This window comes from Arthrobacter sp. S39 (genome assembly GCF_004320525.1).
Lineage (GTDB): Bacteria > Actinomycetota > Actinomycetes > Actinomycetales > Micrococcaceae > Arthrobacter.
The window spans coordinates 171,563-229,233 of the sequence record NZ_SIHX01000008.1 but is presented as its reverse complement, the minus strand read 5'-3'; the positions used below and the strand labels follow the sequence as shown (position 1 = coordinate 229,233).

Genomic DNA, 57,671 nt, shown 5'->3' with positions numbered 1-57,671 from the left:
GCAAGTAGATGGCAGGTGCGGTTTGCCCGCTGAACATCAGCAGGACCGGGAGCGTTCCCGCCACTGTAGCCAGAGGTGAAGAGAAAGCGAGCACGTTCATCACGAGTTCGCCCACTCCCATGTTGCCGCTGAGCCGGTTCTCCCGGGTCTGAAGCGATACCTTTGGTGCCTCGAGCGTGGTGTTGTTCATGTAATCCTCATCACTGAATATTGAGTTCTGAATCACAGTATCGACCGGGCAGGAAAGGGTGTTGTGTCATGTTGGGACAGCCCGGCTATGCCCCCGCCGGGGTTCGGGTCCCCGCCTCAAGCAAGGATCGGCTGAGGGCCACCCCGTAGTCCGTCAGGCTTTCCAGATGCGCCACCGTGCCGTCCCAAGCGGACCAGTGGGCGGCCCCGTCGAGCAGCGTAAAAATGGCTTGGATTGTTTGCCGCGTGACGGCGAGCCCCATTTCTTCGGCCGCAGCGGTATACATCTCCTCGTGCAGGCTCTGCCAAAAGGCCAGCTCTTCACGCAGTTCTTGACCTAGGAACCCTGCCACCTTGTCCGAAGCAACCAGAAGATTCCAAAGATCAGCTTCGGGCGTGCTCACCTGCTGGGCGACATGGAAACGGACAAGGGCCGCCCAGTAGTCGCCCGCACACGGAGATTCTTGCACTGCATCAAGGAGGTCACGGGCGAATCCGTGGGTAAACCAAAGGAGGGACTCGGCCACGATCTGGTCCTTGCCCTTCGGAAAACTGGAATAGAGGCTTGGCGCCTTCAGGCCCAGCTCGCGGCCCAGCGTACGCATGCTCACTGAGTTGTAACCATTGGTGGCGGCCAGCCGGAGGAAGGCTACGAGGATCCGCTTCCTTGCGGGCGTCTGCGCCGCCCAGTCACGCTTGGCTAGGAATTCCCGGACAGCAGCGTTCGCCTGCTCACGCGGAGATGGACTCATTTCATCCTCAAAAGGGTCGTAACGGAATGAGTCTAACTAACAGTCGTTAGGTTGAGAAGACCTAAACCACACCGAGTCACCTTTGCCTATGAGGCAGTCGGCAAAGCACTGCGGTACCCGTCCCACTACGAGGTCATCCGTGTACCCGTCGCAGCTGGTGAGAGTCACGCCGAGGACAGAAAGGGTAAGGGAGCCCTGAGGGACCGCTTTGATCCGTCTGCCGGCGTAGGCCATTTGGTGCCAATGCCTCCCCCACGGAATCTCTATCAGGGCGGAGGCCGCGGGCGCAGCGAACGACCTGACGGTGTGCTTGGTCCTGCACAGGCGCCTGATCAAAGTTCGCGGTGGCATATCGAGAAGCAGGGAAGCCGTAGCCAGGTCCGGCCCCGCGAAACCGCCGAAGTCGACAGGCAACACGTAGGAAGTTGGCGAGGCCTCCCAGGCCCCGGACGCCGCTTGCGGCGAAACTGCCCTGACCGCGGATCCATGAATGCCCAACTCTGCCTCCTGGCGTAAAGGAAGCGGGCCGTAGCGCTTGGACACAGTGCCAGGAACAAACGCTACGGACCCGCGGCTTGAGGGGCTAGGTGCCCGGCGTTGGCCACGGCGAGGCGTCGCTGTCGCGGCCTCCTGCCATGTCCTGGAGGAGACGGTGAACGAGTTTCCCGGAGCGCTTCAGCTGAAGGTCGGTCCGTTCACCGAGATCGGTTTCATTGAAGTGTGCCGATGCCCGCAACCATTCAACATGCCGTCCCTGCGCGAGCTTCCTGTTCATCATCGAGATCAACTCTCAAAAGTAATGGGGCTAGTGGGTCACTTCCAGCATCTGTCACGGGACCCCGAGGCAACCGTGTCAGTTTGAGACACGGCTCAACCGTCTACGCTGATGCCCACAGCGAAGATAAAGACCCCGCTGGCAGCCACCAGGAAAGCAGCAGCTCCCAAGGGAACAGCGTGGACGCCACGGAAGCTGGCCGTTACCCGGGGCCCGCGGGACGGTCCGGCTAAATGCCCGCCTGCCAAACGCAACCCCGCCGCCACCAGAATGAGGAAAATGCCGAGATACGCCACCTAGTTCTCCGTCCATCGGGCACTCAGGGGATCCAAGGCAATCGCCAGATGCTTGCTGAAGCGTTCCGGATCAATTTGCGAGACCTGCATGGCACAGCTGAAACCGTCGGTGAGGACAAGCCCGTCACTGCTCTCCAGCGCCGGCGCAATGGAGTGATCGGCCACCTTCATGGACATGTCGAAGTGCTCGGCCTCAAAGCCAAAGTTTCCGGCCACTCCACAGCACGAGGACGACTCCACAATGTTGGGTACTCCCCACGCCTCCAGGACCCGTTTTTGTGCGCCCGAACCGAAGACCGCATGCTCGTGACAATGGGTTTGCAGTACAGCGGTTTTGGGGGGAACGGCGGACGGCTTCCAGCCACGTTTGATAGCCTCATCGACAGCCACGGAGAACGAGCGGATCCGGGCAGCCACGCGCGCGGCTGCTGCACCGCCCACCATCTTGGGACCTTCGTCGCGGATGGTGGCCGCGCAGCTGGGTTCCAGGACCACGATGTCGCGGTCCGTGCCGTCGTCGAGCCTGCTGATCAACTTCGCCAGCCGCCGTCGTGCTCCATCGCGCTGTCCCGTGGAGATCCAGGTCAGTCCGCAGCAGGCGTCCGGTGTGCAGCCCACAGAACTGCCCGATGCGCGCAGCACCCGGGCAGCGGCCGGAACCACTTCGGGTCGGAAGGCGCGTGTGAAGCTGTCGATGAACAGCAGCACATCGGCATTGTCCGTGAACTGTGCCTCCCTCACTCGCCGCTGTATGCGGCCCGACACCGCAAAGGCCGGGAGCCGCCGTCGTGCGCTAATGCCCAACTTTTCGCCCATCCACCGGAACGGCCGGAAGCCGGTCCCCGCGTTGGCGATAGGCGCAATGTGCGTCAAAAGTGGTAGCCACCGCGGCAGCCAACCGATCGAATAGTGCGTAAAGGGTCGGATCCTGCCGCGGTAATGCTCATCCACCAGTTCCGACTTGGCCTCTGCGATATCCACCCCAGTGGGGCAGTCGGCCGAGCAGGCCTTGCAGGACAGGCACAGATCCAGCGCCTCCCTGACCTCCGGACTGGACCAGCCTCCGTGGCTGGTGCCTTTGGTGCGGGTAAGTTCCTGGAGGACCCTGGCGCGGCCTCGCGTCGAGTCCTTCTCGTCCTTGGTGGCACGGTAGCTGGGACACATGAAGCCGCCGGTGGTTGCACGGCAGCGACCCACTCCGATGCAGGCGTGAGTATTGCCGACGAAGGGGCTCGCCACCGGCAACAGGCTGCGGCCAGCTGAAGAAGGTACGACGGCGGCACCCGGCACCTCGGCCGGCTCACCGTACGCAGGACCCGGCTGGGGCACACCCTCAAGAGCCAGCGAAGCAGCGAAGGGCTCGGGGTTCACGATTATTCCAGGGTTGAGGACTCCGGCAGGATCCCAGAGGTGTTTGAACGCCTTGAAGATGGCTAGCATCGTGGGCGAATACATCACGTCCAGCAGTTCGCTGCGTGCCCGGCCGTCGCCATGTTCCCCCGAAAGCGAGCCGCCCTGGGCCACCACGAGTGCCGCTGCTTCGCGGGTGAAGTCCTCAAAGGACTCTCGGCCAGTGTCGCTTCGGAGGTCGTAGTCCAGGCGCATATGCACGCAGCCCGCACCGAAATGCCCGTACATGAAGGCTGTGTAGCCGTACTTCTGCACCAGGGGCAGAAGTTCCGCGAGGTAGTCAGCCAGGCGCTCAGGAGCAACGGCGGAATCCTCCCAGCCGGGCCAGGTCTGGACTCCGTCGATCCTGCGCGAGGAAAGCCCGGCGCCGTCTTCGCGGACCCGCCACAGCTTGGCCCGTTCTGTCGGCTCGGTGACGATCCCGTGGTCCACAACGCGGCCATCGGCGTTGAGTTTCTCTAGCAGTTGTTCGCAGTCAGCGGCGGCTTGTTCCATGGTGTCCGCCGGGAACTCGACCATCAGGAACGCCTTGCCCTGCGGGAGTGAGTCCACGCTGGCGGCACCCCGGCGGTGGCGCATGATGTCCACAATAGAGGCGTCCAGCCCCTCAATGGCGCTGGGCTTGGCAGCGAGGATTGTCATCACGTCACGGGCCGAGTCGATAGTATTCGCGTATCCGAGACACACCAAGGCCGTGGTTCGGGGCTTCGGGACCAATCCCACTTTTGCTCGCACCACCAAGGCGCACGTGCCTTCGCTGCCTGCCAAGGCGGCCGCCACATCCAGGCCGTTCTCCGGCAGGAGGTGCCCCAGGTGGTAGCCGGAGACCTGCCGGGGAATGTTTCCCAGCTCAACCCGCAGCGGGGCCAGGCTTGTTTGGGCCAGCTCCTTCAGGCCTGCCAGCAGTTCTGCGGCCCTGGCAACGGAGTGCTGGTCCCCCGTGTCCACGGCCCGGATGAAGCCACGTCCCGCATGCAGGTGGGCACCATCGGCCGTAACCAGTTCCACTTCCTGCACATGCTGGGTCATTCGTCCGTAGGCCACCGAGTGGTTGCCGCACGCGTCGTTGCCAATGGAGCCGCCGATCGTGGCCCGCGTCATCGAAGATGGGTCCGGGGCGAAGGTCAGCTCCCCACTACTCGTTTTCTCGACGTAAGAGCGCAGTTCGCCAAGGATCACGCCGGCGTCCGACCAAATCGCCCCCTTACTCTCGTCGAACGCGTCCACGTTCGTCAAGCGGCGCGAGAGGTCGATCACCAAAGACTCACCGATGGCGTTTCCCGCCATGGACGTTCCACCGCCGCGCGGGGTGATGGGGACGCCCAGGGCGGAACATTCGCGCACCACTTTCCTGACGTCGTCGACGCTGGCCGGAAAGACGACGGCGGCAGGCCGGACACGGTAGTTGGACGCATCGTAGGAGTACTCGGAGAGCCGTCGCGGAGAGTTATCCACCTCGATGCCTTGCCCGCGCAACACGGCCAGCACCTGCCCAACTTTCGTGTCTCCATCGTCACTATGGGGCATGTTCGCCTTCTCCAATTCGTAGTGGTCCGCTGGAATTTTAGGCAGGTGGTTACCCTGCCGGAGTGTGCCAAAACAGAACGGGCACAGTGGAGGGATCCACTGTGCCCGTTACTGAGTCCGTGTCCGGAGGAGAGTTACTTCAGGAACTCAGACAGGTTGTCCTTGGTGATGAGCGTGAACGGCAGCGTGTAGCGGTTGTCCACGTTTGCGCCGTTCAGGAAGTCAGTCACTACCTCAACGGCCTTGACGCCCTGTCCCGCGGAGTCCTGGCGGACCGTTGCGGACATGGTGCCCGCCTTGATGTCCTGCAACGCGGGATCGGTACCGTCGACGCCAACCACTGCCTTGAACTCCGCGGTGCGTCCCGCATCGGCAATGGCGGAAGCCGCACCGATGGCCATTTCGTCGTTGTTGGCCACAACCGCGTCAATCTGGCCGGACGGGAAGCGCTGAAGGGTGTCCTCCATGTTGCGCTTGGCGTCATCCCGGCTGCCCTTGGCCTGGAATTCGGCCACGATCTTGAAGTTCTTATTGATGGTCTTGTCGAAGCCGGACTTGCGGCGGTCGGTCCAGGATGCACCGTAGATGCCTGCCGCGAACACGAGGTTGCCGCCGTTGGGCATCATCTTGTTGAGGTATTCGGCCTGCATCTGGCCGGCCACGGTGTCATCCACGCCGATGTAGCTCTTGTAGCCGACGTCCGATCCGTCGGCGAACTCGGTAGACAAGATGAACAGCGGAATGTTGGCCGCAATGACCCGCTTGGCCGCGTTCTGGCTCGCATCGCCGTCCAGCGGCTGCATGATGACGGCGTCCACCTGACGGGTGAGGAGGTCCTCAACCTGGTTCAGTTCACTGCCGACATCCTTCTTGGAGTCGGTGATGTTGAGCTTGACGCCCTTTTCCTCCGCCGTCTTCTTCATGGCCTCGGTCATGTGGGCCAGGTCCGGGTCTTGCAGGTCAAGGACCACAACGCCGATGTTGTAGGTCTTGGCCGCCCCTCCGCTGCTGCTTGCGTTGCTGCTGCCGGCACACCCGGTGAGGGTGAGTGCTCCTGCAGCCATCATGGCGACCGCCGCGGCGATCTTACGTCGCATACCCATGGTTGTTCCTTTCAGTGGTTTGTGTCTGTGCGTTGGGAGATTGTTGTGATGCGTTGTTTGTTGCTGGGTCAGTCGGACTTCCAGCGGTTCAGTAGGACGGCGAGGACCAGGATCACGCCCTGTACGCCTTGCTGGAAGTAGGAGGAAACGCCCATCAGGTTCATACCGTTCATCACCACGCCCAGCAGAAGCACGCCGATGACGGTTCCTCGGATGGTGCCGACGCCGCCAAAGAGGCTCGTTCCGCCAATGACGACGGCGGCAATCACCTGGAGTTCGTAGCCGGTACCTGCCACCGGCGCGGCGCCGTCCAGACGCGCTGTGAGAACGAGTCCGCCAAGGGCGGCAGTGACGCCGCCAATGAGGTAGACGGTGAACAGTACGCGGCTGGTGGAGATGCCGACTTTCTTGGCCGATTCCTCATTGCCGCCCACAGCGTAGACATGGGAGCCGAATTTGGTTCGGCTCAGCACGAACTCGCAGATGATGGCGGCCACCAGGAAGATGATCACGGGTACCGGGACGGGCCCAATGAAGCCGGATCCCAGCCACTCGGCCGGTCCGCTCAGGCCGGAGACAACCTGCCCGTCTGTGATCACCAATGCTGCTGTGCGGGCTATGGCCATGGTGGCCAAAGTGGCCAGGAAGGGAAGGATGGCTCCCCAGACAACCATTGCCGCGCTCAGGAAACCGACCAACAGCCCGACGCCAAGCCCGGCGATCAGCGGGAGCCAAAAAGCGCCCCCGCTGGCAGGAGCGAGCAGGGCGAAGGTCATGCCGGCCAGACCGACTACGGAGCCCACCGACAGGTCGATGCCTGCCGTGATCATGATGAAGGTCATTCCCAGTGCGATCAGTCCGATGATGGAGGACTGCCTGACGACGTTCACGATGTTGTTCAGGGTAAGGAAGTTCGGCGCCGCTGCTGCGAGGAAGACCAGGATCACCACGAACAGGATGATGATTCCGTAATCGCCAATGAACCGCTTGACCTTCGTTGCGGTCAGGCCTTCCTTAAGCTCGGCAGGGCCCAGCTTGGTCTTCAGATTGTCCATGGTGATGCTCATAAGTCGCTCCCGTTCGTAGTACCGCGCACGGCCAAGGCATCAACGGTTTCCATTGATGAAGTGCTTCCGATTTTGCGGCGTTCCTCAGGGATGCCGCTGCCGGTGTCCACGTAGTCGTCCAGAGTGCCGTGGGAAATCAGGTGGGCCACTTGGGCTTCGGAAACCTCGCCCACGCGGAACCGCCCCACCACTTGCCCTTGGCGCATGACGGCGAAGCGGTCTGCCACTGCGAAGGCCTCGTCGAGGCGGTGGGTGATGATGATGACCGCGATGCCCAGGTCCTTGAGGCGCTGGGTTACTTCGATGAGCTTGTCCACCTTGGCCACCGACAGGTTTGCGGTGGGCTCGTCCATGATGATCAAGCGGGCGTCGAAGGCCAGGGCCCGTCCGATTGCCACGGCCTGCCGCTGGCCACCGGAGAGTCGCTTGACCTTCAGACGCGGGTTGATGGGAATGTCCAGGCGTTCCAGCACGCGCTTGGTCTCGGATTCCATCTTCTTCCTGTCGATGATCCTCAACAGCGGACCCAGGATGTTCTTCTGGGGCTCCCGGCCCAGGAAGATATTGGTCCGGACATCGAGGTTGTCTGCCAAGGCAAAGTCTTGGTAGACCATCTCGACGCCTTGGTCGCGCGAAGCGGAAGGGGTTGGGAACTCGGTCCGCTTCCCATCCAACTCAATCGAGCCGCGGTCAGGTTGGTAAACGCCCGTCAGCACTTTCATGAGCGTTGACTTGCCGGCGGCGTTGTCTCCAAGAAGTGCGAAGGTTTCGCCGGGCATGACATCGATGCTGACTCCGCGCAAAGCGGACACCGCCCCGAATGTCTTGTGTATGTCCTTGAGGGCGACTAGCGGAGCTGTCGCCGGTGGTGCGTCGGTCATCTCATCCTCGTTTGATAGGGCCATGCAAATGAACCGGTGAAACACCTTTGACAGATGGCCCATCAAACTACGTTGTTTGACTTTGCAGACTTGGGGTATTTCCAAGGAAGCCCCGCAGCTGCGTGACCCTTGCCACACTGTTTCACTTACTTGAACTTTGGCGGACCGGAGAATGCGGCAGATGTGCCACTTTGAAACACCGCCTTGCCTTGAATTGTTGCCGTGGGAAACAATTCACTTTCCTTAAAGGGCAAAGCCCGGTTCGGGCACGGATTGTTGCGAAAGAATCCGTGCCCGAACCGGGCAATTCAGGGTCAGGCCGAGAGGTCCACTGCTATTGCTCCCCCGGTCCGGGCGGATTTCTCCGCCCCGTCAGCCAGGATCAGGGCCGCACGGCCGTCCTCGAAGCCCGGACTCCGCGAGGGAAGTCCGCGAACAGCGCGCAGGAACTCTGCGACTTCAAGCCGATACGCCTCAGCGTAGCGCTCCAGGAAAAAGTTCTGGTACGGAGCAATTCCCTCCACGGACCTTGCGCCCCAATGCCGGACCAGGCTGTCGTTCTTGTTCGCTACGTGAAGCAAGCCGTCAGATCCGAAGGCTTCCATGCGTTGGTCATAGCCGTACGCGGAATGCCGCGAGTTGAAGATGGTCACAAGTTCATCCTTGGAACCCCGCAAGGTAACCACCGCCGAATCGAAGTCGCCCGCCTGCCGGATGCCATCGCTGAAGAGGTTCGCGCCCGCGGCCGACACCTCCACGATGTCCGGGATGAAGTAGCGGGCCATGTCCAGGTCGTGGATGGTCATGTCCCGGAAGATCCCACCGGACTGCGGGAGGTAGGCCGCAGGCGGCTCCCCCGGGTCCCGGCTGGTGATGATCAGTTGCTCCAAGGCCCCGATCTCGCCAGCCCCCACACGCCGTCTGAGCTCAACGAAATGCCTGTCGAAGCGCTTGTTGAAACCCAAAGCGATGGGAACGTCGGCAGCTGCCGCCTTGGCCCGGAGAGCATCGACCCGCGCAATCTCAAGGTCGATTGGCTTCTCGCACAGAACCGGGATCCCGGCGTCGATCGACTGTTCAATGAGGTCCACGTGAGTGGCCGTCGGAGAGGCGACAATAACGGCGTCGACTTCCCCGGAAGCAAAGACCTCTTCCGGATCGTCGCTCACGCGCCCACCGTATTCGGCGGCTGTTCGCTTGGCACCCTCTATAAATGGATCGCACACCCAGGCCAACGTTGCTTCTTCCAAGGTTGCCAAACTCATGGCGTGTACTTGACCGATCCTGCCGGTCCCGAACAGGCCCACTCTGATCTGTTGCGTCATTGCAGGTCTCCAGACGTTGAGATGTCTATTGGTCGATTTTTTGCCTGCCCAAGCGTGCATAAACTTCCGGACGCCTTGAACGCAGGACGTATGCGTAGATAATTCCGCCAATAAACAGGGTGAAAGTGAAGGACATGAAAATAGCCGTCATAAGGGCGGAACCGCCGATCAGCTCCGGGTAATTCGCGATCGCCAGGTAGGTGATCAACCCGAGGAAGATCACGCTCACTATCGGTGCCACGATCGTTTTCCACACGGGCTCAGGAGCGAATCCGCGGCGGCGGACGAAGTAGACCAGGACGGCGAAGCTCGTGATAAACATCAGCAACAGGACCGAGAAAGTGCCGCTTCCACTGGCGATCGGGTAAAGGGCTTCAGGAGCAACCCCTATTACGGTAAACAGGACGGTTGCTACGGCCCACAAGATGCCCACGGCCAGCGCTGAAACGTACGGCGACTTGTGCCGGGGGTGCACCCGGCCCAAGGCCTTGGGGAGTGCCCCATCAGCGGCCAGCGAGAAACTGTAACGGGCCGCGATGTTCTGGATCGAGAGCATCGAGGCCAGAATCGACGTAATCAGGAGGACCACACCAATGTCAGCGAAGATCTTGCCCACCAGCACCGTTGCGGAGTCGTTGAACAGGTTCACGGTGTTGGCCTTGGCCGCTTCCTGGACGTTATCCGCACCCAGGAACGCCGTGTAAGCCCACGCTGCGACTGCGTAGAACAGACCGATGCCCACCACGGCCAGGTAGGTTGCCCTGGGGATGGTCCGGTCCGGGTTCTTGACCTCGTCCCGGTAGATGACAGTGGCTTCAAAACCGAAGAAGTTACCGACGGCGAAAAGCAGCGCAAGGCCCAAGCCGGCGTCGGTAATCCGCGGCATGGAGAACCCAACGCCTTGGGACACGTCGCCCGAGGCGAACGCCGCAACATCGAAGATGATGACAACCGCTGACTCAAGCAGCATGACGACAGTCAGCACTTTCGCGGAAAGGTCGATCCGGTTGTACGCCAACATAGTGGTGATGACGATGATGCCCAGCCCGTACCAATACCACGGGATTTCCGGACCGCCCATGGTATTGACCACAAAGCTCTGCAGCGTGAGGGCGAACAGGGACGGCGCGAAGAATCCGATGAAGATGTAGCCCACCAGGGCCAAGAGCGCCCCGCCAAGCCCGGCCGGCTTTCCCAGCCCTGCGGTGACGAAGGAGTAGAAGCCACCTGGCGCCTCGACGCTCCGGCTCATCTTGACGAACCCCACCGAGAAGATCAGCAGCATCAGCGTCACCAGGAGATAAATCCCCGGAGCAGTGCGGCCGCTGAAAAGTAGCATTACGGGCAAGGTGCCGGCAACGGTGGTCAGCGGGGAAGAGAACGCGAGCACGTTCATCACGAGCTCGCCCACCCCCATATTTCCGCTGAGCTTGTTTTCCTGGGTCTGGGTAGGCGTTATTGGCTTGCCTTTTATTGAGCTAGACATGTAATCCTCGTCACGAAATTTAAAGTGCTGAATCACACTATCGACGCGGATTGTGGGAGTACTGTACCAGCTTGAGACAGCCCTTTTGGAGCAGTCCCGCCGAGCTTTTTCAGGTCCACGACGTCGCCCAGCGGCTGCCCTGTCTTCCACTGCTGCAGGTTCTTTGCAAAGCAGTCCACCACACGTCCGCGCCACCCGATCAGGTCACCGGAGGCATGGGGCGAAACCAGGATGTTGCTGCGGCTCCACAGCGGATTTTCGGCCGCCAAGGGTTCGTTCTCGAAAACGTCCAAGGCTGCCGCACCCAAGTGACCTGCGTCGATCGCATCGAGGAGGTCCTGCTCCACCACCACGGCCCCGCGGCCTACGTTGACCAACCGGGCACCGGCACGCATCTTATCGAACCGGGCGGCGTTGAACAGGCCGCGGGTCTCCTCCGTGAGGGGAACAGTCAGCACCACGTCCTGGGCCTTTCCAAGGAGCGCATCCAGCTCGTCGAAGGAGGCAATGGCGCCCAACTGCTTGTCCTCGCGGGCGGTCCGGCCCACCACCGACACCTCCATGCCCGCCGCGCGCAACAGCAATACAGTTTCGCGTCCCACCGGTCCCGGGCCGACCACCAGCACGTTGCGGCCCAGCAAGGGCTCGGTTTCCCGGTGCTGCCATGTCCGCGCCTGCTGCAGCTCGATGGTTCGCCGCAGATCCTTGGTGAACATCAACAGCACGCCAAGGACCCATTCCGCGATGGGCCTCTCGCACACGCCCCGTGAGTTGCTGACAACAATGTCGCTGTTGATGATCTCCTCGGTCATGAGGCTGTCGACGCCGATGCTGGAGGTGTGGATCCACCGCAACTGTCCCGGGCCAACGTCGCGCAGGAGCTTTGTCCGGAAATCGTTGAGGAACAGGATCTCCGTTCCCGGCAGCGCCGCCCGGAACTCGTCCGCCGTCCGGACCACCACCACCTCCGCTTCGTCCTTCAGACGTTCCACGGGTGGCACCGGCCGGCCCTCCTGGACGATGACAATCACTTTAGGTCGTGACATATTTTCTCCTTTTAAGGGGCGCTTCCGCAGGAGCGCCCCTAAAACTCGTGCTTAGTATCGGCGGCGGCCTACCAGCCGCCCTGCCAACCGCTCATCAGTCCGTACGGCAGCCGTTGCGGCTCTTCATCCGGCAAACCCTTGAGGAAGTCGAAGTCGCAGCCCTCATGTGCCTGGTTCACGTGGTCGATGAACAAGCGTCCGTAGCCGCGCCGGTATTTTGGCGCGGGGAGCTTGAGCTCGGCCAATCGGGCCTCGATCTCTTCGGCAGGGACGTCCAGGTCGAGGCGCTGATTTTCGACGTCCAGCACGATCGGATCGCCGTCGCGGACAATGGCCAGCGGACCGCCCACAGCAGCCTCCGGCGAAACATGCAGGACCGTGGTGCCGAAGGCCGTGCCACTCATTCGCGCATCGGAGATCCGGACAATGTCCCGGATGCCCCGGCGCAGCAGCCTCTCCGGAATGGGAAGCATGCCCCACTCGGGCATACCGGGAGCTCCTACGGGGCCGCTGTTGCGCAAGACCAGTACGGAGTCTTCCGTGATATCCAGATCTGGATCATCAATCCTGCGGCCGAGGTCGTAAATGTCCTCGAACACCACCGCCGACCCCTTGTGCTGCAGCAGGTCCTTGGAGGCTGCGCTTCTCTTGATCACGGCACCATTGGGTGCCAAGGAGCCACGGACGACGGCGATGCCACCTGAAGCGTCGAAGGGTTCTTGGAGGGTGCTGACTACGACACCGTCCGGCTCCGGTGCCGTCTTGTAGCCATCTTCAAGGGACTCACCCGTGACGGTGATGGCGTCCTTGTTCAGGAGTGGCGCCAGCTCCTTGAGTACCGTGGAGATGCCACCTACCTGGAACAGCTGCTGCACCAAGTATTCACCCGATGGGCGGACATTGACGATGCGAGGCGTGCGCTGCGAGATTTCGTGGAAGCGATCCAACGGCAGCTCGTAACCAACGCGCCTCGCTAGCGCCAGGAGATGCACGACGGCATTGGTGGAGCCACCTACAGCCATCAAGAGCGTGATGGCGTTATCAAAGGCTTCTTTGGTCAAGATTTCGCTGGGTTTCGGCCCCTGGGTCAGGGCCATTTCCACTGCCCTGCGTCCTGTGGCTTCGGCTGCTTGGGCGCGGCGCGCGTCCACTGCAGGGATTGAGGCAGTACCCGGCAGGCACATGCCCAGGGCTTCGACGAGGGATGTCATGGTGGAGGCAGTGCCCATCTCACTGCAGTGTCCGGCAGATGGTTTCGCTGCGGATTCAAGCTCGTCGAAGTCCGCCTCGGTGATCTTTCCTGCACGCAACTCATCTGCGTACTTCCAGGTGTCAGTGCCAACCCCGAGCTGTTTCCCCCGGAAGTGGGCGGGCTCCTGGGGGCCTCCCGTCAGCATGATGGTGGGAACATCCGCACTGGCGGCACCCATGAGCTGTGCTGGGACGGTTTTGTCACAGCCGCCCAGAAGCACGATGGCATCCAGCGGGTAGGCGCGGATGGACTCTTCAACGTCCATGGCCATCAGGTTCCGGAACTGCATGGCCGAAGGCTTCATCAAGCTCTCACCCAGGGAGATCGTCGGGAACTCCAGCGGCAGCCCGCCAGCCATGAGGACCCCGCGCTTCACGGCGTCGGCCAACAGTTTGAAGTGGATGTTGCAGTTGACCAGTTCCGACCAGGAGTTTGCTATGCCAATGACTGGCTTGTCTTTGAGGGCGAAGCGTGAGAAGCCTTCAGCCTGGATGGCGGTGCGGTGTACGAATCCGGTGAGGTCGTGTGGCGCGAACCATCGTGCGCTGCGGAGGTCGTTGTAGTTCGACTCGGACATATCTTTCAAGGCTCCTTGGCTTGTTTGTCTCTATGAGGTCTTGGGTGTGGCAGTTACGCGGCGGATGTGCCGCCGTCGAACGCCATGCTGGTGCCGGTGGCGAAGGTGCCGTCAACGGCCAGGAAATAGATGGCTGCTGCCACCTCCTCGGGATCAGCGAACCGGCGCAGCGGCACAGTGCTTTGCTTCTGTTGCAGAGCCAGGACGGGATCCGGCTCGGCGTCCAGGCCCGAGCGCAGCATGGGCGTATCAATCGGACCGGGGCAGACGGCATTGACGCGGACATGGGGCGCCAGCTCCACGGCAAGCGCCTTGGTAAGCCCCACGACGCCTGCCTTCGCTGCGCAGTAATGGGCCAGCCCGGCGACTCCCATGGTTGCGAGGTCCGAGGCAACATTGACGATCGCTCCTCCCCCGGCTCTGCGCATGTGGAGGCCCGCTTCCCGGGCAACGTAGAACGTGCCGGAGAGGTTGGTGTCCAGCACTTCGCGCCAGCGGTGCTCGTCCAGGTCCTCCAGGGGCGCGTAACCGGCAACCCCGGCAGCGTTGACCGCCACGTCGAGCCCACCGAGGGAGTGGATGGCGCCCCGGACGCCATTCCGGACTGAGTCGGCGTCAGCGACGTCGGTGACCACCTGGTGTGCGCCGCCGTCGATCTCTCCTGCAACCCGTTGCAGCTCTCCGGCGCGCCGCCCCATGAGGGCCACCCGCGCACCCCGCGCCGCGAAGAGTTTTGCGGTCGCTTCTCCGACGCCGGACGTTGCGCCCGTGACGAGCACCCGCAAAGGTTCGTTACGGGTTTGTTGACTGCGGTCCATCATCGTCGACGGGCTCCTCTTGGTTGGCGTTGCTGGACTAGTACGTTCCACTCAAACAGCCGGACGCCAGCTCCGGATGTCTCAGATTGAGACACAGCGCACACACCTTGCCTCCATAGGCTGATGCGCAGATGCCGCCTATCTCTGCGGCACAGCACCGCCGGAGAGCGGCACAGACTAAGGAGTCCACTTTGGAAGACCAGAAACGCATTGGCGTTGGCCTCATATCGGTGGGGTGGATGGGGCGACTGCATTCCCGCGCCTACCTCGCCACCAAGCAGTTCTTCCCTGAACTGCCGCGCCACCCCGAGCTTGTGATCGCGGCAGACCCCGACGACGCCGGCCGCCACCACGCCGAGGACGCGCTCGGTTACAGGGAAACCGCCACCGACTACCGCAAGGTGCTCGAGAACCCGGACGTTGATGTCGTCTCGATCTGTTCCCCGAACTTCCTCCACCACGAAATTGCGTTGGCTACCATCGAGGCCGGAAAACACTTTTGGATCGAGAAGCCCATGGGCCGCAGTGCCCAGGAATCCCGCGAGATTGCCCAAGGTGCCGAGGCTGCAGGACTCATCACGTCCGTGGGGTTCAACTACCGGCATGCACCGGCCGTAGCTGAAGCCAGACGGCTCATCCGCTCCGGCGCACTGGGCAAGGTGACCAACGTGCAGATCCGCCTGCTGACCGGCTACGCCTCCGACCCGACGCAGGTCTTCACGTGGCGCTACGAGCAGGCTCGGGCGGGCTCCGGTGTCCTGGGTGATGTGCTGAGTCACGGTTTTGACCTTGCACAGTTCCTCGTTGGGCGCATCACTTCGCTCAATGCCGTCACGGAAACCTTCATCAAGGACCGCCCGCTGCCGGCCGGCAACTCCTCCAACTCCTTCGACATGGGCCAGGCCTCGGATGTCACCCGTGAGGTGGAAAACGAGGACTACACCGCCATGCTGGCCCGCTTCGAAGGCGGCGCGATCGGCATGTTCGAATCCACCCGCGTTGCCATTGGTCCGCACGCCGAATACATCGTCGAGGTGTACGGCACGGAAGGCTCCCTGCGCTGGAACTTCGAACGGATGAACCAACTTGAACTCGCTACGGACCGCAGCGGCTACCGGACCATCATGACCCCTCCGGCCTACGGCGAGTTCGGGCGCTTCCAGCCGGGCCCCGGCCCGGGCATCGGCTTCAACGACCTCAAGACCATCGAAGCCGCGCTCTTCCTGCGTTCCGTGGCTGAGGGCAAGCAGCTTGGACCCTCGGTGGCCGATGGTTGGTCGGCCTCGGAGCTGGTGGATGCCTCGCTGCGCAGCGCCGGTTCCGGCGACTGGGTGGAGATTCCGGAAGTCTCCGGAAAGACGACGTACGGGGCCTAAGCCCTTTGGACACAGAAGGAGGCCGGATCGCGATGATCCGGCCTCCCTTTTGGTGCGCTGATTTTGCTGCGCTGAAGCTACTTGGCGAAGCGGAACAGCTTCTTGTTGGCGAATTCCAGCATGCCCACCTTGCCGAGTTCGCGGCCGTACCCGGACTTCTTGACGCCGCCGAACGGCACGTCCGCACCGCTGAGGTCGTAGGCACCCACGAAGACCATACCGACGTCGAGCTGGTTGCCGACGCGCTCGGCGCGCTCCATGTCGTCGCAAATCACCACGGAGCCCAGGCCGTACGGCGAGGAGTTGGCCAGTTTGATCGCTTCCTCGTCGCTGCCGACCCTGTACAACTGGGCCACGGGGCCAAAGAGCTCCTCGCTGTAGACATCCATGGACGGGGTGATGTTGGTGATCACCGTCGGCGTGAAGACGTTGCCCTTGGGCTCATTGTTGCCCACCAGGATCTCGGCGCCCTGGTCCAAGGCGCCCTGCACCTGCGAGGCCAGGAATTTGGTGGCCGAATCGGAAGACATCGGCCCGAAATCGCCGTTCTCGTAGGACTGTCCGGCGATGGCGGCCTTGAACTTCTCCGAGAACTCGTCGAAGTACTTGTCCATCACCACGATCCTCTTGGAACCGTTGCACGACTGGCCCGTGTTGCCCATGCGGCCCATTACGGCCTTCTTCACCGCAAGGTCCACGTCGTCCGTGTCCAGAACAAGGAACACATCGGCGCCGCCAAGCTCCAGTACGCACTTCTTCAGCGCGCGCCCCGCCTGCTCAGCCACGATCGCTCCCACCTGCTCCGAACCGGTAAGTGAGACACCCTGCACACGGTCGTCGGCAATGATCTCCGAGATCTGCTGATGGGTGGCGAACAGGTTGACGTAGGCGCCCTCCGGGAAGCATGCGTCGCGGAAGAGTTCCTCCAGCGCCAACGCCGATTCGGGGCACTGGCTGGCGTGGCGGACGATAACAGTGTTGCCCAGAATGATATTCGGAATCGCGAACCGTGCCACCTGGTAGTAGGGGTAGTTCCACGGCATGATGCCCAGGATCACGCCAAGGCCCTGGTACCGGAAGAAGCTCCGGAGCCCGTCGGCTACTTCGAGTTGCTCATCGGCCAGCCATTCCTCGGCATGCTCGGCGAAAGCAGCTGCGATGGACCCGGAGAACTCGGCCTCGCCCACGGCCTGCTGCAGCGGCTTGCCCATTTCACGGTTGATGATGGCGGCCAGCTTGTCCTTGCGCTCGACAAACAGGTCCGCAAGACGCTTGGCCAAGGCCGCGCGCTCGGCCACCGTGGTGGTGCGGGACCATTCCTGGTAGGTCTGCTGGGCGGCGCTGAGCCCGGCTTCCACCTCTGCGTCAGTGGCGGCGGGGTACTCAGCATGGATGGTTCCGGTGGCCGGATCAGTAACGGCAAATGCGCTCATAATGAATGCTCCTTTGTTACGAAAATCAGAAAGAACGGGCAAGCCCGTAAGACGACGGGCGGGACCGCTGCGTAGCGATCCCGCCCGGTGCGCTTAGCGCGTTTCAGGTGCGGTGGTGGCAGCGTAGAAGCGCTGGCGCTCACGGCCCTTGAGGTGCTTGGCAGCACCCTCCAGGGTGGCGGGTCGCTCCGAAGTCATCGGAGCTCCAACGTCCCAGAAGGCGCCATTGCCGGAAAGGTAGCGCCACGGCTCAACACGGGCCACGATCACGGCGGGGCCCTCGGCTTCCTGCGCTTCGGTGAGGGCGGCCGAGAACTCTTCGATCGTCGTCGTGGACCAGGCAGCACAGCCCATGCTGGCTGCGTTGGCTGCGATGTCGAAGTCGAGGATCGCCCCGTCCAGTCGACCTGACTCTTTGCTGCGTTCCCGGTACTGGGTGCCGAATTCGCGGCCCGGACCACCCTTAGCAACCTGGAGGGGCCAGATGCACTGGTGTCCGCGGTTGTCGATCACGATCGTGATGATCTTCTTGCGTTCCTGGACAGCCGTGACCAATTCCGTGGGCTGCATGAAGTAGGTACCGTCACCGATCAGGACGTACACCTCGCCCGGCGCTTCGGGACGGGCCAAACGGTAGCCGAGGCCGGCCGGGATCTCATGGCCCATGCAGGAGTTGGCGTATTCGAAGTGAATTTCGGTGCCGTTGGAGGGATCCCACGCTTTATGGATGCCTTCAACCACGCCGCCGGATCCCAAAATCAGGGCATCGTCGCTGGTGGTGCACTTGTTGAGTACGTCAATCACCTGGGCCTGGCTCATCAGTTCGCCGGCGAAATCCTGAAGGTCGTGCTTGCGCACCTCCTGCGTGGCCTTGCGGGCATCTGCGATGTCGCTGCGGAACTCGTCCGACGTCGAGTATCCGACGGTGGCGAGGCGCTCCCGCAGGGCGGCCAGGTTCAGCTTGGCATCCCCGATCACGGGGAACGAGCCCATCTTGTGGGCGTCGAACGAACCCACGTTGAGGTTCACGAACTTTACGTCCGGGTTTTGGAAGAGCGAGTGGGAAGCGGTGATGAAGTCCTGCAGGCGTGAACCCACTGTCACCACCACATCAGCACCATCTGCGATCTCGTTGGCGCCCACGGTTCCGGTCACACCCAGCGCACCGAGGTTGAGATCGGTGATGGGTCCGCTGCCCTTGCCTGCGTAGGTCTCTGACACCGGGATGCCGAATTCCGCGCTGAAGCGTGCCAGTTCGTCTTGTGCCTTGGAGTAGCGGACACCGCCACCGGAGATCAGCAGCGGACGCTTGGCGTTGCGGATGATTTCGACGGCGTCGCGCAGCTCGTCTTCAACGGCCGGGCGACGGCGGATGTGCCAGACGCGCGGGGTGAAAAAGGACTCCGGGAAGTCGAACTCGGCACCTTGGATGTCTTGCGGAAGGCAAACCACCACGGCACCGGTTTCCACCGGGTCGGTGAGGACGCGCATGGCCTCCGGGAGCGTTGACAGCAACTGTGCAGGGTGGGTGATCCGGTCGAAGTATCGGCTGACGGGACGGAAGCAGTCGTTGGCGGAAACATCTCGCTCAACGGGGTGCTCGATCTGCTGCAGCACCGGGTCGCCGAACCGGTTGTTGATGATGTCCGCGGGGAACAGCAACACAGGGAGGCGGTTGGTGGTGGCCGTGGCGGCACCGGAGACCATATTGGTGGATCCTGGGCCTGCTGAAGCGGTGCAGGCCAGAGTGGCAGCACGGTTGGAAGCCTTCGCGAAACCAATGGCCGCATGGACCATGGATTGCTCGTTCTTGCCCTGGTAATGCGGGAAGTCCACGCCGTATTCGTCGATGCCCTGGGCCAGGCCAACGGAGTTGCCGTGCCCGAAGATGCCGTACATACCGGCGATCAGACGCCGTTTTTCACCATCGAGTTCGCTGTACTGGACCTGCAAATACTCAACGATGGCTTGTGCGACAGTGCGGCGGCGGACGGCCTTTTTATCGGCTGCGATATTGACCTCGGTGCCGATATCAGCAGCGGCTGTGCTAGTCATGGGTTCTCCTAAATTCGTAGGTGCGTCGGCATTTGCAAACCGATTCGCCCGAACATCAGGTTTTCACCATGGGGAAGCAAAGTTGTGTCCCAGTTTGGGACGCAGCACCCATGTTCCCGGACACGAAAACAACAGCAGCCGACGGCGGTACGTGCGTACCGCCGTCGGCTGCTGTTTGTTTTCGGTTGTCTTAGTCGAAGCGGTAAGGCTCCTGCGGTCCCACGGAGGGCAGCGGCCGGGGCCGCTCGCAGGTACTTTTGATCGCGATGTGCTTGCCCTGCTCAGAGGACGCCTCGAAGGCGAGGAGGACTTCCAGGACGTGGTAGGCGAAGTCGCCGCCGGTCCGGGGTTCCACGCCGTTGCGGATGGCGTAACCGAATTCGGCCAGGCCGATGCCACGGTAGGCGTCGTCCCGGTGGGTGATGGGTGTTTCGCGCCAATCTCCGCCACCGGGAGGGGTCATGTCCAGTGCAAGGTCGCCAGGCTCGCCGCGGCGCAGCACGGGAGCGCCGGAGAAGTGGTCCGGGTTCGGGGCGGCCAGCGAACCGCCCGTGCCGTAGATTTCCAGGTGCGGCAGGTTGTGGTTCCAGATGTCCCAGCTGACGATCACCGTAGCTGTGGCGCTGGACTCGAAGTCGAGGGTGCCCGTGACGTGCGTAGGGGTCTGGATCTGGATGACTTCGCCCTCCTTGCCGGGGCGGGGACGGGTCTCGGACGAACGCGGCGTGGTTGCTGAGACGCGGGAAACGGGGCCGAAGAAGTTCACCAGGTTGGTGATCAGGTACGGTCCGATGTCCAGCATGGGGCCAGCTCCGGGGCTGTAGAACGGGTCCACGTTCGGGTGCCAGTGCTCATAACCGCGGCACGCGAAGGACGCGAAAGCTGCAACAGGCTCACCGATCCAGCCGTCGTCGATGAGCTTGCGGCTGGTCTGCATGCCGGAACCCAGGAAGGTGGTGGGAGCGGAGCCAACCTTGACGCCGGCTTCCCGTGCCGCGTCCAGGATCTGCTTCGCTTCCTCAAGGGACGTGGCGAAGGGCTTCTCGGAAAGGACATGCTTGCCGGCCGCGATCGCCTGGAGGGTGACCGGTGCATGGAGCTTGGGCGGCGTGAGGTTGAGGACCAACTCCACGTCTTCATCTGCGAGCAACTCGTCCGGGGTGAGGGCCTTGGGAACGTCGTACTCGGCAGCACGCTTCCGGACTGCCTCGGGGTTCACATCCGCGAGCGCAACGATGTTGACGTCGGGGTGGACGCCGATCTTGTCCAGGTATTGGTTAAGTACATTTCCGACGCCGATGATGCCGACTCGAATGGGTTCCATGTGAATCTCCGTAAATGTTTGTTGGAACATCCCGAGGCGAGGAATATACCCCGCCTCGGGATGGGTTGCGATAGCTGTCGGCTAGCCGGCCAGGCGTTCCTGACGGGCCTTCGCTGTGGCTGCCTCGTCAACTGCGCCGTCGGTGATGACCACGCCGTAATCGGCAGCTGCTGCCTCGGCAGTGACGCGGGATTCCCGGTAGTCGTCGAGGACTGCGAGGACGTCACGCTCCAGCGGATCGCCGTAGCCGCCACCGCCGGGGGTGATGGATACGACCTTCTCGCCCGACTGCAGGTCGTAGCGGCCTACTACCGGGATCTCGCGCCGTTCGCCGGTCTTGAGGTCCTCTACCCAGGCGGACGGTTCTGCCCCGTCGTGGCCACCACGGACACCTTTGGGCGGGTTGATCTTGCCTTCGATGCCGTAGGTGAGGGTGACGCTCTCCCCACGGGGTTCCATGGTGACGCGGGTTGCGAGTCCGCCGCGCTGGCGGCCGGCTCCGCCGGTGTCTGCTACCAGGGTGCGTTCGTGAACCAGGATCGGGTAGCGCTGCTCGTCCACTTCCACGCTGTCGTGGTACAGCAGGGCGCCGCACACTGGACGCTGGTAGGTGGGCCATCCGTCGACGAACGGGGTAGCCGGCCCGCCGACACCGCCTACCAGGATCTGGTTTACATAGGCGTTGCCGTTGCGTTCGTCCGTGCCGGAGATGACCGACTTGGCGGGTGCCTGGCCGGCCGCACCCTCGGCGGTGCCGTATCCGTCGTCGATCTGGGAGAACGCGGCCTGGACGATGTTCACTACGCGGTCGGCGAGGTTGGTGGTGCCCGAGGAGCAGGAGTACGGGTGCTTCGGAACACCGACGGCGCAGCCGTCACGCAGCAGCACTTCCACCCGGCGGAAGGTTCCAGCGTTGCTCGGCAGGTTCTCCGGAATGCCGGAAAGGATGCCGGCCAATGCGGCGCCGGTGGCCGTTGCCTTGGTGAGGTTTAAGCCGTTGGGAAGGTTGTCCGGGTTGTCGCGCAGGTCGATCACAATCTTGCCCTGCTTGGGCTTCACCTCGAGGGTCGCCTGCAGCTGCACGCCGTCCGGTCCGGTGCCGGGGAAGGGATCGTGGGCAGAGGTGCCGTGGAGGACGTACTCGGGCAGCTTCTCGATTGCGCCGGCGGTCAGTCGCTCGGAGTAGTCGAACCAGGCGTCCACAAAGTCCACCAGGTCATCGACTCCGAACTTTTCTGCGAGCTCGTGGATGCGGCGCTCGGCGATACGGGAAGCACCCACGGATGCGAGGTAGTCGCCGTACCACTGGTCGGGCACACGGATGCGGGACCTGCACATGCGGATGATGTCGTCGATGTCTGTGTAGTCGCGCTGGATCCGGACGCAGGGGAAGATCAGCGCGCCTTCCTCATAGACATCCCGCGCTGTTGCGAAGAACGTGGTGGGAAGCGAGTTGCCGCAGTCGGCCTGGTGGGCCTTCGTCACGGCGGTGAAGAGGTGGCGTCCTTGGATGAAGATGGGCACCAGGATCACGTGGTCTGCAGCGTGCGAGTTACCCATGTAGGGATCGTTGTGCAGGAACGCGTCGCCTTCCCGGATGTCCTTGTGCAGTTCCACCATGTCTTCGCCCAGCGGACCGGCACCGAAGACGTGCACGGGGACTCCTTCGGCCGCGGCGAGCAGTTGGTTGTCTGCAGTCAGTACGGCGCAGGAGAAGTCGCGGGCGGTGTTGATGACTGATGAGCGGGCGGAGCGGAGCAGGCCGTTGGTCATTTCGCGGACGATGCCGTCGAATGCGTTGGCAAGGACCGAGAGCTTTACGGGATCGAATTCGCGGGTCACGGTTACGCCTCCTTACGGGTGAGGTAGATGTTGGATCGTTCATCGAGCGTGGCGTCCCACTCCGGCGGCACGACGATGGTGGTGGTTGGCTGGTCGATGACGGCAGGCCCGATGATCTTGTCGCGGGGGGCGAGCGTCACGCCGCGGTAGCGCTGGGTGCTGAAAGGTTCGCCGCCAAACACGATGTCGTCGGTGCGGTGGATTTCCGCCGTTCGGCTGAGTTCGCTTTCAGACTTGGCGTTCTCCGGACGCGGGATCTCCACGCGGACGCCCCAGGTGATAATCTCCACGCGGCTGTCGGGGTCGTGGGTGCCGTTGCGGCGGTCGTGCTCTTCGTGGAAGGCGCGCTCGATGATGCCTGCCGCATCGCCGGAGGTGTCCGGGGCGGCGTCGAGGTAGACGCGGAGGTCCCAGGCCTGGCCGGGGTACCGGGCATCCACGAAGTAGGTGACCTTGGGTGCCTCGCCCACGCCATCGAAGCGCTTCACGAAGGCCTCAGCCTTGGCTGTCAGATCCTCCACAGCGCGGGAGGCCGAACCGGCGTCGAAACTGCGGGTGTCGTTGTGCAGCGGGGAGAGGAACTCTGTGGCGATCGGGGCGCGGTGGGCGCCGTAGGCGGCCAGGACGCCGGCGGTCGCCGGGACAAGGACGGTGTCGGCTTCCAGAAGCCTGCCGATGATCGCTGCGACCATGGCACCTGCGCCACCGCCGGCAACAATGAGCGCGCCCCGGGGATCAACGCCCTGTTCGAGGGCAGACTGTCGGATGGCGGTGGCCATGTGGTTGGCGGAGACATCCAGGATGGCCTGGGCGGCCTGGAGGGTGTCCATCTTCAACGGCCCGGCGATGCGGGTGTCAATGGCCTTGATGGCAGCCTCGCGGTTCAGGGTGAAGCCACCTTCGAAGCCCTCTGTGTCGAGGTAGCCGAGCGCCACGCAAGCGTCCGTGACGGTTGGTTCTTCGCCGCCGCGGCCGTAGGCTGCCGGACCGGGGGTGCTGCGCGCACTCTGCGGGCCCACGCGAAGCAGCCCGCCGCCGTCGATCCAGGCGATGCTCCCGCCGCCGGCGCCAATGCTCGACACCGCTACGGAGGACAGGCCGGTGAGGTGACCGACGAACGGCTCCCCCAGCCACGCTTCACGGGTGTGACGGACCACGCCGTTCTCCACCAAGGACACATCGAAGGTGGTGCCGCCCATGTCGCAGACCACCACGGTGTCGTGGTCTGGAGCAGCTGCCGCACCCACCAGCGGTGCCATGGACGGGCCGGAGTTCAGAAGCAGGACGGGACGGTCAAGGACATCGGCGACGTCGAGGACGGCACCTTCTGAGGTGACCACCAGCAGGTCCCCGGCGAAGCCGTATTCCTGGAGGTCGGAGCGGAGCTTGCCCAGGTGGTCGGCCATCAACGGCTTCAGGGAAGCGTCGATCGAGGCTGCCGAGGAGCGTCGGTATTCGCGGATGGTGGGATTTGCCGCGTTGGAGAGCGTGTACGGAACGCCGGGAAGAATTTCCTGGATCAGCTCGGCAACGCGCTTCTCGTGGAGGTCGTTGATGATGGACCACAGGAAGGAAACGGCTACGGCTTCAATGCCCTGTTCCCTGAAGGATCCGAGGACTTCGCGGACCTGTTCTTCGTCCAGTGCCACCAGGACTTCGCCCTCGGCAGAGATGCGCTCGGTGATTTCGAAGGTTAGCTGGCGGGGAATGTACGGCGGCGGGTAGGCAGCCTTGGAATCGAAGGCGTCACGGCGACCACCTTCGCGCAGCAGCAGGGTGTCGGCAAAACCGTCCGTGGTCAGCAGCGCAGTCTTGGCGACCTTACCGGTGAGCACTGCATTGGTGGCGTGGGTGGTGCCGTAGACAATGACGTCTGCGTTGCGCAGAACATCGTCACCGCTCCAGCCAACGGACTCGGCTGCACGGCGGACGGACGCTTCGAAGCCGGTGAACACGCGGTCGTAGGTGGTCAGCGCCTTGCCCACCGCCATGTCACCGCTGTTGGAACCGACCACGACGTCGGTAAAGGTACCGCCGGTGTCGACGGCGATGCGGTACCTGGCCTCACTTGCTTGTGTTTGTACATCACTCATGGTCTTCATTACTTTCGTAGAGCTTGCAGGGGGTTAGAGCTGGGGCTTGCCCACGGTGTTGCGGAGCAGCCCCACCTTGTCGATCTCGATTTCCACCGTGTCTCCCGGTTCCAGCCAGACAGGTGGATTCCGCTTGGCACCAATGCCCTGCGGGGTCCCTGTGGCAATGACGTCGCCCGGTTCCAGGGTGAGGAAGCTTGAGAGGTAGGAGACGATCCGCGCGATCGGGAAGATCTGGTGGCTCGTGTTGGAGCGCTGCACTTCGATGCCGTTCACGCGGGTTGCGAGGTCCAGGTTTTGGGGATCGCCCACTTCGTCCAGGGTGACCATGGCCGGACCCCACGGGCTTGAGCCGTCTACGGCCTTGCCTGCCAGCCACTGGGTCCCGCGGTACTGCAAGTCGCGAGCGGTGACATCGTTCAGCGGGGCAAGCGCTGCAACATAGTTCAGCGCTTCTTCTTCGGTGACCCCGCTGGCCGTGCGCCCGATGACTACTGCCAACTCGCCTTCGAAGTCGAGGTTCTCGCTGATCTTCGCACCGCCGATCTCGTCCTCGGGTCCAACCATGGTGGAGGCGAACTTGGCGAAAACGTCCGGGTACTCCGGGAACGCGCGGCCGGTCTCGGCAACGTGGTCCTTGTAGTTCAGTCCTATGCACAGCACCTTGGAAGGATTGGGTACAGGTGCGGTCAAACGGATATCGGCCCGGGTACCCACATGGGCTTCGGGGTCCCGACCAGCCAATGCGCTGACCTCGGCCGAAATGGCCTCAAGCCTGTCACCGTAGAATTCCAGGAATTCCCGGACGGACGTCGTGGCTCCGTGCACCGCCTGGCGGGAACCCTGCAGCAGCAGCTCCAGGTCATAGACGGTGTCATCGATCAGGACGCCGCCGCGAACGCCGGACTCGTGTTCGTAGGAAACAATCTTCATGGCTACTTTGCGCCTTCCGTGGTGGGAGCCCCTGCGGCGACTGCCAGGACAGCGTCGGCCAGGCGGTCCGTAATGTCAGCGACAACCTTTTCGTCCATGGGCGTGGACAGCGACAACAGGTTGGCCGGGGAGCCCAGCAGGCCGCGCTCGTAAGAGGCCCACCACAGCTTGTGCTGGGTGTGTTCGTCCACCTTCTCTGCACCGGCCGGAACCGCGCGGAGGAGTGAGCCGCGGCCGCGGATCTCCCAGCCGGCTTCGGCAACACTGGCGTTGACCGTGTCGCGAGCGGTGTCGCCCAACTGGTTCAGGCGCTTGACCTCATCTTCCGTGTAAAGGCGCAGGGCGACGGAACCCGCTGCCATGCTCACTGGGTTGCCGGAGAAGGTGCCACCGTGAGGCAGGCTGCCAGGGAGCGTCGGGTCCACTTCGGCCATCAGCTCGGCCGTGCCGCAGACAGCTCCAACGGGGAATCCGCCGCCGATGAGCTTGCCCGTGGTCAGCAGGTCCGGGGTAACCCCGTATTCGCCGCTGAAGCCGCTGTAGCCAAGGCGGAGGCTGATGACCTCATCAATGATCAGGACAATGCCGTAACGGGTGGCCAGCTCCCGGGCAGTCCGGACGAAGTCCTCGTTGATGGTAAGGAGGCCGGCACGGTTGGGCAGCAGGTCCAGGATGATGGCAGCGTAGGCGTCCGGAGCGGCCTCGACCGCTTGGCGAAGGAATTCGACGTCGTTCAGCGGAACCGCTGTGACGTCGTCGATCACGCCGCGGGTGACGCCGCGCTGGTAGGACGGTCCACCGGGAACCAGGGCAACCTCGGACGTTCCGTGGTATCCGCCCTTGGTGACGATAACGCGCTCTCGGCCAGTGCTGGCACGGGCGATGCGGATCGCGGACATGACGGCTTCGGTGCCGGAGTTTGCGAAACGGACCTGGTCCAATTCGGGAAGGCGGCCGAGCAGGAGTTCGGCGAGTTCCCATTCGTAGAGGTTCGGGATACCCCAGCTTGCACCAGTGGTGAGGGCCTTGGTTGCAGCTTCGGTGATTTCCGGGTGGGCATTGCCGTGGATCAGGGACGTGAAGTTGTTGTTCGCGTCGATCAGTTCACGGCCGCGGTCATCCCACACCCGGTAGCCCTCGCCCTTGATGGCGTAAGGGCTTGGTGCGCCGGTGTAGTAGGTTGACCGGCCGTAGCCGCCAGGCAGCAGCGGGAAGCCGCGCGGCCCACGGCGCAGATGCGGATCCTCTGCAGGGTTCTGCAACGCAGCGAGGTCTTCCAAATGATTGGTGGTAGCCAAGTCGGGTTTCTCCAGTCTTTTCAGTTCACGAGTCGTTTCAGTTCACGAGTCGTTTCAGTTCACGAGGTCGATGAGCGGCTGGCCGGTCAGCGCGAGGCGTACGCGCTCCACGGCACCGTCCTGTAGGGCACCTGTCGACCGGTTGGAACGCCACGCGATGTGCGGCGTGAGGATGGCGTTTGGCGCCGTCCGCAGGGGGTGTTCCGCACCGAGCGGCTCCTGGGCGAAGGTGTCGATGCCGGCGCCTGAGATGTGCCCGGAGGCCAATGCTTCGGCGAGCGCGGTTTCATCGATGAGTCCGCCGCGGGACACGTTGACGATCACTGTGCCTCGACGCATTTTGGCGAGGACGTCGGTGGAGATGAGGTTCGTCGTCTCGTCGTTCAGCGGCAGGTGGAGGGAGACGACGTCGGAATTTTCCAGGATGTCTTGAAGCCCCGTCATCTCCACGAAACTCTCCGTGACAAAGGGATCATAAGCGCGCACGCGAGCTCCTACAGAGGAGTACATGCGAGCCACGTGCTGCCCGATGCGGCCCATGCCCAGGACGCCGACCTCAAGCTCGGAGAGGACAGGGGTGTCGTAGCCGATGGTTCCGGCCCAGCCAAGGTTGTCAATGGCGGCGTTTCCGGCAGGTAGGCGGCGGGCCAACGCCAGGCCCATGGCGAAGGCATGGGAGGCGACTTCTTCCGAGGCCGTGCCCGGAACGATCGAGACCGGGATACCCGCTTCGGTAGCCGCGGCGACGTCGATGTTGTCGTAGCCGATTCCGTACCGGATCACTGCACGGCACTTGGTCATCAACGGGAAGTCGGCGGCAGTGAGCTTGGCATAGGGCGTGATCATCACAATGTCGGCTTCGGGAAGCCCTTCGCGGAAGGCATCGGTGTCTGCCGCGGGGTTGAGTGTGTAGCCGAACTCCTCCGCGAGCGCGTGCTCACGGTCCAGGTCCGGGAAATGGTGAGGGGCCACAAGAATGGTTCCCTGGGCATCGCGGGTCATAGTCAGTCGTCCTGTTCGTGTTCGTACCCTCGGTCGCTGCCGGACACTCCTTGGGACGGGTGCCGGTGCCGGGTGATTTCCAGTACAACGCGATATCGCGGCGGCCATCCGTGCCATATCGAGACACCACAGTGGGACACTTTGTCCCACCGACTGGGGAGGGCCGGGCAGCACAAGCGGCCACCCGCCGTCCGGCTTTCGCCGCCTGGGCAGCGCGCAGCAGCCGGCCTCTTTAGGAGGTCGGCTGCTGCCTGCGTGGAATCAGAGGTCGAAGCCGCGGCTGCGGAAGTAGTCCATGCGCCGGTACAGAGTGGAGCGCCCGATCTGCAGGGTCTCCGCGGCAAGGCTGCGATTGCCGTTTGCTTCCTGGAGCGCCGTGCGCAGTTCGCTGAGTTCCGCGTCTTCCAGGCGGGAAAGCCGACCCTTCGTCAAAACTCGGTGGAATCCCTGTGGCAAGTCATCCACTGTTACTTCGGCACCGCCTGCCCGTTCCACGGCGTTGGAGACGACGGCCCTCAACTGGTCGATGTTACGTGGCCAGTCGGCTTGCGTGAGCGTCGTGAGCAGCCTGCGGGAAAGCCGCCGCTCCCCCATCTCCCCGGCAATCGCATTCGCCAGCTGTGGGATGTCTTCCCTCCTGTTGCGAAGTGGTGCCACCGAGATTTCAAGGACGTCGAACGCCTCGGAAAGCAGCAGGGTCGCGTCCGTGGGGCGGGTAATGGTGAAGATCAGCTTGGTGGTGGAATGGCCGCGAAGGTTCCGGGCGATCTCGACTGCTTCATTCTGTGAGAGCTCGTCAGCGTGCTCCACGATCAACGTGGCTGGAAGCTCCGTGGCCACCCGGTGCAGGACGTCCCTGAAGTTGGGGTTCCTGAGGTCACCGTTGCGTGCGTCAACTATCGCGCGGCCACCCCGCAGTGACCCGATTGCATCGGCCAGCCGCAATTTCCCGCTGCCCAATTCACCGATCAGCACCACGGACCGGTCCTGGTCCACAGCCTTCCGCGCCAGGTTAAGGGTTCGCTTAAACTCCGTGCTGGTGCCGTCCACGTGCTTCAATAAGCGATCCGCAGTTCCTTGCGGCGCCGATTCCAGCGTTATTGCAGCACCGGCGGCGGCTTTTGCCCGCTCCTTGGCGGGCGCGTGCGGCCGGACCACCACAATTGCTCCGACGTTGGCCGCGGAAAGCGTTACCGGTGAAATTTCCAGCGTGGAACGCCCCGGCCCTTGCAGGATAACTTCGCAGTTCATGTCGCGGCCGGACGCCATGACGGCCTTGGCATAACCGGAAATGATCGAAAAGTCGCTGTCCACCAGCGTGGCAGTCGCGGATGCGTTCTGGAGCGCGTTTTTACCGTCGACGGCAATGACCGCCCGGTTGCCCCTTCGGCGTGAGATCCTGAGGTACTCACTGAGCAGTGCCCGCTCCTTCGATGAGGTGCGGACTTCGATGTCGCGCTCAATCCGGGAAGCGACGCCTTCGAGCATGAGCAGGGTCGATGATGGTTCCAGCGTGCTGACCCGGTTTGCCGGGAGCGTCAGACCTATCACGGCCCGCACACGGTTATGGAACGGGTCCCGGACCAAGGAAGCAAAGCACCAGTTGCCCCTCATGTCCTCCCGAAAGTGTTCTTCCGGGGCCAGCCAGATACCGCGCCCTTCTTCCAGGGCCAAACCTTCGCCATTGCTTCCGCAACTCTCCTCCAGCAGGGAATACCCAGCGGGGAATCCGTCATCCCGCAGGAAGCTGGCCTTGACCAGGACACCGTTGGGGGCGGTGATGTTGACGTATCCGCCCAAGTCGGCAGCCACTTCATCCAGTTTCTGCAGGTGCGGTCCCGCCGCCGCGATCGTGTACTCGTCCACCCGCCCTTCGTCGTAGAACCCGCGGTCCGCGAAGGCATCGACGCCCGCAGCACGGCTGCGGTACCACGAACGGGCCACCATGGGACGGATGCCGCTGAGGTCGGTATGGGGTTGCATGAGGAAGAGCTCGCGGACGCGGTTGGTTTCACGTGGGGTTTCATTCGGCCACGGTGACAGTACTTCTGCAGACATGGGAGGTTCTCTCTGAGTATGCGGTTCAGGACGCCAACGCCGGGCCAGATCCACCTGGCCTGGACTTTCGTGGCCGCCATCTCGGCAGCATGGGACGGAACACCCGCTCGGCGCTCCAGTTCTCATCTTGTGATGCGTTTTCCTCCAGCGCCCTTGCGCCGATGTACGCAGCAACCATTCCCGAAAGCCCGCTTCCGAGGATGACGTTGTTGTTCCGAGCAGCCCCCAGGCTCGCGTTTTCGGTGACCATTGTTTGCTCTTCCCTCAAACCATCCGGGTTGGTGGGTGCATGTGCTCCGCGCCACTTCCAGAGTACCTAACTAACAGACGTTAGGGAAGTATGCGCGTTGACTCATGGAAAAGGTCCGCTGGGGTGGATACGTTGCCTCACTGGAAAAGGTCCGGTTGGGGCTGGGCGCGGACATCCTTGAGGGATGGGTCTGACGATGAGCCAGCGTAAGGCGGTCACTTTGATCAAAGCGCGTGCTTATGCCCGGGGAACGCGTGCCGAGAAGGTCCGGATCCTCGATGAGTTGGTCGAGTTGACGGGGTGGAACCGGGATTATGCTCGGCGTGCGTTGCGAAGGGCGTTGGAACTCAGACCCGTGCGGGCCCGGCCGGCTCCGGTGCCGGTGTATGGTCCGCGGATCGTGGAGGCGTTGGTGGTGTGCTGGGCCGTTCTGCGGGCTCCGGCGGGTAAACGCCTGGCACCGATGCTGCCGGTTCTTGTTCCGATGCTTCGTCGTGATGGTGAGCTGTCCTTGGATGATGATGAAGCGGTGTTGTTGATGCGGATGAGCGCGGCCACGATCGACCGGAAGCTGGCACCGGAACGGGCGAAGTTGGTGTTGCGTGGGCGCTCCCATACCAAACCGGGCTCGCTGTTGAAATCACAGATCCCGATCCGTACATGGGCGGAATGGGACGACGCGGTCCCGGGATTCGTGGAAATCGATTTGGTGGGTCATGAAGGCGGTGTGGCGTCGGGGCAGTTCTGTTACACGCTGACGGTCACCGATATTGCCACCGGCTGGACAGTGAACCGGTCCGTGCCGAACAAGGCCCAGAAGTGGGTGTTCGAGGCCCTGCAGCACGCGATGGGCAGGTTTCCGTTTCCTATCGTGGGGATTGATTCGGACAACGGCACCGAGTTCATCAACGATTACCTGCTCGAGTACTGCCACGCCCAGCAGATCACTTTCACTCGTTCCAGGCCCGGGAACAAGAACGACGGCGCGCACGTGGAGCAAAAGAACTGGGCCAGGGTCCGTGAGCTCGTTGGGTACTACCGGTACGACACCCCGGCGGAACTGGCCAAGCTCAACGAGATCTGGGACCTCGATGCGCTCTTCACTAACTACCTGCTGCCCCAGCAGAAGCTCCTGTCGAAGACCCGTCACGGCGCGAAAGTCGTAAAGAAACACGACCATGCCCTCACCCCGCACCAGCGGGCCGCAGCGCACCCCGGAGTCCGGAAAAGGGCAGTTATCGGCATGAACGCCCAGCTCAAACGGATCAAACCCGCCGCCTTGTCTCGGCAGATCCTCGCCCTCACCGGCGAACTCGAAACCCTCGCCAAAGCAAAAGCCCCGGCCAGGGACTACAAAACCAACACCTGGTTCAACAAGCCCCTGAACCGGACCTTTTCACGTGAGGCAACGAATCACTCTTCCCGGACCTATTGACGTGAGGCAACAGGGTATGTGTCTGTATTTACCTAACGACTGTTAGGATGGCGCATTATGAGCGAGACGTCCTACGAAGCTGCGAAGGCAGCCTTCCAAATCAGGCTGGAGGAGTGGAACTGGGCGGGCCAGAAAGCTGCCCGGCAGAACATTCTTGAGGCTTTCCTTCAGCTCGCCATTGCCAATGGATTCAATTCCGTCTCGATGCGGACCATCGCAAATGCCGTCAATATCAAACCGCCCAGCCTCTACTCCCACTTCCCCGACGGCCGGGACGAGATCGTAGCCGAATCGCTCCGCTGGCATTTCCACCGCTTCGGCGTCGCTCTGCTTGAGGCGGTAGCGCCGGCCACAAATGCGGAAGAGTTCTGGGACGCCATGGTCAGACTGCATTTCACCCGGCAGGTGCGGCTCCCGGAAAGCAACTTATGGGATTTGCTCGTAGCCACCGACAGGATGGCAGAAGTCCTGCCCCAGGATCTCCGAGCGCAGGTGGACGATTGGGTGACGCTCCACGAACGGATGTACGAGGCAGCCGCCCGCGACATGGGCTTTGCCAATCCGACGGAGCACGTGCAGGTGGTGGTCACGCTCCTGGAGGGCGCCACGCGCTGGGCTCCCACCGATTGCACCGACGCCGAGCTTGACAAGTTGGCGGACCGCGCCGTTACCTTGTCCCGGGCGATTTTGGCCGTCGACTTCCAGACCGTGAGCACTTTGGCGTCGTAAGGCTGCCTTGCTCATTCCCGAGCCGCGCGTGTGCCCCGGTGATACCAGCGGGCTCGCACGCAGCACCACGCCGTTAGCGGGGCCGTGCGCGAGTGAAGGACGCGCACCTGCGCCCAGAATTAGGAACCTCGCACATTTCGCAAAAGACTTACCAAGTCGGCCACATCGGTTTCCCGGCGGTGCTGGTTGCCTGGTTCGCCATGGTGGAACACGGCATTGAAAAACAAGCCGTCTCCTATATAACGGATCGCTAAGGCAAGTTCTGGGCCGACTTCTGCTTCCAGGACCTCTAGCCACTGCTTTTGGACGTCGGCTAGCCTGCGCTGCGTCTCAGCAGGTGCTATAGGCGCAAGGCGATTCACGGCAACAAACGCTTTGTCTAAGGGCGAACTGCTCCAAAGTGATGTTTGGAGGAAGTGCATGACCGCCCCTCCGGCGGCTGCCTTCATGGTGCGGATGTCTTCCCGTACTAGTTCATCAAAGCGCTCAAGCTGTGCAGAAACCAGATCTTCCCTGTTTGGGTAATAGTGGAGCAAGCCCCCCTTCGATACGCCCGCGATCTTTGCCACAGCTTCCAGAGTGGCAGCCCGCTCGCCCGCCTCTACGAGGATGGACTCAAACGCATTCATCACTCGTTCGGCGACACCGGGTTCTTCGGCGGAAACGGTTCGCTGCTTCGACGGTGGGCGCAGACTAAAGCGTCGATTCATGATCAGAGTCCTTGTTGATGGGACTATTGGATTTCAGCGGTAATGGGCGTGACGCCGCCCCTGGACGCGTGCGGGACCAGGGAATTTTTCACTCACGCCTGGCGCGTTGGATCCAAACAGCCAACGTGCGGCGCGAGCCATCTCCTACTCAGCCGCTACGCCGAAAATGTGGCAGCTTGTCGATGACCTGCAGCGTGAGACCGGTCCGGGGATCCAGAGGTGCCCCTGACCGGCCCCGGGTGGAAGGTACGTCATAGAGGTGAGTACCCGAATTCCCGGACAGACCACGCGTCAGAAGTGGGTGCCGCCGTCGATGCGAACCTCGGTGCCGGTAATGAATTTCCCGTCATCGCTGGCCAGCATGGCGACAACGCTTGCGACGGTCTCCGGTCCTGCGAAGCCTTCTCCGAGGGCGGGGACCAGCTTGCTGGCCAAACTGTAGTCCATATCGTCGGGGAGGCCGGGACCCTGATTCTGCTTGCTCTGCCCCGACCCGTCCGTCATCCCCGACGAGATGGAGCCGGGCTGCACGGAATTGAAGCGGATACCGGCTTTTGAATATTCAGACGCGAGTGCGTGGGTCATCGATTGGATGCCACCTTTACTCGCTGCATATGCGCTCATGTAAGGGTGGGCGAATGTTGCCGATGTGGATGAGAAGTTCACCACGGCGGCTGCGCGGCCGGCCCTGAGATGAGGAAGGGCTTGTCTGATGACCAAGAAAGTCCCAGTCAAATTCACCCGGATGACTTGTTCAAATTGTTCCAGCGATGTCGATTCTGTGTGCGATGAGCGCAGAATCCCTGCAGCGTTTACTAAGACATCCAGCCCACCCAGAACCTCCGCGGCCTGACTTACGCCGTGATTCACGGACGCTTCGTTGCCGACGTCCATGACCACCGTCGTGAGCTTCCCGGATACGTGACCGGCCGCTGTTCTGGTGTCCTCCAGGCCTGTTACCGACACATCGGCGGCAACGACATTTGCTCCCTCGGACAGCAGACGGAGCACGGTGGCCTGTCCGATTCCTGACCCTCCACCGGTAACGAGTACTCGACGTCCTTCATAGCGGTTCATGTGTTCTCCTTCGATTTTCCACCGGAATGCCCGGCCGTTCCTTACGTGGGTAATTGGGTCTACCGGACCGATGCCGGCTCCAAGACGACAGGCTCAGGTGTTGTAGCGGCTGCCTGGACGACAAGCTCGGCTGAGCCGGCATTCTGTGCGTGTGCGGTGATGGTGATGGCTCCCGCTGCCCCTGTGGGGCGCACGATGGCGAGCGCACGGCCGCGATACGTGGTGGTTAAGGTGCCCGTAAATGCTTCCGTCGGCGCCGGCGCTGCTGTTCCGAAGCCGATAAGTTCACCCGGACCGGTGACAGTCAGTTGCACTTTCTCGTCGCCGAGCATCTCAACCTGACCGTTAGCGCCCACAAGGGCCAGTTCGGCGAAAACCAGTTCAGCTTCGTCCGCTGCGATACTTGTGTTGTCGGTGGTGAGACGGAGCCCCACCTGGCCGTTGGCGCTTTGAAGGGTTGTCCTGGAAACTTCGTTGCCGCCTCGGTAGCTCACAGCGGTGAGCGACCCCGGCTCGTATGGCACTGTGAACTTGGCGACGTAACCCCGGCTTCGGCCGGCTCTGCGGCGCCCGATCCGGCGGCCGTTGAGGAATAGCTCTATATGGTCATCGGCTGAATAGACCTCGATCTCTGCCTTGCGTCCCTCGCACCCGCGCCACGACCAGCTTTCGACGGCGTCTGTTACGCGCCATGCCGACCGCACCATGGGCACTCCGCTGCGGTCCAGGGGTCGCACACCGATCGCCGGGGCGTCCAGGACACCCCAAGCAGCCTGCGCCAGGCGCAGGGTGATGTCCGGCTGGCCTATGAGATCGAACATGCCAGGGCCCGCCAGGATGTGTGGGTATGGCTTGGAAAAGCCCGCTCGTTTCCCAGGGACCCAAACCGCGACTCCGGCTTCGCCCAGGTACTCCCAGCCTGCCCACACAAAGTCCCCTATGACCGCGGTGTTCTCCTCCACCAAGTGCCAGGACCGGGCGACGTCCGCGGGCAACGTTTCCGAGCCGAGAATTACCCGTTGGGGGTAGACGCGCAGGTCCCGCTTGTACCGGGCCAGGCCGTAGTTGTAACCCGCGACATCAACTGCAGCGAACCCATCCCTGGATGCCTTGTCCGCCTGTGGGAGCCTCGAAACGAGGTCCATCATGCGTCCGATCTGGTTGATCCAAACGTTCGCTTCGGTACTTCCGGCCAGCGATGTCTCGCCCTCAGCCTCAGGAGCTTCTTTGTAAGGGGACTGGTTGAAGACCACCATCGCGTTCAGGAAGAGGTTCGTTGCAAGGGTGACCGGCCGGTCCGGGTCCAAACGATGCAGGTATTCCGTGATCTCCCGGGCCACAGTGACCCCTTCAGGCGTTGCAGTTTCCGGGATCTCGTTTCCGGCGGCATACATGATGACCGACGGGCGGTTGCGGTCTTTTTCCACCATGCGGTCCGCGTCCTCGGACCAGGTGTCCCGGAACCTGCTTGCCGAGTCGTACCGGGTTTTGGAAGCGAACCAGTAGTCGGCGAGTTCATCCAGGACGTACATGCCCAATTCGTCGCAGGCATCCAGGAGGTGCCGTGACATCGGGTTATGGGCACTGCGGATAGCGTTGAAGCCCGCCTGCTTCAATAACCGGATGCGCCGGTATTCTGCTGCCCGGTGCGTAGCGGCGCCCAGAATTCCATTGTCATGGTGAATGCACGCACCCCTAAGCAAAGTGCTGACTCCGCTGATTCGCAGGCCCCGCTGGGCATCAACCGTGATCGTCCTGAGCCCCACCTTCTCGCGTCGTTCATCAATCAGCCCTTCAGCTGCATAAACCTTTGCCACGAGTTCATAGCGGTGCGGTGTTTCTGCGCTCCAGGGTTTGGGGTTCGGGACGTGCAAATCTAGTGTTCCCGCCGCTCCATTTGCCTTCGCGGCGGCGACCAGAGTGCCGCCGTCGAACAATTCCACATAGATGCCTGCAGCGTCGTGGGGTGTGTTCAGGTCATATTGCACTTCGAGCGTTGCGGCTTTGGCCGTGAGGGCCAGCGTGCGCACCCGTAGACCGTCATTGGCGAAATGGAGGGCAGGTCGCAGAATAACGGAAACTCCGCGATATAGCCCTGAGCCCGGGTACCATCTGCTTCCCGGCTGAAGTGAATTATCTACGGTGACGACGATTTCATTGGCAGCACCCCAAAGGACCTGGTCCTGCACTGCGAACTCGAATTCGGTGTACCCGCCGCGTATGGAACCCACTGCTTTGCCATTGACGGTAACCGTGGCGTCGCCCTGGACACCCTCAAAGCGCAGTGCCGCACAAGCAGCCGGATCCTTCGGAGCACTCCACGTGGTCCGATATGTGTAGAAGCCACCGGGGAAGTAGGCCACATCCGCACCTCCGGGCGCGTCAGGTGTGCGGGTCTCGTGGATCATGGCATCGTGCGGGAGCCTGACTGAAGTCCAGGAGCCAGCACTGGTATTGGCGAATTCCCAGTCAATGAGGTTGATAGCTTCGGTGGGCATGAGACTCCATCGTCGAGGCGGTAAGAGGTGCTTCTTGGTGTGTGCTGAAAAGACTAGCACGCGCAAGTAGGTGCCGCCGCCGATATGCCGGCACAATCAGAAGTTCAGATCGCGAGCCCTGCGATCGGCTCCACACGGGCCGCACAAAGGCCAGGCGGTGTTTTAGGTCGACGCCCGTCGGACGAGAGTGGCCACCGCATTGGGCTCCCCTTGGGGCACGTCCCTGCCGTCCACGGCGTTCAGTGCTGTCAGTGCCAACAGCCGGCCCAGTCCTTCGACGTCCATACGGATAGTCGAGAGTGCGGGCACAAGAATCTCGCCCCACGGGTCATCGTCATGCCCGATGACAGCAAGGTCACCGGGGACCGCCAGGCCTTGGCGCAATGCGGCACTGGTAACAACTGCCGCGATCTCGTCATTGAAGGCAACCACCCCGGTCACACCCGCATTCACCCACTCTCGGACGGCAACCTGGGGCGAATCGTCCTGGCGGTCGATCTGACGGCAATCCACTTCACCAAGACCAAGCTCCAGCGCCTTGTTGGTGACGATATTGCGACGGGCCTCACCAAAGGAGCGCAGACGGTTGTCTCCGGGCGCCGCGAAAGCTATTTTGCGGTGGCCGCGTTCAACGAGGTGCTCCACCTGCAGTTCCGGCCCCGCGACAATACTCGGCCCTGTCTGCCAGGCGGGCGTATGCGCATCCGGAACCGGGACAATGTTGGTGATACCACTCGCCCGTATCGATTCCACTTCCTCCTCCGAGAACGGGAGAAGCCCAATAACGACGTCCGGATCAAGGGACTCCCACAGCGGCCTGGATGTTTCGTGAATTGTGTAGGTGACCAAAGAGTACCCGGCCTCTTCCAGAAAACCGGAGGCCTCGGCGATGTGACGGCGCATGCTGTATTCGAGAGGCCAATCGGGAAGGACCAACAAGATGATGCGGCTTCGACCCCGGGCCAAAGCTTGAGCGGCCGTGTGCGGACGATACCCGAGCCTCGCAGCTTCGTTAATGACCCGCTTACGGGTTGCCTCCGAAATGGTCTGGCCTCGCGTTTTATTCAGGACGAAACCCACGGTAGCCCTGGAAATACCCAAAGACTTCGCGACATCCGCTGCGGTAACTCTACGGCCTTTATTCTCCGTGCTCATCCAAAAATCGTACCTTGCGCGAGCTAGTACCCCCTTCTGTCGTGGAGCGCACCGGACAACGCTTCAATGACTTGGCCGAAGCGAGGCAGCAATGATGTCTTTTGGCGAGGCCGAAGCGCTGACGACAGTTACTACGGCAACCCCACGATCAAGCCGAAACGGCAACACCGCAGCAAACTGTCTGCACCAGCTCGGGCTGTTTCGCAGCAGAGGGTTAATCAGGATCTCGGTTTTTATCCGTTCCCTTAACAATTGGCCCTGCCGCGACCAACAACAGGAACAGGGCACGGAAAAGAAGGTCCGGGGCTCTGTCGGTCCCGGACCTTCCGCAGGTCGAAGCAACGGCTTACGTGATTTCCAGTACTGCCGCCAGGTCAGCCTCGGAATCTCCGCCGACCCAGATATCGATCGTTGTAGCGTCTTGAACGTAGTCGCGGGTGGCTGCACTCCAGTACCGGAGTTGGTCCGGTCCCAGCTCAAACTCCACGGTGCGGGTTTCGCCTGCCTTAAGCGAGATCCGCTGGAAGGACTTGAGTTCCCGGACGGGTCGGGAGGAGGTCCCGTAGCGTTGGTGGATGTACAGCTGGACCACTTCATCGGCGTCCCGGTCCGACACGTTGGTCACGTCGCAGTTGACGGTAACAACATCGCCTCGGGCGATTGCCGCCTGCCCGGTTGAGAGATTGCCGTACTTGAAGCTGGCATAGGACAGGCCGTGGCCGAAGGGATACAACGGCGCATTGGATCCTTCGAAGTAGCGGGACTGCTGATGCTCCGGTTCGAAGGTCCGGTGATGGGAGTAGATAAGCGGCACCTGACCTACGTGTTGGGGCCACGTAAAGGGCAACCGCCCTGCCGGACTGACAGCGCCAAGCAGCGTACGGGCCACCGCGTCCCCGCCCCGGGTACCGGGATACCACGTCTGAACGATGGCAGGGATATGCTCATCCGCCCATCGCAAGTCCAGCGGCCGGCCAGACATGACAATGAGGATCACAGGGGTGCCCGTGCCGTGGATGCGCTGCAGTTGTTCAAGCTGGCGACCCGGCAAATCCAGCGTACTTGTGGACGCCCGTTCGCCAATCTGGTTCTGCCGCTGGCCAACAACCACGATTGCGACGTCGGCACTGGAGGCGAGCTCCACGGCGTGATCGATCGCGGCGTCGTCGTCGTAATCATCCGGTGTCCGCTCGATGGAGGTGTCCAACTGATCGAAAGGCGTGGGGTAAAAACGCTCAGGAATACCCGCTCCGGGTTCGTGCAGCACTTCTGCGGACCCCTCCAGCGCCGAGCGGAGACCGTCCACAATGGTCACGGTCTCCGTCACGTCATGGTCAAAGACCCAAGGTCCAAGAGCGTCCCGTGAGGCCTGGGCCAGTTGGCCGATGACAGCAATTTTGCGAAGGGATTCGCCATCCAGGGGAAGCGCATCCGCATCGTTCTTGAGCAGCACCATGGACTGCTCAGCAACGGTCAGGGCCAGTTCGCGGTGCTCTGGCGCAGCGAGGACCGCCTCTGTGGCAGATTCCTCAGTGTAGGGGTTCTCGAATAAGCCCAGCCGGAACTTGGCAGTGAGGACGCGTTCGACGGCGGCATCCAGCACGTTCTCACTGAGGGTACCGTTTTGGACTGCTTCCGGAAGCCGTGTGTACGCGGGTTCCATCATGGCCATTTCCATATCCAGGCCCGCCGTCACCGCTCGCACGGCGGCATCTGCCTGATCCTTGGCGAAGTGCTGCGTCTCCAAAGACCGCACGGCGTTTGCGTCAGAAACCACAAAGCCATCGAAGCCGAGCTGGTCCCGAAGGATGGTGGTGAGCAGTTGGCGGTTTCCAGAGACTGGAACCCCGTTGAAGTCCATGTAGGCGCTCATCACGTTCGACGTCCCGGCGTGGATAGCGGCGCGGAACGCCGGGATGTGCACGTTCCAAAGTTCAGCGTCGGAGATGTCGACGTCGTCGTAATCCCTGCCCCCGCGGGCCGCCCCGTAGCCTGCAAAGTGCTTCACCCCGGCGAGAATCCGCTCGGGGCCGAGGTCACCTTGGAAGCCGCGCACGTTAGCGCCGGCTACGGCGGCACCAAGGACAGGGTCTTCGCCTGCTCCTTCGACGATGCGTCCCCAGCGAGGGTCCCGGGCAATGTCGACATTGGGGGCGAAAGTCCAGTGCACGCCCGCGGCACGGGCCTCCCGTGCTGCCACTGTCTGCGCCGCTTCGATCACATTTTCGGACCAAGTAGCAGCCATGGCGATTGGCACGGGGAAAATGGTCCGCCACCCATGCACGACGTCGAACCCAAAGAGGAGCGGAATGCCAAACCGGCTGTCCTCTACAGCGCGGCGCTGCAGGCGGTTCGCGAGTTCCGGGTTCCGGATAAAGAGAAGGGAACCGGCCTTTCCTGCGCTTACGGCCTCCTCAATCAGTTGCGGCAGCTTGATGTGGACACGGTGCTCAGGGGGAAGGGACTCGATGTCAAAATCGTCCGGAATCGGCTCCCCGTCCCCGGTGTAGAAATACTGTGTCAGCTGACCGGCTTTTTCCTCAAGAGTGAGCCGGCCAAGGAGGTCTTTGACGCGGACCTCCACTGGCAGTGTGGATTCACGGAAGGGCAGTACAGGCAATGGGTCCTCTGTTCGTTCTTGTTTGGTGGCGCCGGCTGCATCGTCGTGGAGGGTCATCAGTTGTCTCCGTTCGATGCAGCTGCCAGTGACTCTGAAAGGTCAGAGCGGAACTGGTCCGAGGCACCGGGGATGTATTCGAGCAGCGTGCGGATGGACATGGCAGCGGCTTCCGGGTCCTTGCCGTCCAGAGGAACACCGGGGTAATGGCTAGCGAAGGTGTTGCTGAACAGCCGCCATGCGGCCGGATCCTCGGCAACCTCGCGAATGGTTGAGTCCAGGTCAAAGGTGGTCCGGGCCGAGGCAATTTCAGCCGCATAACTCCATTGATGCTCACCAGCTGCAATCTCTACTCTCAGCCCATCCGGGTGCAGGGGCAGGACCACCTCGGCGCTGGTCCCCTCCGGAATGGCCACGTCCAGCAGGGCTGTGCCCTCTTTCACGCTCCAATTCACGCGCACTTCCCCGTGCGGGGTGACATGTTTCAGGTCTGCGGAAGTGAGATGTTTGCCCGGTTGGGGTGCGATTCGCATGCGTCGGTAGCCAGGTTCGACGGCGTTCAGCCCACCAATGGTTCGGTGCATCCAGTCCACAACCGCCCCGAGGGCGTAGTGGTTCAAGGAGGTCATTCCGGAGGGGTTGATGGTCCCGTCAGGCTGTACCGAATCCCAACGCTCCCAAATGGTGGTGGCGCCCATCGTCACCGGGTACAGGAAGGACGGGCAGCCCGTTTCCAGAAGCATAAGGTAAGCCTCGTCGAGGTGACCTGTGACAGAGAGGGCATCGGTGACCAGCGGCGTGCCGGCGAAGCCTGTTGAGATGCGGTAGCCGGCGCGGGCTACGATTTCCGCCAGCCGGTCACCTGCATGCGCTTTCTGGGTGTCGTCGAGAATATTGAAGGTGATCGCCAATGCGTATGCTGTGGCGGTCTCGTTGACAACCCTGCCGGTCTTGCTGACGAACTCGTCCAGGAACGCTCCGCGGACGCGGTAAGCAAGGGCATTGAATTCGACGGCGTCTGCCTCGTGTCCGAGGATGGCTGCGGTGTCAGCCATCTCCCGGGTGGTGCGGCACAAGTAGGCTGCAGCGACAAGATGCCTGTCGGTTTTACCACCGGCCGGGTTGTCGATCGGTGCGTCCGGATCGAGCCAGTCACCGTACTGGAAGCCAGTACTCCACAATCCGTTGTCATCCAGCAGGCCGGCAACCTGACGGATGAAGGCGGTCATCGAACCATAAGCGTCCGCAAGGATCTGTTCATCGCCATATTCCCTGTACAGCGCCCAGGGAAGGCTGACTGCGACATCGCTCCACAGCGCCGTCGGGGAAGATGGCGTGGAGAGCACATCAGGGACAACCCATGGCACATAGCCACTTTCCTTTTGTTCAACGGCGAGGTCGCTCAACCAGGATCCGAGGACACCGCGGACGTCGTAGAGGAACGCCGCAGTGGGGGCGAACGCGTTGATGTCACCGGTCCAGCCAAGGCGTTCGTCGCGCTGGGGACAGTCGGTGGGGACGCCAACAAAGTTGTCCCGCATGGACCAGACCGCGTTGGAGTGCAGCTGGTTCAGCAACGGATTTGATGTCTCGAGCCACCCGATGCGGGTCATGTCGGAGTGGACAACAACGGCCCGCAGAGACTCGGAGGTCAACACTCCGGGCCAACCGTCGATCTCGACGTAGCGAAATCCATGGAAAGTGAAGCGGGGCTCCCAGATTTCGCGTCCTTCTCCGCGCAGCGTGTACCGGGTAGTGGCCGCTGCTGTCCGGATCGTCTCGAAGTCCGCTTCGCCGGCAATCATCACCTCCGAGTGCTTAAGCGTCACTGTCGTACCGGCTGGACCTTGGACGTCGAGCCGTACCCAACCTGAGATGTTTTGGCCGAAGTCCACCACGGTGCGCCCTGAGGCCGTTGTCAGGATTTCCACGGGAGCCAGCTCTTCGATCCGCCGGATGGGCGGAGCTGTGGGCTCCACGAGTGCTTCGAGCGGCCAGTCGAAGATTTCAACAGCGGCCCACTGCGAATCGTCGAACCCAGGCTTGTCCCACCCGAAGGGTTCCAGACGCGCATCGTAAGTTTCGCCGTCGTAAATGCTGTTCGCGAGCACAGCACCGGTTCCGGCCCGGAACGAACCATCTGTAGTGATCCGTTCTGTCCGGCCGTCGGCGTACTCCACATCAAGCTGCAACCAGGCGGCTGGCCGCTCCGAATAGTGGTTGCGTTTTTCCTCCCAGCCGAGGCGTCCCAGCGCCCACCCCTCCCCCATAATTGCGCCCAGCGCATTGACTCCCGGGGTGATCAGCGACGTGACGTCGTGGCTGCTGACAACGAGTCGATGGCGATAAGAAGTCCAGCCGGGCGTCAAGACCTCATCTCCCACAACGTTCCCGTTGACGTGCGCTTCGATCAGGCCTACAGCTGTACTGTGGAGCGTTGCTTTGACCGGCAGTTCGGGTACTTCGAATTCACGACGAAGATACGAAGCGGGCTCTCCGGGTTCGCCTGTTGAATGCTTGGGGGTGATGAAAGATGCGGACCAGTCGGCGGTCATTGTGGAACTCCTTGTAACGCTGGGTATTGGCTGGCTGGTTGGGTTAGCGGACTGAGCGGACGCGCATGGCCACCATGCCGCCTATGAGGGTGAAGACGCCGGCGATGAGGTAGAGCAGGGTGTAGTTCTTTTCGCCACCCGCTACGACTCCGATTGCGAGGAATGCCGGTGCAATAAAGGGTGCAACTGCCTGCGGGATCGACACTGCGAAGCCGATGATGCCCATGAATCGTCCGGCGTTGGTGTCCTTCTCCGGCAGAACATCCAGGATGAGGGCTTGGTCGATTGCCGAGAACATGCCGATTCCCGCAGACACGATCATCGAACCAGTCACCAGCAGAGTGAAGTCGGAGGCAACGGCCATGACAACCGTGCCCAGTGTGAAAAGAACACCTGAGTAAAGGACGAAGACGCGCCGGCGACGCAGCTTGTCTGAGAGGAATCCGCCTCCAATGGCACCGGCGGTTGTAGCAACAATCCCGATCAGGCTGATGGTGGCGATGATGGGTGCGGAATCGGCAACACTGACGCCGAGACGCTCAGCGAAGAAGAACGCCGTGAACGTGGTGTTCAAGGTAAGACCGAAGTAGAAGAGGAACCGGCCAAGCCATACCCATGAGAAGTCCGGGTACGAGCGGGGGTTGTACAGGTACTTGCTGAACAGCGTACCCAGGGACAGTTTCTCGTCGAACCGGGCGTTTCGGGTGTCGTTTTCCTTCGTGAACAACACAAAGAGGGTCACAAAGATCACGCCGACCAAACCGGGCAGCAGGAAGAGCAGAAGCGCATCAGCAGCGAAGCTGCCAGCGATTACAACACCTACAACGGGCGCCACCTGGGTGGCGAAACCTGCAAGGCCGGCGACTTTCCCTCGCTGGGTTTCCGATAGCTTATCGGCCATGGATGTCAGCAGGGCCTGAAGGACTTGACCCCAGCCGAGCTGCGCGAGGACCCAGCCGATGCCGAGAACCAGCGCGCTTGGTGCCATCGCCATAACGAAGAGTGAAAGGATGCCCACCAGCATGCCGCCGATCATGAACGGACGACGACGTCCAATTCGTGAGCGCGTTCGGTCGCTGAGCACACCCAGAAGCGGAGCTGTGACCATCACTACCAAGGATCCAGCGCCGGTGATGTATCCCAGATACTCGTCACGGCCCGGCGCCAGCTCCGCCAAACGAATGGCCAATGAAATCGCCAGAGGCGTGATGAATGCTACGAATACACCGAATTGACCCAGTACTTGGAACCAGATGTACGAGGTGCTGGCTTTCTGTTCAGCCGGAGGTTGCGGTGCGTTCTGCATAACCTCCGCCAGCGCCCCCGGCGCGGTCGGCAGAGGCTGAGGGGCGGCGGGAAGATCGCCTGGGCGTATTGCCATCGAAGACTCCATCGTCAATGTCTACTAATAAGGATGCACAACTGTGAGCTGGCTTACGAGAGCGTACACCCGCAGAGCTAGCACGCGCAAGTAACTTTGTATCGATTCATTGCGATGAGGTCTTTTGCCTTTGTGTCCACACCGGTGAAGCGCGGCCGGCAGAACGAGCATGGCCTTTCGCCTCGATGCAACAATTGCCCTCGATGCAACAATTGCCACAGCAGCGACCCGCCGGCGATGCGGGGTTGGTGGGAAGACCGCACGCCAAGAACCTGCGCCACGCCAGGCTGGAGTAGCCCGCTCCTCTCTGGGCGCACCTGTGCCCGGCATTGGTGAACCTGAACCATTGCCGATGCTTCGAACTTAGACACCGCCACGCTCCTGCTCGCACAATCGTCATGCGACACCCATCCAGCGCATTTCAGTCTGACCATTGCAGTCGCTAAAGACTCGCCAGCAGCCAACACCGGGCGCCACCCCTTCAAGCGGCCCTCGCAACCACCATGCGGGCCGCTCCCCACTGCCCTTGGCGCCCCAACCTACATATGAATTATTGACTAGGAGTTCGCCAAACGAAGGAGGCGTCGTGCAGCACGTCGCTCAGCTTGGCGGTCGGGGTCAGCTGTCGGCGAGGCGAGCAACAGGCTCCGTGTATATTCGTGCTGCGGGTTGGTGGTGACTTCTGGGGTTTGACCGGTCTCGACCAATTCGCCTTGATACATCACCGTGACGCGGTGGCTGATATGCCGTACCACTGACAGGTCGTGCGTAATGAACAGGTAGGCGACGCCGGTTTGGCGTTGCAAGTCGATGAGTAGATCGAGCACTCGTGACTGGGTGGTCAGATCCAAAGCCGAAACGGGTTCATCACACACGATAAGGCGTGGTTTAAGAGCCACGGCTCGGGCAATAGCAATTCTTTGCCGTTGCCCGCCGCTGAACTCTTTCGGGTAGCGTTGGGCGGCGTTAGCCGGCAGTCCGACCGAGTCCAGCAGTTGCCGCACGGAGTTGCGAGCCGCCTGTGAGGACGTTCCTTGGGCGATGAGCGGCTCAGTGAGGATGTCAGCAATCTGAAGGGAGGGGTTCAAGGACGTGTACGGATCCTGAAAAATCACCTGAATGTCGCGGGCGAGGGGTCGCCGTTCGCGGGGGTTCATGTGGGTGATGTCGCGCCCGTCAAACTTAATCGTTCCGCCGGTCGGTCTAGCGAGACCCAATACCGCCCTCCCAAGGGTGGTTTTTCCCGAGCCGGATTCCCCTACGACGCCGAGCGTCTCACCGGGGGTGATTTCGATGGAAACGCCGCGGAGCACCTCCGGTGACGCTGTGCGGAACCCGGTGCCAGGGTATCGGAGACGGAGGTCGGAGACTTTTAGCAGTGGGTTGCTCATCGAGCATGCTCCTTGTTCAGTGCAGACGGCGCCGCTGCGGGCGGGTCAGAGCGGGTCGTGTTCTCATCCAGAATCGCGGCGATGAGTTGTTGGGTATATTCCTTGGACGGCGCGTGGAAGATAGATCTCACGTCGCCCGACTCCACCATTTCCCCGTCCTTCATAACAACCACTCGATTGCAGAGATCGGCGACAACCCCGAAGTTGTGCGTTACCAAGAGGACTCCCATGCCGAACTCGCCTTGGAGATCACGCAGAAGGTCAAGGATCTCAGCTTGCACCGTCACGTCCAGGGCAGTGGTGGGTTCGTCAGCGATGAGCAGCTTTGGCCGCGATGAAACAGCCCCGGCGATAAGGACGCGTTGGGCCATGCCACCGGATATCTGATGAGGGTAGGACTTGAAGGTTCGTAGAGGATCGGGAATGCCGACCCGAGCCAGCAGGGCCAGAATGGTGGCCCGCGCTTCTTTCTTCGACATACCAGCTGTCAGGGGTTCTATGAGTTGGCTACCGACGGTGAAGGACGGATCCAGGTTCGACATAGGCTCCTGGGGAATGTATGCAAGGGCACTGCCCCGCATGCGCCGTAGTGTGCGGTCATCCTGCGCGGAAATCGGTTCGCCTGCAATTTCGAGTAAATCGGCGCTGACCCGGGCTTGGCGGGGCAATAGGCCGAGAATGGAGAAGGCTGTCTGGGTCTTTCCTGACCCGGATTCTCCGACGACACCCACGACTTCACCCAGGTTGACGTCCAACGACACTCCTTTGACGACACTCCTGTAGGTGCCATCGGCCTGCGGATACTCGACTCGAAGATTTCGAACCGTCAGCAGGTTGCCTTTGCTTCTGGCTTGATCCTGGTTGCCATCAATGCTTGCAGCGCTATCAGTGGCACCAGTCTCTTCTATTGGCGGCACTACTGTGTGCGTGCGCGGCTTCTTGGGTACGGCGTTTGGAGCTGCGAGGGAGTCCCGGTAGGCGTTGGCGAGCATCACTAAAGCGCCGGTCATGACGGCCAGGAAGAGGGAGGGCCAGAGCATCTGAATTGGATGCTGGTAAATGTTCAAGAACGCAGCTCCCGCCATCAAGCCGAAGCTCGGTAGCTGGCTGGACCCTAGCCCAAGGAATGCCAGGCCTGCCTGGATGCCAATGGAGGCGACGGCGAGAAACGCGGAGGCGATGATGATGGGGCCTCGAACGGCGTAGAGAACGTGACGGGAAAGGATGCGGACGTTGGAGAGCCCCGCTACGCGCGCGGCGTCCACGTATAGTTCGTTCCGCACGCCGAGGACGAGATTGCGGACCAGACGGAAAATGCCAGCCGAGATGAAGATCCCGAAGACGCCCATCATGATCTTGTAGTCGCCGCCGGTGATGGGGTAGAGAATCATGACAAGGATCAGTGCCGGGAAGGTCATGACCAGGTTGAACAGCCAGGACAAGGCTGCGTCTGTGCGTTTGGCTACATAGCCGGAAATGAGCCCGAACACCGTACCGATGGATACTGCCACACCTGCCCCGAGCAGCCCTGAAATGACGGAGACGTTGATTGCGACCAGACTGCGTGACCAGATGTCGCGTCCGTACTGGTCAGCACCGAGTAAGTAGTCCGGGGAGAAAGGCGGTGTGTTGACCGCCGTCAGGGAACTGAAATTTGGGTCGTGCGCGCTCAGCACAGGTTCCAGTAACCCGAGCATGACCACGGCGGTCAGAAGGACAAGTGCCCCTAGGCCAAGTGGGTTTCTGAGCATACGGGCAAACGATCCTTTGCGACGTTCTTCAACGTGATTTGCATCGAGGGTTGCCTGGCGTTCGGGGACTGTCATGTGAGCCTCGCTTTGGGGTTGAGCCAGCCGTTGGCAAGATCGACCAGGAGGTTGACAACAACGACGATAAGGATTCCGAAGAGGGATGCGCCAAGGAGCGCAGGAAGGTCTCCGGTGACGGTCGCTTGGTAGCCATATGTTCCATACCCCGGCAGAGCGAAAATTTTCTCGGCGAAGAGAGCTGCTCCAAACATGCCGATGAATTGAAGGGAGAAGGTGGTGAAGGCTGGGCTGGCAGCGTTTCGCAGTGCGTGCTTCAACAACAGTGAGCGTTCGGGCACTCCTCTACTGCGCAACGTCCTGATGTAGTCCTTTTCAAGCTCGTCGATCATCGAACCGCGGATTTGGGCGGCGAGGGCTGCAATCCCGCCGATTGCCAGGACGATGGCGGGCAGAATGACTCCCGCGAACCAACGCGTTGGCGAATCACTCAGGTCCGTATAGCCGACTGCTGGAACCCATTTCAAGGAGACCGCGAAGAGAAATACCATTCCGAGACCGAGGATCAATGTCGGGAAAATGAAGGTAATTACCGAGATGAATTGCAGGATGTTGTCAAGGATGCCCGGACGTGCGGCCGAGGCCACCCCGAGGATTGTGCTGAGGATCAGCATGAGGGCGGCAGCGACGAAGACTATGGACAGCGTGACCGGCAGCCGCGTTGCCATGGCATCCACCACGGGTTCATTCGAGAAATACGACCGGCCCAAATCCCCCTGCACCGCATTGATAAGCCAGTTGAGGTACTGCTGACCCATTGGAAGGTCAAGGCCCAGCTGGGCTTCCAACTTGGCGATTGCTTCAGGTGTTGCGTTCTTACCGAGGATGTTGGTGGCTACAGGGATACCCGCGCCGTACGTAAGAAAGAACGTGATTGCAGTAACGATGAGGATCAAGACCACGCCATGCCCTAATCGCCGAATCATGAAAGAGAACATTCATTCGCTCCTATGAAGGGTGGCGTGGAGCGACGCTCCACGCCACCTAACTGATGTTTCTATGAACCTGCCGGGGCGAAGGGCAGGACAGTCTGTCCATTTACCAAGGGCGGGGTGTACTTGACATCCTTCGTCGTGGCGTAGAACCCCGAGGTGTAGCCGATCGGTGCAGCCCAGCCATCCTCTACCAGGTACTCGTTGACCGCTCGGAATGCATCGGCCTGTTTCTCAATAGGTGCGCTGTTCGCAGCCTTCATAAGCTCGGTCAACTCGGGAGACGTGTTGTTGGAGGGGTTGAAGATTCCGACCAGGCTTCCCGCCAAGTCCTGGGCATCATTGCTTGTGAGGCCGTTGTAGAAGAAGTACGCACCGTAGTTACCCGCAAAAATCTTGGGGAACAGATCCTGGAACTGGATGGGTTCCCACGTCACTGTGATGCCAATATCACCGAGCGCCTGCGCGATCGCTGACTCGTAGGTCGTCGTCAGGGCAGTGCTGGGCATTTTCATCTCAAACCCGTCGGCGTAGCCGGCTTCGGCCAGAAGCGCTTTGGCTTGTTTGGGATCGTAGTCATTGACCTTCAAAAGATCTTCACTGAAGACCTTGCCGCGTGGACTCACCAACTGATTGGAGGGGTAGGTGCCGCCTTCACCGAGAGACTTCGCGATCAGTGATCGATCGAACGCCATGTTAATTGCCTGGCGGACGCGCTTGTCTTTCAGTGCGGGAATGATGTCCCCGTTTCGGTCGATCAACCACAGCGCGGCGATACCCGATGGTGTGCCTTCTCCAACGGTGAACTTGTCCTCAGGAAACTGGCTCCTCTGGTCAGCGGAGATGTTGACGAAATCCAGCTGGCCGGCCTGCATCGCGTTCTGCTGTGCAACCGGGTCTTCGATCACACGGAACTCAACGGTGTCGTAAGGGTATGCCTTGGAGTTCCAGTAGCCAGGGTTGCGTTTCAGGGTGTAGACAGCGCCAACTGTGGTTGCAGCGTCATCGATGACGTAGGGTCCGGATCCGACGGGCTTTAGCTTCGAGCTCTCATCGGTGAGTACCTTCGGAGAACCGATGCCCCCGATATTGCTGCTCAGGATGGGAAGTAGCGCCGCATCCGGTTCAGACAGGTCCAGGACCACAGTTGACTCATCCGGAGCTTCCACACCGGCGATCTTTGTAAGGGAACTGGCCGAGGCGGGGCCTGTTCTGGCCACCTCGAGCGAGGCCACAACCGCATTGGCGTCGACGGGCTCCCCGTCTGTGAAGGTCATACCCTCACGAATCTTGAACGTCAGTGTCTTCTGGTCCTCCGAGTATTTCCACGACTCTGCAACCGCAGGGACGACGCTTCCGTCGAGGCCGCGACCGACAAGGGTGTCGTACACCGAGAGGAACATGTAGGCCTCGCCGCCTGGCCAGTTCCCGATCTGGAAGTTCCCGGGCGCGGTTGAGAGTGGCAACCGAAGCGTCTTAATCGCGGATTTATTTGCATCTGGTCCGGTGTCACCTGTGGAGGAACATCCTCCGAGCGCGAGCGCTGTAACAGCGGCAACAACCGCCGCGAGACGCCTGTATCTCATGTTCACGTTGACTTCCTTGTCTGCTTTGGATGGCTACCGGCGAGGCCGTCGGCGTCGCGCGATGTACGCACACGCTAGCGCGCGCTATCTGCGTAGCTCATCCGACTATACGGACGCCAGTTAGCGCGCGCAAGTTAAGACGTGAAATTTCTCACACCCGGGCGTAGCGGGTGCTCCTGAGTCGACCTCGTAGTGGCCGTGGTCAGCTAGCAGCGGGCGATGTACTGTCCCCCGCGCGCAGAGGGTTGCGACAGACGGAACGTCTAGGACCAACAACGTCGCCAGGACGTGCCCTACCTCCCTCCAGTCGTGCGGGTTGCGGCACGACCGGGCGTGATGGTGGCTTGCGCGCCTGAAGCGGCCGTGCTCTTTGATGAATTCGATGCATACCGGAAAGTGTTTGTGGCCGTCCAGCCTAACCGGACACACGAGCGGCGACGATGGAGGTGACGGCTGGCTCGCCAGGGCTTGACGCGCCGGTGACGCTTGCAAAGGCTCAGGGCTCGGCTCCTATGGGGCCCGGCCCGGCAGGAATTAAACACGACAGCGCATCGCGGGGGCGGAGGCGCACGCGGGGATGACGGGAATCGGGGTGTATGACGACGACGTAACCGCGGCGAATATCAGCGCACAGGACTGGAATCCCCGTTCCTCACAAGACAAGCATCAGGCCGTATGAACGATCTGAGGGACCGCCTGCCAGGGGCGGTCCCTCAGATGCTGGTGGTCCTGGCTCCGTTGTCGTGACCGTCGTTGGTTCAGCGCCTATTAGCGACCACCCGGCCTTTTCGATTGGGAGAAGAGTGTGCAACTGGGGCAGAGCTGCCGGCGTCATGACTTCTCGTGCCGAGGCTTCGGTGAGACGGCTTACGAACAGGCCGCCCACTGCGGGTGACCCGACACTGGCACCGATCTCACGCGTATGAGTTTTGGGGTGCCGGTACATTGGAGCAAAGCAAGGCGAAACTCCGGGCGCGAGACATGGCTGTCCCGTTAAATGTCCTCCCTTGAGCTGACCGCCTTTTGTCTTCGCAGCCAACGACCTGTCTGCTGTCACAGTCCTCCCGGCCCAAGCCTTCTTCGTGGGTAGGAACGGCAGGCGCAGACAAGGTCGAACGCTGGGTGTTTGACAACAGGTGGGGCGCGACTATCCGCGTGGGGAGGCGGGCAGGTCGAGAAACCCCCAGGTTGGCGGAATTTCCCTTTTTCGGCTTTAACTAGGACGCGTAGGAGGCTGGCAGGGGAATCGGACGAAATCGTTGGACACGGACGAAGACCAGGCTCTACACACGATCATTCCGACAACAAACGTCGCCTGAGAGGTTGCGATGCGGCGGGAAGATCGCCTGGCTGTGTGTCCATCGAAGACTTCATCGTCAAGCTGTTTGGGAAGAACGCACGGTTGTCAGCTGGCTCAGGAGAGCGTACCTTCAGGACTAGCGCGCGCAAGTTTTGATTGATTTATAAAATCAAGCATGCAAATTGTCGGGTCTTTTCCGCTGGACCTCAATGTCATGAGCCAGCTCATGCACCTCTGCGCCCGCCTTGATTGACATTCACATACATCGCGTGACCAAAGGAGATCATATGTCGGTTCGGAAAATATCCCTCACACGGGGGTCAGCGGCACGCAAAGCGCTCGTCAGTGCGACGGTAGCCGTCGCCGTCTCCATCGGGAGTCTGCTCACCGTGCCCGCTGCCACCGCTGCCCCTGCCTCGAGCGCCGGGCAACCTGCGGGCAACGGCCCGTCGGCGTGCACCCGTGCCTTACCCATCGGCAGCTCCAACTTTGTGGTGGATTTCGGCGGTGAGCCGTTCAACGTGCAGGTGCACGTGCCCTCCGCTCCTTCGCATAAGCAGCTCCCCCTTGTGCTTGACCTCCATGGGTCCGATAGCAATGCCGCCTCACAGTCCTACGTATCCGGACTCGCGGAGATCGCAGATGCGGAAGGCTTCATCGTCGCCACCCCGGAGGGGAACATTCCCTTCGCAGCAGATGGACCATCCGGAGCCACCTGGGGATGGAACGTGCCGGGGGTCCCACTCACGCTGGGCAATTTGCCATCCCCTGACGCACGTGATGATGTGGCGTTCCTACGAGCCGTAGTCAAACAGATAGACGGTGCCGCGTGCGTGGATGGACGCCGGGTGTACGCGACCGGTTATTCCGGTGGTGGGCGCATGGCATCAGCACTGGCATGCGAGGCATCCGATGTTTTCGCGGCCATCGCACCGGTGGCCGGGCTTCGTGCAGGACGCAGCGCCGCGCCGGACTATTTGGTGCCCGCGCCGGGCACCTGCGAGCCGACTCATCCGGTTGCGGTGGTGACCTTCCATGGCACCGCGGATCCGGTCAATCCGTATCAGGGCAATACCGATCCGCGCTGGGGTTACAGCACGCAGGCCGCCGCGCAGGAATGGGCTCACTTGAACGATTGTCGTGTAGGTCCTGTTGTCACCCAGTACAGCCCCGACGTCAAGCAGTACACCTGGAGCAAGTGCTCGAAGCAGGCCGACGTAGTGCTCTACGAAGTTGCCAATGGTGGCCACACCTGGCCGGGCAGCGCTGTTCCCTTCGAAGCCTACGGCGCCGGTTACTCGACCCCGGAGATCAACGCATCCCAGACGATGTGGGACTTCTTCAAATCACACCAGCGCCGCGGATAAGAAGCAACGGCGGTGGGAAAAAGCAGTCGGGGTGACTGTCGCATCGATAGTCACCCCGGCTGCAGTTTGTCGGATCAGCCAGCCATGTGGCGCTCCCGACAGGGCGGTTCCCGCTGCCCCTTGTCTCCGGGCGGTTCCGCAAGCATCAACGCCATCTTCACGATGCGCGACGAACATGCCAAATTTTTTGAACTGCGCGCGTTGCTGGTACAGCCACGGTCCCTCGGGTGTCCTCCTCGAGTCGATTCATCCACTCGGAGCCCTGAGCCGAAATTTCAATTTTTACCGTGGTCTAGAAGTTATGGCGGGCCGGATCAACCGCCTTGCCGGAGGCGAGCGTCCGCGCGGTGTTGCGGCGGCCCGACTGCGGGCAGCAGCCAGGGAGGGCCCTGCCGGCGAGATCGCGCACGACGGCAGGGGCTCCTGTCGGGGTCGTCCATGTGGCCGTTGTGCCTGGGACATCTGCTTTCGGTGCGGGTATCGGTGCCCGCCTGCCAGTGTGGAGGCGGCATTGCTTGCGTTGAGCGGTTCGATGGAGGTGGGGACGCCGGCTGCAGGTGCGAGGCATTCTTGTGTGCCATTCACTACAGCGTCCGGGTTGGAGGCGAGTGTTCCGCTGCCCGCCAGATATAGGTTGAGGGCGTTCGCCACTGGGTAGGAGGATGCGCTGCCGTAGGCGGGGCGGCCGAGCCGGCGAAGGCGACCCAGTCGCGCATGTACTCGAACTCGGGCCCTGTATTTTTCGGGCCTCCCTTGAGGTAGTGGTCGAACCAGTAAGCGAAGCGGACCATGACGTAGTCGGTAGTGAAACTGGGGTTGCTCTTTGTGAGCTCTCCGGGAGCGTCCATGCTGGTGCTGTCATGGCCATGTGAGATCCACATCATCTTCACCGGTGTGCCTAGCCTCTTCAGGGCCTGGTACGTGGCAACGGCCTGGTTGAGCGGGAACAAGGAGTCGTGTTCTCCCTGGACCAGCATCGCCGGTGCCTTTGATGCTTGAGTAGAAGGAGGCCACCGAGATGCGTTCGAGAGCGCCCGTAACGTCCGGTGGGAAGTAGCCCGTCGCAAGACCGGAGTTGACCGCCGAGCAGAAGACGTCGGTCAGCCAGGGCAGGAATCAATGGTCGACGGATCCACTGGACTAGTGAGGTAACTCTTTTCTGCTACTGCGAACAGCCTGGCAAGCCAGACAGACTTCGCCGCTCCCGGAGTGGAGGCTGTGACACCCGCAGTCTGGGCGGTGCTGTTCGGAGCGAGTGCGGAGGGCAGACCGTTCCACGTGTCGATGGGAATGATCGCATCGATGCGATGGTCGACGCTTGCCGCTGCAAACTGGATCGCACCGCCATAGGAGGCACCTAACATACCGACCCGCGGGTCGTAGGCCCGGGCGATGCCATCAAGGTCCTTTTGGTCGTGGACTGGGGTTAGCCTCTGTTGGTGGACACCTGAAGTAGCGGGATCCTTGGGTTCTGCGGGAAGGTGTTCTTGTGAGCACGACACGAAGAAAATTCACTCCGGAGTATCGGCGGGAGGCTGCCCGCCTTGTGATTGATACCGACAGGGCCGTAGCGCCGGTGGCCAGGGAGCTCGGCTTGGGAGAGCAGACTCTGGGCCGGTGGGTTGCCCAAGAGCGTGCGCGGCTGGCGGCTCCCGAGGAGTCCGCGGCAGCTGAGGCGGGAAACTCTGAGCTGGAGCGTTTACGCCGGGAGAACGCGCAGTTGCGGATGGATAACGAGTTCCTGGGAAAAGCCGCAGCCTTCTTCGCTTCCAAGCAGCAGAGTCGGAATGCTTCGAGCTGATGGAGGCCGAGAAGGCTAACTACCCGGTCCAGCGGATGGCCCGGCTTTTGGGGGTGTCCCGGTCCGGGTTCTATGCCTGGCGCCGGAGAAGCACCGAGGCTTCGGAGCGGGCCGTAGCGCGGGCGGAGTTCGATGCGAAGGTCCGGCGTGCTCATGCGGATTCGTTCGGGATCTACGGGTCCCCTCGAGTCCAGGCTGCCCTGGCCAGAAACGGGACCGGCGTTGACCGGAAGACGGTTGCCTCCTCGATGCGGCGGCAGGGCCTGGAAGGGATCTCGCCACGGGGGTTCCGCCCGGTCGCTCCGATCGGGGAGGTGCGGGTGCATTCAATCCCGGATCTGGTGACCAGGAAGTGGGACACCGGTGCCTTGGACGCTGTGTGGATCTCGGACATCACGTACCTGCGCACCGATGAAGGCTGGGTGTATTTGTGTGCTGTCCGCGACGCCTGCTCGCGGCGGGTGATTGGGTGGGCGATGGACGCTGTTCAGACCACTGCACTGGTGGAGCGAGCACTGCGTATGGCTTACATCCCGCGCGGGGCTGCCCCTGCCGGGGTCGTGTTCCACGCCGACCGCGGCACCCAGTACACCTCTACTCAGCTCCACGAGGTCTGCACCGGACTGGGCATCCGCCAGTCTGTCGGCCGGACAGGCGTGTGCTGGGATAACGCAATGCAGGAATCATTCTGGTCAACACTGAAGACCGAGTTCTACGACCGGCGCCGCTGGACGACAAGGCACGACGCGATACGGGCAACGGGCCGCTGGATCGAGGAGTTCTATAACCGGGCCCGGCTGCACTCGGCCTTGGGCTACACCACACCCGTAGAGCATGAACGACTCCTCACTACCGAAAAACCTCAGCCGGCAAAAGCCGCCTGATCAACTGTCCACGACTTGCGGGCAACCCCAGGACGACGACGTTGAGCGGAGGTGCGGAAATCGTGTGAGCCGCGTTAGTGTAGGCGATCGCCGGGGCGCCCCCGAGGTAGCTGACGAGCTGACTGGCAGCTTGGCCGTCGATGCCCGGATCGTCGAGGGTCACTGAGCAGCTCAAACCGCCAAACCCGAGCCCCGAGTATGCAAGCACTGCGTAGTCGCGCCTGGCGAAAACCATGGCGAGATTGGCCGGATCCTGCGTGTCCCTCGAGTTACCCCAACCGTTGGTCATCAGCAGCGCGGGAACCCGCTTCGTGCGGCTCGCGTAAGGGAGGTAGAGGTCACCAATGATGTCACAGCTGGATCCGTTCTGCAGGCCTGTGACCCTGAATGCAGAGTCTGCACCGAGAAGCCGACATCGGCATGGGCGGCGGGTACGGCAGTCCCTGCTACTAGGAGGCCTGCGGTGACCATGGCGACAACTTTGGTCACCGTCCGTAGCCTTGGGGCCGTGGTTAGACGCCTTCCTCCATCCATGGACCTGGGTGGTCGTCGTCGACCGCGGAAGAGCAGGTCGCTAAGGCGCTCCCCGACAGGCTTTCGGGGAACCGTGTGTGAGCCTGACGTGGCCCTCGCGCCGGTGGGCAGAAAATTGAACATCTTTGTACATACCTTCCTCATCGTGATCGTCATGCAGACGGTTCTTTCAAGAGCGGTGGTTTGTATGTCAGAGAACGGACAGGATGCGCGCATCGCCATGATTCCGGCGACGGCAGCGCAGAGCGTGCCGAAGATCAAGGGGGCCGGGTAGCCTCCGAGCCACGTGATGTGGCCGCCAGCGACGACCGAGGAGAGTACCTGCGGCAACACGGCAGGAAAGCGAAGTCCCGCCCCTGGTTTTTCCTCAGGTCCCTGCTCCTGGGAGCGGGATCTCGCGCAGTCGGGACTGGATGATGGTCTCGTGGGGGCGTGTCCGGCCAGTTCCCGGTAATCGGTGTAGCTCAATTTGTTGCGCTTTCCGGAAGGACAGCAGGGGAGGCTGGGTTTTCTGCATAGTGGGTGGCGAGTTCGCGTTTGAGGATCTTCCCGCTGGGGCCCAGTGGCAGTTCGGTCATGAGTTCGATGATGCGGGGGTATTTGTAGGCTGCCAGCCGCTCTTTTGCGTAAGCGCCGAGTTCGTCCGCTGTGATGGTGCTGCCCGGGGCTGGAACGATTGCGGCGGCTATTTCCTGTCCGTGGACCTCATGGGGAACGCCAAAGACGGCGACACTGACTACCTGGGGGTGTTGGTTGAGAATTTCTTCGACTTCGCGTGGGTAGACGTTGTAGCCGTTCCGGATGATCATGTCCTTCTTGCGGTCCAGGATGCTCAGGTAGCCGTCGCTGTCCTTGACTCCGAGGTCTCCGGTGCGGAACCATCCCTCCACGACGGCTTCGGCGGTGGCGTCGGGGCGGTTCAGGTAGCCCTTGAACAGGTTGTGGCCCCGCACGACCAGTTCTCCGAGTTCGCCACGGGGCAGCAGTTCAATGCTGTCGGTGATTTCCGGACGGGCGATCTCGACATCGACACCCCAGATGGGGGTGCCGATGGTACCGGGTCTCGGTGTTGTGCCCACGTGGTTGAAGCTGGCTACCGGGGAGGTCTCGGTCAGGCCGTAGCCTTCGTGGATCTCCGCCCCGAAGTGCTCACGGAATTTTTCCAGTACGGCTACTGGCAGCGAGGAGCCGCCGGAGATTCCGTAGCGAAGTCCTTGGGGCCGGGTTGGATTGGCCTTGGCGGCTTCGAGCAGCGCCACATACATGGTGGGCACGCCGAAGAACACGTTGATTTCGTGTTTGTGCAGCAGCCGCAGCGCGGCCTCCCCGGTGAACCGGGGGCACAAAACGATGGTGGCGCCGGCGCGCAGGCCGGCGTTGAGCACGCAGGTCTGGCCGAAGGTGTGGAAGAGCGGCAGGCCGCCGAACACTTTATCGCCGGGCCGGAGGTCGAAAGTGCTGGTCAGCAGCACATTGACCTGTTCTACCAGGGCGAAATGCGTCCCGAGGGCGCCTTTCGGTTTCCCGGTGGTCCCGGACGTATACAGGATGGTCGCGGTGTCCTGTGCGCTGCGCGGGACATAGCATTGGATGGGGGTTGCGGCCGCTGCTTCGGCTTCCAGCCGGGCGGGACGTTCGGCGCTCTCCGGTGCCAGTACTGTCAGCACCTCGACGCCGGCCGCTGCGGCGCCTGGGGCGCCCTCGCCGAGCAGTTGGGCGGCGCAG

The 57,671-nt window shown here is 61.9% G+C and carries 40 protein-coding genes (2 of these 40 running past the window's edge); 6 read left to right on the top strand and 34 right to left on the bottom strand.

Annotation, left to right across the window (positions count from 1 at the left end):
• From EYS21_RS16960 to EYS21_RS16900, 12 genes are all read right to left on the bottom strand, one after another.
• Positions 1 to 190, bottom strand: the start of a protein-coding gene (locus EYS21_RS16960; protein WP_131134406.1) for an APC family permease. 1,274 nt of this gene lie to the left of the window's left edge; 190 of the gene's 1,464 nt are visible here — the first part of the coding sequence; the start codon lies at positions 188 to 190; the stop codon falls past the left edge of the window.
• An 85-nt stretch (positions 191 to 275) separates the two neighbouring features.
• Positions 276 to 941 (bottom strand): TetR/AcrR family transcriptional regulator, encoded by a 666-nt coding sequence (locus EYS21_RS16955; protein WP_131134405.1) that lies wholly within the window; start codon positions 939 to 941, stop codon positions 276 to 278.
• Between the two features lie 583 nt (positions 942 to 1,524).
• Positions 1,525 to 1,719 carry a hypothetical protein gene (locus EYS21_RS16950; RefSeq protein WP_131134404.1) on the bottom strand — a complete coding sequence of 65 codons (195 nt, stop codon included), beginning with the start codon at positions 1,717 to 1,719 and terminating at the stop codon, positions 1,525 to 1,527.
• A 293-nt stretch (positions 1,720 to 2,012) separates the two neighbouring features.
• A complete protein-coding gene (locus EYS21_RS16940) occupies positions 2,013 to 4,949 on the bottom strand; it encodes an FAD-binding and (Fe-S)-binding domain-containing protein (protein WP_207307801.1) in 2,937 nt (978 codons plus the stop codon).
• Positions 4,950 to 5,083: 134 nt separating this feature from the next.
• Positions 5,084 to 6,052, bottom strand: coding sequence for a sugar ABC transporter substrate-binding protein (locus EYS21_RS16935; protein ID WP_131134401.1), 969 nt, complete (start codon positions 6,050 to 6,052; stop codon positions 5,084 to 5,086).
• 68 nt (positions 6,053 to 6,120) lie between these two features.
• Positions 6,121 to 7,119, bottom strand: a complete 999-nt coding sequence (locus EYS21_RS16930; protein WP_242633464.1) for an ABC transporter permease — start codon at positions 7,117 to 7,119, stop codon at positions 6,121 to 6,123.
• Positions 7,116 to 8,000: an ATP-binding cassette domain-containing protein gene (locus EYS21_RS16925; protein ID WP_165478341.1), complete on the bottom strand. Its 885-nt coding sequence runs from the start codon at positions 7,998 to 8,000 to the stop codon at positions 7,116 to 7,118. Before EYS21_RS16925 ends, EYS21_RS16930 begins: the two co-directional genes overlap by 4 nt.
• Before the next feature lie 314 nt (positions 8,001 to 8,314).
• On the bottom strand, positions 8,315 to 9,325 hold the full coding sequence (iolG, locus tag EYS21_RS16920; RefSeq protein WP_131134399.1) for an inositol 2-dehydrogenase: 1,011 nt from the start codon (positions 9,323 to 9,325) through the stop codon (positions 8,315 to 8,317).
• Between the two features lie 25 nt (positions 9,326 to 9,350).
• The gene (locus EYS21_RS16915; protein WP_131134398.1) at positions 9,351 to 10,811 is read right to left on the bottom strand and encodes an APC family permease; all 1,461 of its coding nucleotides are present in this window, start codon (positions 10,809 to 10,811) and stop codon (positions 9,351 to 9,353) included.
• A 32-nt stretch (positions 10,812 to 10,843) separates the two neighbouring features.
• Positions 10,844 to 11,857: a D-2-hydroxyacid dehydrogenase gene (locus EYS21_RS16910; RefSeq protein WP_131134397.1), complete on the bottom strand. Its 1,014-nt coding sequence runs from the start codon at positions 11,855 to 11,857 to the stop codon at positions 10,844 to 10,846.
• A gap of 68 nt (positions 11,858 to 11,925) precedes the next feature.
• On the bottom strand, positions 11,926 to 13,686 hold the full coding sequence (locus tag EYS21_RS16905) for an IlvD/Edd family dehydratase (protein WP_165478340.1): 1,761 nt from the start codon (positions 13,684 to 13,686) through the stop codon (positions 11,926 to 11,928).
• A gap of 53 nt (positions 13,687 to 13,739) precedes the next feature.
• On the bottom strand, positions 13,740 to 14,507 hold the full coding sequence (locus tag EYS21_RS16900) for an SDR family NAD(P)-dependent oxidoreductase (protein WP_131134395.1): 768 nt from the start codon (positions 14,505 to 14,507) through the stop codon (positions 13,740 to 13,742).
• Positions 14,508 to 14,695: 188 nt separating this feature from the next.
• On the opposite strand from EYS21_RS16900, the gene EYS21_RS16895 reads away from it, so the two are divergent.
• Positions 14,696 to 15,880, top strand: coding sequence for a Gfo/Idh/MocA family oxidoreductase (locus tag EYS21_RS16895; RefSeq protein WP_131134394.1), 1,185 nt, complete (start codon positions 14,696 to 14,698; stop codon positions 15,878 to 15,880).
• A 77-nt stretch (positions 15,881 to 15,957) separates the two neighbouring features.
• Here EYS21_RS16895 and EYS21_RS16890 read toward each other — a convergent pair whose 3' ends face one another.
• From EYS21_RS16890 to EYS21_RS16850, 9 genes are all read right to left on the bottom strand, one after another.
• Entirely contained in the window at positions 15,958 to 17,313 is a 1,356-nt protein-coding gene (locus EYS21_RS16890) for an aldehyde dehydrogenase family protein (protein WP_207307800.1), read from the bottom strand.
• A gap of 93 nt (positions 17,314 to 17,406) precedes the next feature.
• Complete coding sequence (gene iolD / locus EYS21_RS16885; RefSeq protein WP_131134392.1) at positions 17,407 to 19,368, bottom strand: 3D-(3,5/4)-trihydroxycyclohexane-1,2-dione acylhydrolase (decyclizing); 1,962 nt, start codon at positions 19,366 to 19,368, stop codon at positions 17,407 to 17,409.
• A gap of 190 nt (positions 19,369 to 19,558) precedes the next feature.
• Positions 19,559 to 20,692: a Gfo/Idh/MocA family oxidoreductase gene (locus EYS21_RS16880; protein ID WP_242633463.1), complete on the bottom strand. Its 1,134-nt coding sequence runs from the start codon at positions 20,690 to 20,692 to the stop codon at positions 19,559 to 19,561.
• 81 nt (positions 20,693 to 20,773) lie between these two features.
• Positions 20,774 to 22,534 (bottom strand): hydantoinase B/oxoprolinase family protein, encoded by a 1,761-nt coding sequence (locus tag EYS21_RS16875; protein ID WP_131134390.1) that lies wholly within the window; start codon positions 22,532 to 22,534, stop codon positions 20,774 to 20,776.
• Positions 22,535 to 22,536: 2 nt separating this feature from the next.
• Positions 22,537 to 24,627 carry a hydantoinase/oxoprolinase family protein gene (locus EYS21_RS16870; protein WP_131134389.1) on the bottom strand — a complete coding sequence of 697 codons (2,091 nt, stop codon included), beginning with the start codon at positions 24,625 to 24,627 and terminating at the stop codon, positions 22,537 to 22,539.
• A gap of 33 nt (positions 24,628 to 24,660) precedes the next feature.
• The gene (locus EYS21_RS16865; protein WP_131134388.1) at positions 24,661 to 25,560 is read right to left on the bottom strand and encodes a fumarylacetoacetate hydrolase family protein; all 900 of its coding nucleotides are present in this window, start codon (positions 25,558 to 25,560) and stop codon (positions 24,661 to 24,663) included.
• A gap of 2 nt (positions 25,561 to 25,562) precedes the next feature.
• On the bottom strand, positions 25,563 to 26,858 hold the full coding sequence (locus tag EYS21_RS16860; RefSeq protein WP_207307799.1) for an aminotransferase class III-fold pyridoxal phosphate-dependent enzyme: 1,296 nt from the start codon (positions 26,856 to 26,858) through the stop codon (positions 25,563 to 25,565).
• A gap of 54 nt (positions 26,859 to 26,912) precedes the next feature.
• A complete protein-coding gene (locus EYS21_RS16855) occupies positions 26,913 to 27,860 on the bottom strand; it encodes a C-terminal binding protein (protein ID WP_131134387.1) in 948 nt (315 codons plus the stop codon).
• A 261-nt stretch (positions 27,861 to 28,121) separates the two neighbouring features.
• A complete protein-coding gene (locus EYS21_RS16850) occupies positions 28,122 to 29,918 on the bottom strand; it encodes a helix-turn-helix domain-containing protein (protein ID WP_131134386.1) in 1,797 nt (598 codons plus the stop codon).
• Between the two features lie 434 nt (positions 29,919 to 30,352).
• On the opposite strand from EYS21_RS16850, the gene EYS21_RS16845 reads away from it, so the two are divergent.
• Both EYS21_RS16845 and EYS21_RS16840 read left to right on the top strand, forming a co-directional pair.
• Positions 30,353 to 31,603, top strand: a complete 1,251-nt coding sequence (locus tag EYS21_RS16845; RefSeq protein ID WP_165478339.1) for a DDE-type integrase/transposase/recombinase — start codon at positions 30,353 to 30,355, stop codon at positions 31,601 to 31,603.
• Between the two features lie 57 nt (positions 31,604 to 31,660).
• Positions 31,661 to 32,332 carry a TetR/AcrR family transcriptional regulator gene (locus EYS21_RS16840; protein ID WP_131134385.1) on the top strand — a complete coding sequence of 224 codons (672 nt, stop codon included), beginning with the start codon at positions 31,661 to 31,663 and terminating at the stop codon, positions 32,330 to 32,332.
• A gap of 119 nt (positions 32,333 to 32,451) precedes the next feature.
• On the opposite strand, the gene EYS21_RS16835 is transcribed toward EYS21_RS16840, so the two are convergent.
• The 11 genes from EYS21_RS16835 to EYS21_RS16785 all read right to left on the bottom strand — a co-directional run bounded on the left by EYS21_RS16835 (position 32,452) and on the right by EYS21_RS16785 (position 50,060).
• A complete protein-coding gene (locus tag EYS21_RS16835; RefSeq protein WP_131134384.1) occupies positions 32,452 to 33,042 on the bottom strand; it encodes a TetR/AcrR family transcriptional regulator in 591 nt (196 codons plus the stop codon).
• A 291-nt stretch (positions 33,043 to 33,333) separates the two neighbouring features.
• Entirely contained in the window at positions 33,334 to 34,119 is a 786-nt protein-coding gene (locus EYS21_RS16830) for an SDR family oxidoreductase (protein WP_131134383.1), read from the bottom strand.
• Positions 34,120 to 34,178: 59 nt separating this feature from the next.
• Positions 34,179 to 36,617 carry a glycoside hydrolase family 2 TIM barrel-domain containing protein gene (locus EYS21_RS16825; RefSeq protein ID WP_131134382.1) on the bottom strand — a complete coding sequence of 813 codons (2,439 nt, stop codon included), beginning with the start codon at positions 36,615 to 36,617 and terminating at the stop codon, positions 34,179 to 34,181.
• A 162-nt stretch (positions 36,618 to 36,779) separates the two neighbouring features.
• Positions 36,780 to 37,772, bottom strand: coding sequence for a LacI family DNA-binding transcriptional regulator (locus EYS21_RS16820; protein ID WP_131134381.1), 993 nt, complete (start codon positions 37,770 to 37,772; stop codon positions 36,780 to 36,782).
• A 346-nt stretch (positions 37,773 to 38,118) separates the two neighbouring features.
• Complete coding sequence (locus EYS21_RS16815) at positions 38,119 to 40,449, bottom strand: glycoside hydrolase family 3 N-terminal domain-containing protein (protein ID WP_131134380.1); 2,331 nt, start codon at positions 40,447 to 40,449, stop codon at positions 38,119 to 38,121.
• Positions 40,449 to 42,944, bottom strand: coding sequence for a glycoside hydrolase family 78 protein (locus tag EYS21_RS16810; RefSeq protein ID WP_131134379.1), 2,496 nt, complete (start codon positions 42,942 to 42,944; stop codon positions 40,449 to 40,451). Before EYS21_RS16810 ends, EYS21_RS16815 begins: the two co-directional genes overlap by 1 nt.
• 43 nt (positions 42,945 to 42,987) lie before the next feature.
• Positions 42,988 to 44,337, bottom strand: a complete 1,350-nt coding sequence (locus tag EYS21_RS16805; protein ID WP_242633462.1) for an MFS transporter — start codon at positions 44,335 to 44,337, stop codon at positions 42,988 to 42,990.
• Between the two features lie 545 nt (positions 44,338 to 44,882).
• A complete protein-coding gene (locus EYS21_RS16800) occupies positions 44,883 to 45,716 on the bottom strand; it encodes an ATP-binding cassette domain-containing protein (RefSeq protein ID WP_131134378.1) in 834 nt (277 codons plus the stop codon).
• On the bottom strand, positions 45,713 to 47,542 hold the full coding sequence (locus tag EYS21_RS16795) for a dipeptide/oligopeptide/nickel ABC transporter permease/ATP-binding protein (RefSeq protein WP_131134377.1): 1,830 nt from the start codon (positions 47,540 to 47,542) through the stop codon (positions 45,713 to 45,715). The genes EYS21_RS16800 and EYS21_RS16795 overlap by 4 nt, the downstream gene beginning before the upstream one ends.
• Complete coding sequence (locus EYS21_RS16790; RefSeq protein WP_131134376.1) at positions 47,539 to 48,480, bottom strand: ABC transporter permease; 942 nt, start codon at positions 48,478 to 48,480, stop codon at positions 47,539 to 47,541. Before EYS21_RS16790 ends, EYS21_RS16795 begins: the two co-directional genes overlap by 4 nt.
• Positions 48,481 to 48,539: 59 nt before the next feature.
• Positions 48,540 to 50,060, bottom strand: coding sequence for an ABC transporter substrate-binding protein (locus EYS21_RS16785; RefSeq protein ID WP_242633469.1), 1,521 nt, complete (start codon positions 50,058 to 50,060; stop codon positions 48,540 to 48,542).
• Positions 50,061 to 51,629: 1,569 nt separating this feature from the next.
• Between EYS21_RS16785 and EYS21_RS16780 the strand changes: the two genes are divergently transcribed.
• Positions 51,630 to 52,727 (top strand): PHB depolymerase family esterase, encoded by a 1,098-nt coding sequence (locus tag EYS21_RS16780; protein WP_131134374.1) that lies wholly within the window; start codon positions 51,630 to 51,632, stop codon positions 52,725 to 52,727.
• A 584-nt stretch (positions 52,728 to 53,311) separates the two neighbouring features.
• Here EYS21_RS16780 and EYS21_RS16775 read toward each other — a convergent pair.
• The gene (locus tag EYS21_RS16775) at positions 53,312 to 53,794 is read right to left on the bottom strand and encodes a prolyl oligopeptidase family serine peptidase (protein ID WP_278184750.1); all 483 of its coding nucleotides are present in this window, start codon (positions 53,792 to 53,794) and stop codon (positions 53,312 to 53,314) included.
• Between the two features lie 422 nt (positions 53,795 to 54,216).
• Here EYS21_RS16775 and EYS21_RS16770 point away from each other — a divergent pair.
• Together EYS21_RS16770 and EYS21_RS23450 are read left to right on the top strand one after the other, a co-directional pair.
• Positions 54,217 to 55,412 (top strand): IS3 family transposase gene (locus EYS21_RS16770; protein ID WP_131134372.1). Its coding sequence is split into 2 segments (ribosomal slippage): positions 54,217 to 54,484 and positions 54,484 to 55,412, totalling 1,197 coding nucleotides; the frame shifts between segments, so codons are not numbered across the junction.
• 649 nt (positions 55,413 to 56,061) lie between these two features.
• Positions 56,062 to 56,220: a hypothetical protein gene (locus EYS21_RS23450; RefSeq protein ID WP_165478338.1), complete on the top strand. Its 159-nt coding sequence runs from the start codon at positions 56,062 to 56,064 to the stop codon at positions 56,218 to 56,220.
• A gap of 190 nt (positions 56,221 to 56,410) precedes the next feature.
• Here the strand turns inward: EYS21_RS23450 and EYS21_RS16765 are convergent, their stop codons facing one another.
• Positions 56,411 to 57,671 carry the 3' portion of a long-chain fatty acid--CoA ligase gene (locus EYS21_RS16765; RefSeq protein ID WP_131134371.1) on the bottom strand. The gene runs 344 nt beyond the window's last position, so 1,261 of the gene's 1,605 nt are visible here — the last part of the coding sequence; the start codon falls outside the window, past its right edge; the stop codon is at positions 56,411 to 56,413.

Coding starts and splice junctions, on each gene's coding strand:
- EYS21_RS16795 (WP_131134377.1), bottom strand. CDS start 47,542: ATGACAGTCCCCGAACGCCAGGCAACCCTCGATGCAAATCACGTTGAA.
- EYS21_RS16935 (WP_131134401.1), bottom strand. CDS start 6,052: ATGGGTATGCGACGTAAGATCGCCGCGGCGGTCGCCATGATGGCTGCA.
- EYS21_RS16835 (WP_131134384.1), bottom strand. CDS start 33,042: ATGAATCGACGCTTTAGTCTGCGCCCACCGTCGAAGCAGCGAACCGTT.
- EYS21_RS16915 (WP_131134398.1), bottom strand. CDS start 10,811: ATGTCTAGCTCAATAAAAGGCAAGCCAATAACGCCTACCCAGACCCAG.
- EYS21_RS16890 (WP_207307800.1), bottom strand. CDS start 17,313: ATGAGCGCATTTGCCGTTACTGATCCGGCCACCGGAACCATCCATGCT.
- EYS21_RS16830 (WP_131134383.1), bottom strand. CDS start 34,119: ATGAACCGCTATGAAGGACGTCGAGTACTCGTTACCGGTGGAGGGTCA.
- EYS21_RS16825 (WP_131134382.1), bottom strand. CDS start 36,617: ATGCCCACCGAAGCTATCAACCTCATTGACTGGGAATTCGCCAATACC.
- EYS21_RS16930 (WP_242633464.1), bottom strand. CDS start 7,119: ATGAGCATCACCATGGACAATCTGAAGACCAAGCTGGGCCCTGCCGAG.
- EYS21_RS16925 (WP_165478341.1), bottom strand. CDS start 8,000: ATGACCGACGCACCACCGGCGACAGCTCCGCTAGTCGCCCTCAAGGAC.
- EYS21_RS16880 (WP_242633463.1), bottom strand. CDS start 20,692: ATGGAACCCATTCGAGTCGGCATCATCGGCGTCGGAAATGTACTTAAC.
- EYS21_RS16840 (WP_131134385.1), top strand. CDS start 31,661: ATGAGCGAGACGTCCTACGAAGCTGCGAAGGCAGCCTTCCAAATCAGG.
- iolD (WP_131134392.1), bottom strand. CDS start 19,368: ATGACTAGCACAGCCGCTGCTGATATCGGCACCGAGGTCAATATCGCA.
- EYS21_RS16850 (WP_131134386.1), bottom strand. CDS start 29,918: ATGTCTGCAGAAGTACTGTCACCGTGGCCGAATGAAACCCCACGTGAA.
- EYS21_RS16815 (WP_131134380.1), bottom strand. CDS start 40,449: ATGACCCTCCACGACGATGCAGCCGGCGCCACCAAACAAGAACGAACA.
- EYS21_RS16805 (WP_242633462.1), bottom strand. CDS start 44,337: ATGGAGTCTTCGATGGCAATACGCCCAGGCGATCTTCCCGCCGCCCCT.
- EYS21_RS16865 (WP_131134388.1), bottom strand. CDS start 25,560: ATGAAGATTGTTTCCTACGAACACGAGTCCGGCGTTCGCGGCGGCGTC.
- EYS21_RS16905 (WP_165478340.1), bottom strand. CDS start 13,686: ATGTCCGAGTCGAACTACAACGACCTCCGCAGCGCACGATGGTTCGCG.
- EYS21_RS16940 (WP_207307801.1), bottom strand. CDS start 4,949: ATGCCCCATAGTGACGATGGAGACACGAAAGTTGGGCAGGTGCTGGCC.
- EYS21_RS16785 (WP_242633469.1), bottom strand. CDS start 50,060: ATGAGATACAGGCGTCTCGCGGCGGTTGTTGCCGCTGTTACAGCGCTC.
- EYS21_RS16845 (WP_165478339.1), top strand. CDS start 30,353: ATGGGTCTGACGATGAGCCAGCGTAAGGCGGTCACTTTGATCAAAGCG.
- EYS21_RS16855 (WP_131134387.1), bottom strand. CDS start 27,860: ATGACCCGCGATGCCCAGGGAACCATTCTTGTGGCCCCTCACCATTTC.
- EYS21_RS16950 (WP_131134404.1), bottom strand. CDS start 1,719: ATGATGAACAGGAAGCTCGCGCAGGGACGGCATGTTGAATGGTTGCGG.
- EYS21_RS16790 (WP_131134376.1), bottom strand. CDS start 48,480: ATGTTCTCTTTCATGATTCGGCGATTAGGGCATGGCGTGGTCTTGATC.
- EYS21_RS16870 (WP_131134389.1), bottom strand. CDS start 24,627: ATGAGTGATGTACAAACACAAGCAAGTGAGGCCAGGTACCGCATCGCC.
- EYS21_RS16820 (WP_131134381.1), bottom strand. CDS start 37,772: ATGAGCACGGAGAATAAAGGCCGTAGAGTTACCGCAGCGGATGTCGCG.
- EYS21_RS16955 (WP_131134405.1), bottom strand. CDS start 941: ATGAGTCCATCTCCGCGTGAGCAGGCGAACGCTGCTGTCCGGGAATTC.
- EYS21_RS16810 (WP_131134379.1), bottom strand. CDS start 42,944: ATGACCGCCGACTGGTCCGCATCTTTCATCACCCCCAAGCATTCAACA.
- EYS21_RS16900 (WP_131134395.1), bottom strand. CDS start 14,507: ATGATGGACCGCAGTCAACAAACCCGTAACGAACCTTTGCGGGTGCTC.
- iolG (WP_131134399.1), bottom strand. CDS start 9,325: ATGACGCAACAGATCAGAGTGGGCCTGTTCGGGACCGGCAGGATCGGT.
- EYS21_RS16800 (WP_131134378.1), bottom strand. CDS start 45,716: ATGAGCAACCCACTGCTAAAAGTCTCCGACCTCCGTCTCCGATACCCT.
- EYS21_RS16910 (WP_131134397.1), bottom strand. CDS start 11,857: ATGTCACGACCTAAAGTGATTGTCATCGTCCAGGAGGGCCGGCCGGTG.